We start from the raw sequence: 55802 nt of genomic DNA, 5'->3' as shown, positions 1-55802 counted from the left end.
GAGCGGATCACGCCCAGCGAATCGGCGCGGTAGACTTGCTCGACCTCGATATGCTGCCACACGTCGAGCAGCTTTTGCACGCCTTCGCCGAAATTGTCGGCCCGGCACGCCAGCGCCGTGGCGTTGATGGCGCCGGCCGAGGTACCGCAGATGATGTCGAAGGGATTGCGCGCCGGTGCCCAGCCCGCTTCCCAAAGAATCGCCGAGATCGCCTGCAGCACCCCCACCTGGTAGGCGGCACGGGCGCCCCCTCCCGTCAGTATCAAGCCTGTTTTATTTTGCATTCCCATGCCGGCAGATTAGCAGGGTCTTGATGCTTTGTGGAAAAGTTTGGCGGCAATTAATCTCCCCGCACCATGCCTTCGCGGCGCGGATCGGCGCCGCCAAACCAGAAATCCTTGCCATGCGCATGCAGGCGCATGATGCCCTGCAAGCCGGAATTCTGTTCGATCACGCGCACCTCGTGGCCCATCGCCTGCAGCGCCTCGACCTGGGCCGCGGGCGCGCGGCCCTTTTCCAGCTCCGTCGGGCCGTTGCGGCTGCCGAAGTTCGGCAGGCTGATCGCCTGCTGCACGTTCAGGCCCCAGTCCATGGTGCCGACCAGCACCTTGGCGACATAGTTGATGATGGACGAGCCGCCCGGCGACCCCGTGGCCAGCACCAGCTTCTGCGTGCCCTTTTCAAACACCAGGGTGGGCGACATGGCGCTGCGCGGGCGCTTGCCCGGCTCGACGCGGTTGGCGATGGGGCCGTCCGCATCGCGCGAATCGAACGAGAAATCCGTCAGCTGGTTATTCAGCAGGAAGCCGTCGACCATCTGGCGCGAGCCGAACGCGTCTTCCACGCTGGTGGTCATCGACAGGCCGCCGCCGAATTTATCCACCGCCACGAGGTGCGAAGTCGACGGGCGCTGCAGCGCATTGTCCATGCCCCACGCCACCTGCATGCCCGGCGGCGTGCCGGGCAAGGCGCGCCCCATGGATTTTTCGCCGATCAGCGCGGCGCGCTGCGCCAGGTAGCTTTTATCGAGCATGGACGCGATGCCGTTGCCAGGCAGCGGCACGAAATCCGTGTCGGCCACGTAGCGGTTGCGGTCCGCGTAGGCCAGGCGCCCCGCTTCCGAGAATAAATGGATGGCTTGCGCATCGAGCACGCCGTCGACGGGCGGATACGGCCGGATATCCTTCACTTCCAGCATGCCCAGCATCTGCGCGATGGCGATGCCGCCCGACGATGGCGGCGGCATGCCGCACACGGTCCAGGCCTTGTAGTCGCTGCACACAGGCACGCGCACCTTGGCGCGGTAGCCGGCGATGTCCTGCGCCGTCAATTTGCCCGGATTGGTGGGATGGGACGCCACCTTGGCGGCGATGTCGCGCGCGATGCGGCCCTGGTAAAAGGCGTCGGCGCCGCCACGGGCGATGTCGCGCAGGGTGCGCGCCAGCTGCGGGTTTTTCAGCACGTGGCCGACGGGCCAGGGCTGGCCTTGCTTGTCATAGAAATACGCGGCGGCGACCGGGTCGCGCTTCAGGGCCTGGTCCCAGCTCAACAGGCCGTTCAGGCGCTGGCTGACGGGGAAGCCGCCCTGCGCCAGCTTGATGGCGGGACCGAACAGGGTCGCCCACGGCAGCTTGCCGTGCTCCTTGTGCGCCAGTTCCAGCATGCGCAGCACGCCCGGCGCGCCCACGGAACGCCCGCCCACCACCCCGGTGGCGCGCGAGACGGGACTGCCGTCCGCGTTCTGGAACAGGTGCTCGTCGGCGGCGGCGGGCGCCGTTTCGCGGCCGTCGAACGCCTGCACGCCCTTGGCGCTCGAGTACAGCAGGAAGGCGCCGCCGCCGATGCCCGACGATTGCGGCTCGACCAGGGTCAGCACCAGCTGCGTGGCGATGGCCGCGTCGATGGCGCTGCCGCCCTGTTTCAGCATCTGGTAGCCGGCATCGGCCGCCAGCGGGTTGGCGGCGGCCACCATGAATTTCTGTGCCGTCCAGCCCGATTTTTCCGCATACGCGGTGGCGATTTCCGGCGCCTTCTGCGGCACTTCGGCAAGGGCGAAGGTGGCGGGAACGGCGGCCAGGGCCCCCAGCAAGGTCAGGCGCAACGCCAGCGGCTTCAATGTGATCATGGATTCTCCGATAAAAAAAGGGCGCACAGCCGAGCAAGGCTGTACGCCCCATACGGGGGTATCCTACATCAAATGCCCGTCAGGGCGCTGCCCCTTACTTGGGCTGCATGCGGATGGCGCCATCCAAACGAATGGTTTCGCCATTGAGCATGACGTTTTCCACGATGGCCTTGACCAGCTGCGCGTATTCGCCGGGCTTGCCCAGGCGCGATGGGAACGGCACCATCTTGCCCAGCGCATCCTGCACTTCGGCCGGCATGCCCAGCAGCATCGGCGTTTCGAAAATGCCGGGAGCGACCGTCATCACGCGGATGCCGTTGCGCGACAGGTCGCGCGCCATCGGCAGGGTCAGGCCCACCACGGCCGCCTTCGACGAGGCATACGCGGCCTGGCCGATCTGGCCGTCATAGGCCGCCACGGAAGCCGTGTTGATGATGACGCCGCGCTCGCCTTCGGCCGTCGCCTCCTGTTTCGCCATGGCGTCGGCCGCCAGGCGGCACATATTGAAGGTGCCCACCAGGTTGATGTTGACGACCTTCTGGAACAGCGCCAGCGGATGCGGGCCATCCTTGCCCACGGTTTTCACGGCCGGCGCCACGCCGGCGCAGTTGACGAGGCCGCGCAAGGTGCCCAGTTTGGTGGCGGCCGCCACTACGGCCATGCCGTCCTCTTCCGACGTGACGTCGCATTGCACGAACACGCCGTCCAGTTCGGCGGCCAGCGCCTGGCCCGCCTCGGTCTGCACGTCGGCCAGCACGACCTTGCCGCCGGCCGCCGTCAACATGCGCGCCGTGGCCGCGCCCAGGCCCGAAGCGCCGCCCGTGATGATGAATACATTGTCCTGAATTTGCATGAAGTCTCCTGAATGGTGATGGCCGTGTTCCCGGCCCGAATGCGATGTCGCATGATGCCACAGTTACGTTTACGTAAACGTAATGTCGGCGACAATTGTAGCCAATTTCACGGGTCCCCAGCGAAAACTTGCTTCCTCATCTCATGGAATGGTCAGAAACATTGCACGAACGCTCCGTTGCGATGGCAGATGCGGCCGTTGGCGTCGAGCGTCGCATTGCCGGCGCCGTTATAGCGCGCGCCCGAGGCGTCGCGGCAACCGCCAGGGTCGCAGGAACCGATCGGTTGCGGCAGGCTGGGCATGGGCACGGCCGGGCTGGGCGGCAAGGACGGCATGACGACGGCGGGGGGCACGGCGCGCTGCGCCGGCATGCGGCCGATCACCTGCGTCACAGCGCGTCGCGGCTGCACGGGCGGCGCCGGCTGGCACGGTTCGACGGCCAGTTTCGTGCTGTCGCGCGGATCGAGCCGGCACACGGGCAGCGCTTCCGATGGCGCCGGCTCCGCCGCACGGGCGTGACCTGCGGCCAGCAAGGCCGCGCAGGCTGCCAAAGCCAGCATGCCGCAGGCGCTGAAACGGGTGCTGAAAAAGATGCTCATGGCGCCTCCCCAGATACTTGTCCTTCATTATTGTCCCGGGCCGCGCCAGATCCAAACGGCGTAACACTTTTTCACACCGCGGGGCGCGGCAACGCCCTGCCAGCCCGTTTCACAACGCAGGCAAAGAAATGGATACGGCGTTTTATTTCCGGCTAGCACTTTCTTTCTTGCCAGTATGGCACTACAATAAGAACGATTCTTATTCTCATTCATGAAATTCAACCTTATTTTATTGCATTTTTAATCATTTCGCACCCAAGCCACCCGAAAGGCAGCCAGGAAATAACAACATTCGGGAAAGTTCACCATGTCAAACCGCAGTCCAGTCGTCGCCACACCGCTTGCCACCCGCCCTGCCCTCCCACCGTACCGCACCGCCCTGCTCCTGCCCTGCCTGCTGTCGCTGGCCGTCGGCAGCGCCTGGGCCGAAGGCAATGTGGCCGCCGATCCCACCATGAACACGGTGGTCGTCACCGCCTCGGGCACGGCCATCGACATCAAGGATGCGCCGGCCAGCATCAGCGTCATCACGCGCGAGGAAATCGAGCGCCAGCCCGTGTATGACTTGAACACCCTGCTGCGCCGCATCCCCGGCGTGACGGGCGGCACCGGCCCCGAAGGCGAAGCGTCGAAGATCAAGCTGCGCGGCCTGCCCGACAAATACACCTTGATCCTCGTCGACGGCAAGCGCGTGGGCAGCTCGGCCGACACGGCCTACCGTCCCGACCTGGGCCGCCAGGACTTGAACTGGATCTCGCCCGACATGATCGAGCGCATCGAAGTGGTGCGCGGCCCCATGTCCTCGCTGTACGGCTCGGACGCCATGGGCGGCGTGATCAACATCATCACGCGCAAGGTGCCGGGCAAGTGGAACGGTTCGGCCACGGCCAACTACACGCAGCCGCAGGACAGCGGCCGCGGCACGGCGCACCAGCTGGGCGTGAACCTGGCCGGTCCCCTGTCGGAGACGGTCGGCATGCGCCTGGGCGTGGCCCAGAGCCGGCAGAATCCCGACGAGAAAGCGATCGGCAAATCGGGCGGCATCGGCGGCGAACGCAACCAGACTGTCACGGGCCAGCTGAACTGGGCGCTGGGCAAGAAGCAGAATCTGTCGCTGGACGCCAGCTACGGCAGGCAGGAAGCCACCGATTCGACCACCCTCGATGCAGATGGCTACCCGCTGTTCGGCGCCTGGGGCGCGAGCAAGCTGATACGCAAGAGCGTCAGCCTCGGCTACGAAGGCCGCTGGGACTTCGGCAAGACGACGGTCAACCTGTACCACAATGACTTCGACAACGAAGTCGTCGGCACGGTGGCGAAATCCAAAGACAGCACGCTCGATGCCAGCCTGGAAAAACGCGTCGGCTGGGGCGGCATCGAGCAGATGCTGGTGATGGGCGGCCAGTGGAAGCACCAGGAACTGACGAACACGGACACCATCGGCACCGTGCCCACCGATTACCTGGGCAATCCCGTGAGCGGCGCGACCCTGTCCGGCACCACCTCGGCCCTGTTTGCGGAAGATCAGCTGTTCTTGCGCGACAACCTGACGGCCACGGCCGGCCTGCGTCTCGACCACCACAGCAAGTTCGGCAACCACTACAGCCCGCGCCTGTACCTGGTGTACCACCCTGCCCCGGCCTGGACCATCAAGGGCGGCGTCTCGCAAGGCTTCCGTGCCCCGAGCCTGAAGGAAAATTCGCCGGCGGCGGCCACGCAGTCGGGCGGGCGCGGTTGCGGCAGCCTCAAGCCGCTGGGCTACATCACGGGCGGCTGCTACATGGCCGGCAATCCGGACTTGAAGCCGGAAACGAGCACGGCCGGCGAAATCGGCGTGGCGTGGGAACAGAATGGCTGGGATGTGGGCCTGACCTACTTCCACACGGATTTCAAGAACAAGATCGATTACGCGCCGCTGGGCTTTTTCCAGAAGCAGTGGTGGACCAAGATGACGAATATCCAGAAGGCGCGCACCAGTGGCCTGGAAGCGACGGCCACCATCCCGCTGACGAAAAACCTGAACTGGCGTAACAACGTCACCTACATGGCGGAGGCGAAAAACCTGACCACGGGCGCCAACCTGCTGTCCACGCCGAAGCTGTCGTGGTACTCGGCGCTGGGCTGGCAAGTCAACGACCAGCTGTTCGGCGAAGTGTCCGCGCAGTACACGGGCAAGGAACTCGATGCCGGCAAGCTGGCCGACAAGGCCTACACCATCGTCGACACCGTCGTGTCGTACAAGGTCACGCCGCAATGGACCGTGCGTGGCGGCGTGCAAAACCTGTTCAAGAAGGGCCCGATGGCCGATGGCCTGGTCGACTACTATGTGCCGGGACGCCGCATGTTTGTCGGCCTGACGTCGCGCTTCTAAGCACGCCTGTCAAGACCTGCTGCGCGGCGTGATGCGGTCCGCGATGCCCACTGTAGCTCCGTACAGTTGCGCGTCGCAACCGCCTCCCCATTCCGCTCGCTACGGTCGTGCCAGGCGTTGTGCAGCCTGGCAGCCTAATACCGGGGCGGCGGCGTATCGGGCGGCGGCGTGGCGGCATTCGCCGGCACGCCACTCAGCATCTGCCCGGCGACCGGCACCTTGTGGCCGCTCGCGTACATGCATTGCTGATAAGCATTATCGTAGCGGCGCTGCATGCCATGCGATGAATTGTCCGCCGCGCCCGTGCCCGCCAGCGCGCCAAACAGCAAACCCGTGCCGGCACCCACGCCGGCGCCATGCCCGCCATCGATGGCGGCACCGGCCGCCGCACCGAGCACGGTGCCTAGTGCCGCGCTGCGCACGCCGCTGTCGACGCCGGCCTGCTGCGCCGACGCACCGCCCAGCTGCGCCTGCGCATAGCCGCGGCAACTGCCGTCATCGCTGCGGAACTGCTCGAAACTCTTGCCCGTGCCGGGCAAGACCATGGCCGACGGCCCCTCCGGCATCACCGTGCACGCGGCCAGCAAGAGGGGCGCCAGCAAGCCGGCACGCCCCAATAAGGTTCTCGTGTTCATTTCCGTCCCCTTCAGCGCACGCTATCGGGTGGCACGGCACGCCAGGCCGTGCTGCAATTCTTGACGTATGGGTAATACCCTTGCGGCCGCGCGCAGTAATACCACATCTGTGCCGTCGGTACGCCGCCCTGCTCGACATACACGGGCGGCGGCTGCACGACGACCACGCGCCCGTACGGGTAGCCATAGGGATAGCCATACCACGGGTCGCCATACCACCCTGGCCCATAGCCATAGCCATAGCCCCAGCTCGAGCCCAGCCACACGCCCACGTGCGGACGGCCGTGGAAATGGCCGTGGCCAGCGTGAAGACCGCCATGCCCAGCATGGCCGCCGTGACCGCCGTGACCGCCAGGCGCGGCCCAGGCGCCGCCACCCAGCGCCAGCCCCATTACCAGCAGCGCCAGCCGTATGCCGCCTGCCTTGCGATTGCTCTTGTGATTGTTGTCCATGACATCCTCCTGCCATCCAACGCCAACGATGAAGCTCACTCCATTATTGGCAGGCCAGCGGCACAAGCAAAGCAGCCGTAACAATTGCTCACCTTTGATACGCTGAGGATATGGATGGCAGGAAAGTTTCACTGGCGCAAAAGCAAACAGCCCCGCGGCGGGGCCACGGGGCTGTCGAAAGTGTGCCGCCTTACTGCGCCGGCAGCACTGGCGCGGGCGTGGCTGGCGCCAGAATGGGCGGCAGCGGCGCGTGGATCGGCGCCGGCGCGGCCACGGCCAGCCAGCCCGTGGCCGGCAGCAGCGGCACCAGCAGCAGGGCCACGATATTGATGATCTTGATCAAGGGATTGACGGCCGGGCCGGCCGTATCCTTGTACGGGTCACCCACGGTGTCGCCGGTGACGGCCGCCTTGTGGGCGTCGGAACCCTTGCCGCCGAAGTGTCCGTCCTCGATGTATTTCTTCGCATTGTCCCAGGCGCCGCCGCCCGTGGTCATGGAAATGGCCACGAACAGCCCCGTCACGATCGTGCCCATCAGCAGGCCGCCCAGCGCGGCGGGCCCCAGCAGCATGCCGACGACGATGGGCACCACCACCGGCAGCAGGGACGGCACGATCATTTCGCGGATGGCGGACGCCGTCAGCATGTCGACGGCCTTGTCGTATTCGGGGCGCGCCGTGCCTTCCATGATGCCCTTGATGTCGCGGAACTGGCGCCGCACTTCCACCACCACGGCGCCGGCCGCGCGGCCCACGGCTTCCATCGCCATGGCGCCGAACAGGTAGGGTATCAGCCCGCCGATGAAGAGGCCGACGATGACCATCGGGTTCGACAGATCAAAGGTGATGTGCTGGCCCACCGATTCCAGCGCGTGCGTGTAGTCGGCAAACAGCACCAGCGCGGCCAGGCCGGCCGAGCCGATGGCGTAGCCCTTGGTGACGGCCTTGGTGGTGTTGCCGACGGCATCCAGAGGATCGGTGATGGCGCGCACGGAGTCGGGCAGGCCCGACATCTCGGCGATGCCGCCCGCGTTATCCGTGATGGGGCCATACGCGTCGAGGGCGACGATGATGCCGGCCATCGACAGCATGGCCGTGGCGGCAATCGCAATGCCGTACAGGCCGGCCAGCTGGTACGAGACGAGGATGGCGACGCAGACGGCCAGCACCGGATAGGCGGTCGACTTCATCGACACGCCCAGGCCGGCGATGATGTTCGTGCCGTGGCCCGTCGTCGACGCTTCGGCGATGTGGCGCACGGGCTTGAAGTCCGTGCCCGTGTAGTACTCGGTGATGTACACCATCAGGCCCGTGAGGACGATGCCGACGACGGTGGCGCCCAGCATCTTGTAGCGCATGGCGTCGTCGGGCCACAGCAGCCACGTGACGACGGCAAAGCCCACCAGCGACAGGCCGGCTGCCCACCACAGTCCCGTGTACAGGGCCGACATGATTTTCGCGCCCGGCTTGGTCTTCACCATCGAGCAGCCGACGATGGAGGCGAGGATGGAGACGGCACCCAGCAGCAGCGGATAGAGGATGGCCGTGCTGCTGGCCTCGGCCATCAGCAGTGCGCCCAGCAGCATGGTGGCGATCAGGGTCACGACATAGGTTTCGAACAGGTCGGCCGCCATGCCGGCGCAGTCGCCCACGTTGTCGCCCACGTTGTCGGCGATGACGGCCGGGTTGCGCGGGTCGTCCTCGGGAATGCCCGCCTCCACCTTGCCCACCAGGTCCGCACCGACGTCGGCGCCCTTGGTGAAGATGCCGCCGCCGAGCCGCGCGAAGATGGAAATGAGCGAGGCGCCGAAGGCCAGGCCGATCAGGGGCTTGATCAGGTCGTGCTGCGTCAGGCCGGGCGCGCCCGTCGTCACCAGCAGCCAGTAGAACAGGGTCACGCCCAAAAGGCCCAGGCCGACCACCAGCATGCCGGTGATGGCCCCGCCCTTGAACGCCACATTGAGCGCCTGGTTGATGCCCAGGGTGGCCGCCTGCGCCGTGCGCACATTGGCCCGCACGGAGACATTCATGCCGATGAAGCCGCAGGCGCCCGACAGCACGGCGCCGATCAGGAAGCCCAGCGCCGTATGCAGGCCAAGCAGCGCATAGATGGCGATCAGGAGCACCACGCCGACGATGGCGATGGTGCGGTACTGGCGCGCCAGGTAGGCGGCCGCGCCCTGCTGGATGGCCAGGGCGATTTCCTGCATGCGCGCGTTGCCGGGATCCTGGCGCAGGATCCAGCTACGCGACACCAAACCATAAATGACTGCGACCACGCCGCAGGCTACCGCAAACCACAAGCTGGCTGCCATATCGTCCCCTTCTGTTTTTATCCGACGTTATTACCGACAGCTGCAGACCGCACCGGGTAGGCACGCGCAGCCAGGAAAACACGACCTGCAAAAAACTTCTACCGCTAAATAGAAACCAGAAACGAAACGAAATGGCGCCGCGGGTGAAAAGCGGGCACAAAAAAAGCGGACACTCAGGTCCGCTTTTCAAAATTGCTTATTCCGCCAGGGCGGCAAATGCGCTGTCGCGGATTTGCTCGACCGGACCGACGCCGGCGATGCGGCGGTATTTCGGTGCGCCTGGCAGGCCGGACTTGGCCCAGTCATTGTAGTAGCCGAGCAGGACCTTGGTCTGGTTGTGGTACACGTCCAGGCGCTTCTTGACCGTTTCGGCCTTGTCGTCGTCGCGCTGGATCAGCGGCTCGCCGGTGATGTCATCGACGCCGTCGACCTTGGGCGGGTTGAACTTGACGTGATAGACGCGGCCCGAACCCGGGTGGCTGCGGCGGCCGTCCATGCGCTCGATGATCGAAGCGTCAGGCACGTCGATTTCCAGCACGTAGTCGACATTGATGCCGGCGTCCTTCATGGCGTCCGCTTGCGCGATGGTGCGCGGGAAGCCGTCGAACAGGTAGCCATTGGCGCAATCGGCTTCCTGCAGGCGGTTCTTGACCAGGCCGATCATGATGTCGTCCGACACGAGGCCGCCCGCATCCATGACTTTTTTCGCTGCCAGGCCCAGTTCCGTGCCTTCCTTGATCGCCGCGCGCAGCATGTCGCCCGTGGAGATTTGTGGAATATTGTATTTTTCTTTGATGAAGTTAGCTTGGGTGCCCTTGCCGGCACCGGGTGCTCCTAAAAGTATCAGACGCATTGAAAGTTCCTAAAAAACAGATTTTGGATGGTGGTATGTGTAATTTTTTTTAGATGGTGTTGCTATGGCTATCTTTCCCTACGAAACTTACCACAAAAAATCCCCGGAACGCCAGTTTGCTGTCGAATTGCTATGTCCTGATTGATCAAAGCCAGCAATTAGCGAAGCAGGTGTTTCAAAATGTGGTTTTTTATGGCAGGCCCCGCATAAAATTTTTCCGGCACGGGCACGGCGCCTGAAAAACCTTCAGGGCGAAGCGTCCCGCCGCATGCACGGCGCGGCGGGGCAACACCGCCATGGACGTTTTCTCAGGTAGCGTGGCGGTAATGCGCCTGCACTCTGGCCAGATCTTCCGGCGTGTCGACGCCGGCGGCCGGAGCGGAGTCCGTCACGTGCACGGCGATGGCATAGCCATGCCACAGCACGCGCAGCTGCTCCAGCGCCTCGATCGCTTCCAGCGGCGAGGCGGACAGGCCGGGGTACGTCTGCAGGAATGCATTGCTGTACGCGTACAGGCCGATATGGCGCAGCGGCACATAGCCGGCCGGCAGGCGGTCTTTCGACTGCGCGTAGCCGTCGCGGTGCCAGGGAATCGTCGCGCGCGAAAAATACAGCGCGCGGCCATGCTTGTCCAGCACCACCTTCACCACGTTCGGATTGAACGCGTCGGCCACCTCGTGCAGCGGATGGGCGCACGTGGCCATCGGCACGGCAGCGCTGATCTGCGCGGCGCAGGCGGCCAGCAAGGCCGGGTCGATCAGCGGTTCGTCGCCCTGCAGGTTGACAACGACGGCATCCAGCGGCAAACCGAGCGTGCGCGCCACTTCGGCGATGCGGTCCGTGCCCGACGGATGGTCGGCGCGCGTCATGCACACTTCCACGCCATGCGCGGCGCAGGCGTCGCGGATGGTGTCATGGTCGGTGGCGACGATGACGCGCGCGGCGCCCGACAAGGCGGCCTGCTCGGCCACGCGCACCACCATGGGCTTGCCGCCCAGGTCGGCCAGCGGCTTGTTGGGCAGGCGCGTCGAGGCCAGGCGGGCCGGGATGATGACGATGAACGCCATCGTTATTCCACTGCGTCTTGCAGGGTGCGCGCTTCGTCCGCCCACATGATGGGGATGCCATCGCGGATAGGATAGGCCAGGCGGTCGGCGCGGCAAATCAGTTCCTGCGCCTTCTTATCGTGTTCAAGCGGGCCCTTGCAAACAGGGCAGACCAGGATATCAAGCAGTCGAGCGTCCACGACATTTCTCCACAATTTGTTGGGCCAGCGCGCTATCGATGCGCGCACTGACCGGGACAACCCACAGTCTCGGGTCGTCTTTGAGATGTTCAATTTGCGCACATTTTACTGCATCCTTCTCGGTGATCAAGATCACGTCCGTGTCGAGGGCGGCAAATGGCTGGTCGAGGAAATCGTGATGGTCGGGCAAGGGCAGTTCCGCAAAGCGCAATCCCTGCGCGCGCAGCATGCTGAAAAAGCGCTGCGGATTGCCGATACCGGCCGCCGCCACGATGCGCTGGCCGCTGGCCGCCAGCTCGCCAAGCGCCATGCGCTCGCTGCGGTCGAGCAGGCGCTCGGCGACGCCACCTGCCAGCAGCATCTGCACCACCAGGGAACCGTTGGGCGCCACCTGCGCCACCAGCGCCGCTGGCAGCTCGGGCGCGTTGATCACCGTCACGTCGCGGCGGCGGCGCGGCGATTCGCGCAAGGGCCCCGCCGGCAGCAGCCAGCCATTGCCGGCGCCGCGGCCGTCGAACAGCACGATTTCCACGTCGCGCCGCAAGGCATAATGCTGCAAGCCGTCGTCCGTCACCAGCACGTCGACTTCCGGGTGCGCGGCCAGCAGCGCCCTGCCCGCTTGCGCGCGGTCGCGCCCCACCATCACGGGGCAGCCGCCGCGCTGGAAGATCAGCAGCGGCTCGTCGCCCACCTGCTGCGGCGTGGAGGTCGCCGTGACGGCGCGCGGCAGGCGGTCAGCGCTGCCATGGCCGCGCGAAATGACGCCCGGATGCAGGCCCGCCTCGCGCAAGGCTTGCACCAGCCAGATCGTCAGCGGCGTCTTGCCGGTGCCGCCTATGAAAATATTGCCAACGACGACGACGGGCACCGGCAGGCGCTGGGATTTCAGGATGCCGGCCCGGTACAGGGCGCGCCTGACGCTGCTCAAGGCGCCGAACAGCAGCGACACGGGCCACAGCGCGCACGCCAGCGGGCCGCGCGTCAGCCAGGCGCGGGTGAGAGTGGTTTCAAGCTTGGCGGGGGAGGATGTGGGCATGGGGAAAAACGTAAAAGTGATGTAGGTCGGATTAGCGGCGCCGCCCAGGCGCAGCGTAATCCGACATGCTCGGCTATTGGCTTTGTCGGCTTACGCCGTGCCGGCTAAGCCGACCTACGGTCTAACTTACTTGCTGCCGCCGGCCTGCGCCGCAAACGTCAGCTTTTCATAGCCGGCCAGGCGCGCCGCTTCCATGACGTGGATGACCATCTGGTGCATCGCGAACTGGTCGGCATTGACCACCACCACGGGCGTCTGCGCCGGCGCCTTGCCGCCGTTGGCCGCCTTCGCCGCATCCTGCAAGGCGTCGGCCAGGCCGGCCACGTCGCGGAACGAGACGGGTTCGCGGTTGACCGTGTAATTGCCCTTGGCGTCGATGGTGACGTCGATCTGCTGCGGCTTGTCCCTGGCTTGCTCGGCGTCGGCCGTCGGCAAGGTGATCTGCAGCTCCGTGAATTTGCTGTAGGTGGTGCTGACCATGAGGAAGATCAGGATCACCAGCAGCACGTCGATGAACGGGATCAGGTTGATTTCGGGGTCTTCACGCCCCTTGCCTTTGCGGAAGTTCATTTGCGGCCACTGTGGACGATATCGACGAACTTGACCGCTTGCTGCTCCATGTCAATGACGAAGCTGTCGACGAGGGCGCGGAAATGGCGGTAGAAGACCAGGGTCGGCATGGCGATGGCCAGGCCGAAACCCGTGTTGTACAGGGCCACCGAGATGCCGTGCGCCAGCTGGGCCGGGTTCGAGCCGCTGGCGTTCTGCGAGCCGAAGATCTCGATCATGCCCACCACCGTGCCAAACAGGCCCATCAGCGGGGCCAGGGTGGCGATGGTGCCCAGCGTCGTCAGGTAGCGTTCGAGCACGTGGGCCACGCCGCTGCCGGCCTCCTCGATCGACTCCTTCATCACGTCGCGCGGCGCGTCGACGTTGCGCAGGGCGGCGGCCAGCACCACGCCCAGCGGCGAATTGTCTTCCAGCTTGGCCACCGTATCCGGCGTGATCTTGCCATTGCGATACACCTGCACCACTTCATCGAACAGCTTGCGGGGCAGTATCTTGCCGCGCCGCAAATACAGCAGGCGCTCGACGATCAAGGCCATGGCCACGATGGAAGCGATCAGTAACAGCCAGATGGGCCAGCCAGCGGCCTGGAAGATAGCGAGCAAAAGAAACTCCTGTTAGTTAGGCATAGTCGTGAGTGGCAGGCGCTCGGGCGCCGGCAAACAGCCTGTATTGTATTGCACCGGCCGTCCACGCAGCATATGCGCGGGCGAAGGAATGGCGCAATGTAGCGCGTTGCCGCGCCGGCGGCAAGGGGCGCCTGCGCGGCAACGGCACTCGCGCTTGTCCACAGCGGGTGGCAGCGTGCTTGCGGCAGCACAGTTTTGCACACAATCTGTGGACAAGATTGTGAGCAAGCATGAAGTACAGCATGTAAGTCATTGATTTACATGAAGATTATCAGGCTGCGCAAAATACAGGCATAGCAGCTAAGCGGGCATAGTCAATGTCAGATAATCAAGAATCGAAAAGTTCTGCACATTTACTGTGGACAAGATTGTGCGCAAAGCCAAGGAAAACATATAAGACATTGATTTAAAAGGATATTATTTCAATGAGTAAAAATGTGGCAGGCGGTGCACGATGCTGGCCCCACAGGTAGGAAAAGTTCTGCACATAATCTGTGGACAAGATTGTGCGCAAGCGCAAGGATAGACGCTAAGTACATTGATTTATATCGTTTTTATCTCCCTGCATAAAAATGTGGCAAGGAAGAAAAAGGGCGTTTTTTCCAGCCTGAATCGGGCAAAAAACAGCCGTTTTCCACCGCCGTCGCAGTTCCGCACATAAAGTGTGGATAAGATTGTGAGCAAGCGGATTGACTCCATGCAAGACCCTTGATTTTAAACGGATTTTTTTCAATGCTCAAAAATAAGGCAGCCATGGAGCATGGCGCGGCGGTGGAAAACCCCGCAATGGCGCGAAACGATTTAGCCAGTTTTACACACATTCTGTGGATAAGATTGTGAGCAAGGCGCACACCTCCATCCTAGCCCCTTGATTTATATGGATATTTTTATTCTGCGTAAAAATAAGGCAAGCCTTGCAATATGGCTGGCGGTGGATAATCCGGACGGCGCGCCCGAGTTCTGCACATTTTTTGTGGATAAGATTGTGCGCAAGGCCATGCATGGCATACTAAGCGCTTGATTCCTATAGACTTTATTTTCATGCGTAAAAATGTGGCAGGGCATTTTTCTGGCACATTTCACGCATATGTCCGTGCAGTCCTGCCTCAGTTGTCCAGGTCAAAAAGTTCCGCACACTTTCTGTGGATAACTTTGTGCGTAAGTGGCACGGGCATTACTGATGTGCTTGATATTAAAGGTTTTTTTCCCTGTGCACGTAAATCAGGCATGCGGGAATTCATCATGAAATCAATTACTTAGAAATAGAACTTGTTGTTTTGCACGATATATGACATAAGCATGACCTCGCCGATAATATGTGGACAGCTTCCCTCTCTCACCCTGCCTGATGATGAACGACACTCCGACCGACAGCGGCTTTGCCGCCCCGCCCGTGCTGACCGTCAGCGCCCTGAACCAGGCCGTCGCGCGCCTGCTCGAGCGCTCGTTTCCCCTGACCTGGATCGCCGGCGAGATTTCGAACTTCACGCGCGCCGCTTCTGGCCACTGGTATTTCACGCTGAAGGACGATGGCGCGCAGGTGCGCGCCGTGATGTTCCGCGGCCGCGCCCAGTTTGCCGGCTTCACGCCGCGCGAAGGCGACAAGGTCGAGGTGCGCGCCCTGGTCACCCTGTACGGCGCGCGCGGCGATTACCAGATCAATGTGGAAGCCATCCGCCGCGCCGGCGTGGGCGCCCTGTATGAAGCATTCCAGCGCCTGAAGGAAAAGCTGGCGGCGCAGGGCCTGTTCGACCCCGAACGCAAGCGCGCCATTCCCATGTTCGCGCGCACGATCGGCATCGTCACCAGCCCGCAGGCGGCCGCCCTGCGCGACGTGCTGATCGCGCTCAAGCGCCGCGCGCCGCACGTCAACATCGTTCTGTACCCCACGCCCGTACAGGGCCAGCAGGCGCCGGAAAAGATCGCGCTGGCCATCCGCACGGCATCGGCAAGGGCCGAGTGCGACGTGCTGCTGGTATGCCGTGGCGGCGGCAGCATCGAGGATTTGTGGTCGTTCAACGATGAAGGCGTGGCCCATGCGATCGCCGACTGTTCCATGCCCGTGATCAGCGGCGTGGGTCACGAGACGGATTTCACCATCGCCGACTTCGCGGCCGACCTGCGCGCGGCCACGCCGACGGCGGCGGCCGAACTGGCGGCCACGCCGCGCGCCGACTGGCTGGCATCGTTGCGTGCCGACGCCACCGACCTGCGGCGCGCCATGCGCCGCAGCCTCGACGACGCGGCGCAGACGCTGGACCGCCACAGCCGCCGCCTGCTCAACCCGACAGCCCAGTTGCGCCAGCAACGCTTGCAGCTGCTGGCCCTGTCGACGGCCATGACGCATGCCGCGCGCGCGCCCGTGAACCAGGCGCAGTACGCGCTCGAACGCCTGCGCAGCCGCTGGACGGCCTTGCGCCCCGACGTCGGCGTGCCGCGCGCGCGCCTGCTCGAAGCGCAGCGCCGCGGCGGCGCAGCCATGGCGCAGCAGGTGAGCCGGCAGCGCCACCGCCTCGATGGCCTGGCGGCGCAGCTGGAGCTATTGAACCCGCAGCGCACGCTGGAACGCGGCTACGCCATCCTGCGCGACGAAAAAGGCGCCATCGTGCGCTCGCCGGCGCAACTGCAGGCGCGCCAGAACGTCAACGTGCGCCTGGCCGACGGCAGCGCGCAGATCGGCATCGCCAGCGTACAGGCGACGTTGGAGTAAAAAAGGCCGGGGAAGCTCCCCGGCCCAACACCTGCCCTACTGAGTGAACCGCTACTGCTACATCTATTGCCGTTTCACACTACGCCATCAGAACTTCATCGACACGCGCGCGCCCACCGTGCGCGGCGCGTTGTAGAAGGCGCCGTAGATCTGCTGCGTCGGCTGGCATGGCATGCCCACGTCCGTGCAGATTTCATTGACGTCCAGCTTGACCGCCTTGTCGGTGGCGTTCTGCACGAACGCTTCCACCGTATAGGCCTTGTTGGCCGGCTGGAAGCGCAGGCTCAGGTCCAGCGTCGTGTAGGCTTCCTGGCGCTTGACGCCGGCATGGCCCGGCACATCCGCGTTGAAGGCGCCCGCCCCCACATACGACATGGTTTCATAGTGCACGGAGGCGCGCGGCGTCAGCTGTCCGCCGGCGACGGCAAAATCGCGTTCGTACTGCACCGTGGTGGAAAACTTCGGCGCGTGCTTCATGGTGCTGCCGCCCACGTTCACCAGTGGCGCCGTCGAGCCGCAAGACTGGCCGTTGGCGCGCGCCGCATCCACGTCGCACGAGAGGAAATCGTCGTACACGGCTTTCAACCAGGTGGCGTTGCCCGTCAGGCGGTCCACCTTCGTCGGCCGCCACACCCATTCCGCTTCCAGCCCCTTGACGGTGGCGCCGGCCGCGTTGAAGTTGGCCAGCACGCTGTTGACCACCTGCGACTCGAGCTTGTCCTTGTACTTCATCAGGAAGGCGTCGAGGTTCAGGGTCAGTTCGCGGTTCAGCAGGTCGGACTTGAAGCCGATTTCATAGCTGGTCAGCTTTTCCGGCTTGGTGGTCTCGCCGCCATCGCCCATGGCCGGCGAGTGGAAACCCGTCGTCACGGAACCGAACAGCAGAATGTCCGGGCGCAGCTTGTACTCGATGCGGCCCAGCCAGGTAGCCTGGCCATATTTCAGGTCGGCCGTATTGTCGCCCGGCGTATTGCCGCAGGTGGCCGCCGTGATGGCGCCACCGGGCCCGATATTGTGCGTGTTGGCCAGGCCCGTGCCGGGCGTGACCAGCTGCGCCAGCTGGCCGGGCGTGAGCACGGTGGTGCCCAGCGGCGTGTTGGCCGGCCAGTTCGGGCAGGCCCAGTTCTGGCCACCGATGTCGAACTTGTGGTCTTTCGTGTAGCGCGCGCCGGCCGTCAGCTTGATCTGCTCCGTCACCTGCTGGCTGACCTGGCCGAACACGGCTTTCGACTTCAGCTGGCGGTTGCCCTGGATGAAGGACATGGCCGAAGCGTACTGGCCCACGGTCGGCTGGACGAAGATCACGGCGCCGTTGGCGATATCCTGCTGTACGGCCGCCTGCGAAATCTGGCTGCGGTCGATATCGAAGCGCACCTTGTTCTTTTCATTGAAGAGGAACACGCCCGCCACCCACTGGAACGGCGCGTCGTCGTCCGAGCGCGCCTGCAGCTCGTGCGAATAGCTGTCGAACTGCGCCCAGTCCGTGCGGTTTTCCGACTTGAAGCCGGGGAACAGGCCCGCGTCCGCATCGTTGCTGTTCTGGCGCTTGTAGCGGCTCCAGCTGCCCAGGTAAGTGAAGTCCAGCGCATCCGTCGGCTTGTAATTGAGCTTGCCCTTGTAGGTGAGGATGGACTGGTCCAGGGTGCCCGGCGTGTCGATCAGGGCCGAGCGCAGCTTCTCGCCCGCTTTCGGTTCGGCCGCCAGGTAGACATTGCCGGCGCCCTGGTCGAGGAAGTAGTCGGCGATGAAGGTGCCGCGCAGCTGCGGCGTGAACTTCCACAGCAGCGAGGCGCGCACGCCCATCTGGTCGCCGGCGCCATACTTGGCCGTGCCCGGCATGACGTTCGAACCGCGGCGGAAGTCCACCGTGCCGTCGTGGCTATCCTTGATGGCGGCGATGCGCAGCGCCACGTCGTCGGAAAACGGGATATTGAGCATGCCCTGCGTCTGCAGGTGGCGGTAGTCGCCCACGGTGATGCCGGCCGAGCCCATGAACTTGGCCGTGCTGGGCGCGGCCGACACCAGGTTGACGGCGCCGGCCGTGGAATTGCGGCCGTTCAGCGTGCCCTGCGGCCCGCGCGCCACCTCGACATGCGACAGGTCATACATCAGCGCCGTGGCGCCCTGGGGACGCGGCGAATACACGCCATCGACATAAAAGGCGACGGCCGGGTCGCCCAGCTCCGTGTGGTTGGCCGAACCCACGCCGCGCATGTAGACGTGCACGCCGCCCGAGTCGCCATGCTGCTCGACGACGAGGCTGGGCACCATGGTGGCCAGCGAGGCCAGGTCCTTCACCTGGTTGTTTTGCAGGGTGTCCTGGTTGAAGGCCGTGACGGCCAGCGGCGTCTCCTGCACGAAGGTGTTGCGGCGCGTGGCCGTGACGACGATGCGGTCCATCTGCTCGGCCGCGGGTTGTGCCGTATTGATGGCCGCCGGAGCCGTATCGGCTTGCTGCGCCAGCGCGGCGCCGCCGCCCAGCAGGATGAACTGGGCGAACGTCGCATGCGCCAGGCTGTATGCAATGGTGTTTCTCTTGAACGGCTTCATTGTTATTGTCTCCTCTACCACTGGTTGAATGATGATCACATAGCTCTTTGGCTACTGCTGCACATTTCTTGGGTGTCAAGCTCGCGTCATGGGGCCTCCGTGCGGGTCAATGGGTGGCCACGGCGCGCCCGCCCGTGTCGAACAAAAAGGCATGGCCCTCCTCCGGCGCGAAGCCGATGGCGCTGCCCGGGGCCAGCGCGTGGCGCGTCTCCCCATGCAGCTTGATGGCCACCGCGTGCTGGCCGCCATTGACGGCGCCGTCGAGCATGGCGTGGATGATCTGCGCGTCGCCCAGCTGCTCGATCAGGGTGACGCTGGCGCCATAGCCTTCCTCGCGCGGCACCAGGCGCAGGTGCTCGGGGCGGATGCCGACCAGCATGCCCGCCTCGCCGCCAAGCTGGCTGGCCAGGGCCGGCACGGCGGCGCACGGCAGGAAATTCATGCGCAGCGCGCCGATGAAGCCGGCGACGAACTGGCTGGCCGGATGGCGGTACAGGTCCAAAGGCGCCCCCACCTGCTCCAGGTGGCCGCCATGGAAGACGGCGACGCGGTCGCCAAGGGTCATGGCCTCGACCTGGTCGTGCGTGACGTAGATCATGGTCGTGCCCAGCTCCTGGTGCAGCTTGGCCAGCTCGATGCGCGTCTGCACGCGCAGCGAGGCGTCGAGGTTGGACAGCGGCTCGTCGAACAGGAACACCTTGGGCTGGCGCACGATGGCGCGGCCGATGGCCACGCGCTGGCGCTCGCCACCGGACAAGGCCTTGGGCTTGCGCTCGAGCAGATGCGTGATCTGCAAAATCTCGGCCACCTTACCCACGGCGGCGCGCACCTCGGCCTCCGGTTTGCCCGCCAGTTTCAGGGCAAAGCCCATGTTCTCGCGCGCCGTCATGTGCGGGTACAGCGCGTAGCTCTGGAAAACCATGGCGATGCCCCGCTCGGCCGGCGCCACGTCGTTGGCCAGCAGGTCGCCGATGCGCAGCTGGCCCGCGCTGATGTCTTCCAGTCCCGCGATCATGCGCAGCAGGGTCGACTTGCCGCAGCCGGACGGCCCGACGAAGACCATGAATTCGCCGTCATGGATGTCGAGGTCGAGGCCCTTGACGATTTCCGGGCCGTCGCCGTAGGTCTTGCGGATGCCGCGCAGGGAAATGGCGGCCATCTCAGTGCTCCCCGACCGGCACGGCGGCATGGGCGGCGCGCTGGGCCGCGATGAAGTCGCGGTACCACAGGGCGCTGTCCTTGAAGCTGCGCTGCTGCGTGGCGTAGTCGACATACAGCATGCCGAAGCGCTTGGCATAGCCCGAATTCCACTCGAAGTTGTCCATCAGGCTCCAGTAGAAATAGCCGCGCACGTCGATGCCCTGCGCGATCACGGCGCGCAGGGCATCCAAGTGCAGGCGCACGTAGTCGATGCGCGCCTGGTCCGCCACCTTGCCGTCGATCAGCCTGTCGTTGACGGCCATGCCGTTTTCCGTGATGTAGACGGGCGGCAGCCGGTACTCGCGGTGCAGGCCCACCAGCAGCTCCGTCAAGCCCTGCGGATAGGTTTCCCAGCCCATGTCGTTGAAACCGAGCTTGCCCTCGGGCTTGCGCGGCGGCGTCTCGGCGCTCACGTAGGCACGCGTGTAGTAATTCACGCCGAGGAAATCGATGGGCTGCCGGATATCCATGAAATCGTTTTCAAAGATGGACAAAGCAGAAGCGTCGACGTGTTTCAGGGCCAGCGCCGGATAGCGGCCCTTGAAGATGGCGTCCATATACCACTGCACCGAACGCGCATAGTCGAGTTCCGCCAGTTCACGGTCCTGGGCGCTGTCGGTGGCCGGCGTGGCCGTCCATTGATTGAGCACGATGCCCAGTTTGGCGGAGGGATGGACGGCGCGCATGGCCTGCATCGCCAGGCCGTGCGACAGCAGCAGATGGTGCGACACCTGCACGGCGGCGGCCGGGTCGGCCATGCCAGGCGCAAACTGGCCCGTGCCGTGGCCCAGCACGGCCGTACACCATGGCTCGTTGTGCGTGGCGATGCTGGCGACCTTGTCGCCGAAGCGGCGCGCCACCTCGGCCGCATAGGCGGCGAAGTGGTAGCAGGTGGCGCGATTGAGCCAGCCGCCTTCGTCCTGCAAGGCTTGCGGCAAGTCCCAGTGGTACAGCGTCAGGTGCGCCTCGAGGCCCTTGGCAGCCAGCGCGTCGAGCAGGCGCGCGTAGAAAGCGAAGCCGGCCTCGTTCCAGGCGCCGGAGCCCGTCGGCTGCACCCTCGACCAGGACATGGAAAAACGGTAGGCGTTCACGCCCAGCTTGGCGATCAGCGCCACGTCATCGGCGTAGCGGTGGTAATGGTCGCAAGCCACGTCGCCATTGCTGCCGTCGATGATCTTGCCTTCCGTGTGGCTGAAGGTATCCCAGATGGACGGGCCGCGGCCGTCGATGGCGGCGGCGCCTTCGATCTGGTAGGCGCTGGTGGCCACACCCCAGGTGAAGGTGGCGGGGAAGTTGATATCGGTGTCGTCGTTATGCATGGTGTTTGGTGTCGTGTGAATGGATTAAAAAAGAAAGGCTTAACCTTTTACCGCGCCCTGTGTAAGACCCTCGATCAGGCGCTTCGAGGCGACGAAGAACATCAGCAGCAGCGGCAGCACGGCAATCGCCGCCCCCGTCATCAGCGCGCCCCACTCCGTGTTGTTCGGCGCCTGCATGCTGCGCAGGGCCAGCGGGATCGTGTAGTTCTCGACCGAGCGCATGACCACCAGGGGGGTGATGAAATTGTTCCACGAGTTGATGAAGGTGATCAGGCCCAGCGTGCCCATGGCGGGGCCGATCAGCGGCAGCACGACGCGCCAGTAGATGGCGAATTCGCCGCAGCCGTCGATGCGCGCCGCCTCGATCAGATCCTTCGGGATGGCCGTGCCGATGTACTGGCGCATGAGGAAAATACCGAGCGCGCCGGCGGCGCCCGGCACGTACAGGGCGCGCGGCTGGTCGAGCCAGCCGAGGAAATCCATCAGCATGAAGGTGGGGATCATGTTCATGAACGACGGGATGATCATCGACGCCATCACCAGGGTAAACAAGGGCCGCTTGAAGCGGAACTCGTACATGGCGAACGCGTAGCCGCCCAGCGAGCAAAAGAACAGAGTCAGGGCCGTCGTCATCAGGGCCACGTACAGGCTGATGCCGATATTGCGCCAGAACGGCAGGCGCTCCTGCAGCAGTTCCAGGTTATTGAGCAGGGCCGTGCCGAACCAGCGCGGCGGCGGCAGACTGTAGATTTCCGCGCTCGTATGCGTGGCGAAGACGAACATGAAGTAGAACGGCGCGACCATGATCAGGGCGCCGATGGCCACCATCGCGTAGGCCGTCCAGCGCGTCGTTTTCATTTGGCCTCCCTGCGTTCGTTGCGGCTGAAGATGCGGTTATTCACCCAGGTGGTGCTGGCGATGATCAGGAACAGCAGCCAGGAAATGGCCGACGCCGTGCCGAAGTCGCCCGAGGAAAACGCCGTCTTGTAGACGAAGATGGCCGTCGTCATCACGGACTGGCTCACGCCGCTCGATTCGGCCACCAGCACGAACGGCTCCTCGAACAGCTGCAAATTGCCCATGATGGTCAGCGTGACGGCCAGGTAGATCATCGGGCGCAGCTGCGGCAGGGTGATGTACCAGAACTGCTGGCGGGTCGAGGCGCCATCGATGGTCGCCGCCTCGTACAGATCCTTGGGGATGACCTGTAGCGCGGACAGGTACAGCACCAGGTTCCAGCCCAGGTAGCGCCAGAAGATGACGAAGGCGACGGCCGGCTTGATGAACAGCGAACTGCCCAGCCAGTCGATCGATTCCGCCGGAAACAGGCCGCCGACCAGCGGCAGGCTGGCGCACCATTCAAGCAGTACATTGATCTGCCCATAGTCGCGCGAAAACAGCGTGTTGAAGACCATGGCGATGGCCACGCTGGAGGTGATGAACGGCAAGAAGTAAATGCCGATCACCAGGTTGCGCGAGCGCTTGAAGCTGTTGTGGATGAAGGCGGCCAGCGGAATGGCCACCAGGTGCTGCGGCACGCCCGAGGCCAGCGCCAGCCACACGGTGTTGCCCAGCGAACGCAGGAACCACGGGTCGCTCAACGCGTACTTATAGTTGTCGAGCCCCACCCACTGCATGGCTTCCACGCCGCTGGCCGCTTCCCACTGGTTGAACGACAAATAGATGGAAAACAGCAGCGGGAACAGGCTGAAGACGGCGAACAGGATGAAGAAGGGACTGATGAAAATATACGGCGCCCATTGCTTCCTGTCGAAGCGCCTTTTTGCCGGCCGCGCCGGGGCGGACGCGCCGTGCGCCAGCGATGCGGAGGGCGCGCTCATGGCCGCTTTCCGTATTGGGTTGGATGTGGAATAAGAGTCATGCCGGTTCCTAGCGCCGCGCGCGGTGGGTGATCAGGGCCTTGGCGTCGGCCAGCGCCGTCTTGATATCCTTGTCTTGCGCCAGCACGCTTTCCAGCTCCATGTTGACGATGTCGCGCGCCACGGCGTCGAACTTGTCGACGCGGATGACGGGAATCTTTGCCGCCGTGTCGCGCGCCAGCAATCGCGTCTTCTGGCCGCCGAAATACGCCTGCGGCTCGTCCATCATGGGGTCCGCATAGGCCGCCTTCAGGGCCGGGAAGGCGCCGATCTCTTTCAGCGAGTGCAGCTGGATATCCTTGTTGACGGTCATGAACTTGATGAATTCCCACGCCTGCGCCTTGTTGGCGGCTTTTTTCGGGATGCCGTAGAACGAGCCGCCATACGACGCCAGCGCGCCGGCCGGCAGGTTCGCCGCGCGCCACTGGCCTTTCGATTCCGGCGCCAGCCATTTGGCCAGGTGGCCGCTGAGCCAGGAACCCATCATCTGGCTGGCCACCTTGTCGCGCTTGAAGCCTTCGGCCCATTCGCCCGTCCAGGCCACGGTGCGCGCATCGATGCCGGCCACCCTGGCCGCCTTCGCCAGCTCGAACGCCTTGACGAAGCGGGGCGAGTCGACCAGCACCTGGCCCTTGTCGCCGAAATAAATGCCTTCGCCATCCTTCAGGTTGGCGCGAATGACGATGTCGGCCAGGTCGCTGGCGCCGGCCAGCAGATAGGTGCCGGTGGCCGCCTTGAGCTTCTTGCCGGCGGCGATGTAGGATTCCCACGAGGCCGTCAGGTCGGCTTCCTTGATGCCTGCCTTGTCCATCAGGTCCTTGCGGTAGAACAGGGTGCCCGGCCCCAGGTCGGCCGGCATGGCGCCCAGGGTGCCGCGCGAGCTGGTGGCCTGCACGAAGGTGAACGGCACGAACCGGTCGCGGTACTGCCCCGCCCCGTACGGCGCCTGCAGCAAGTCTTCCATGCCCTTCGATTCGGCGAAGCTGCCCACGTAACGGAAGTCGATCGCCATCACGTCGGGCAGGCGCGCGCCGGCCGCCAGCGCCGTCGTCATCGAATTATGGTGGTCGTCGATCTGCAGGCTGACCAGCTTGACCTTCACCTGCGGATACAGTTTTTCCCACAGGGGCAAGGCCGTCTTGACGGCGCGGTCCAGGTCGGGGAACGAGGCGACGGTAATGGTGGCGGGCGCCAACGCGGGCAGGACAGGCGCAGGCGACGCGGCCGGCGCGGCTGGGACAGCCACGGCCGCGGCGTTGGCCATGCCGGCTAGGGTCAGCGCGGCCAGCAGGGACGCGGCAGGGAAGCCTGCGCCAGGGATGCTTGACTTCATGTATTTCATCTCCGTTTATTGAGCGTCTTCTATCTTGAAAACGTTTTCACAACATGTGTCCATTTAACACCGCAAAGAAAATCAAGTCAACCGAAAAAGTTGTCATTTTTATTGAGGCCATCGTGGCGAGTTGGGCTGCACCGGGCGTTCTCTCCTATGAAAAGCGGTGAAAGTTGGCGGCCGGAGATGTTGTTGTTTTTTGTGAAAACGTTTTCAGATGTGGGGAGACGCAGGCCGGAGTGGCCCTGCGTAGGCGATCCGGCGCGTGGCTGCGGCGTGGCGTGGCGTGGGCTTGGGCGTTGCGGTGTCGGCTTACGCCCTGCGGACTAAGCCGACCTACGCCGACCTACGCCGACCGACACCGGCCTGCTCTGACCTGCTCCGGCCTGCTCCGGCCTGCTCCGGCCTACCCTGGCCTGCAGCCTGATCGTCCGTTTATGGTAATCTTTCACTGAAAAGGTTTTCAGAGCACTGACAGCCAGCCATCTTGACACCCAGGAATCGCCTTGACCGATAGCGCCCACGCCGCCCCGCCCTCCACCCTGCTCGACGTCGCCCGCCAGGCAGGCGTGTCGCCCAGCACCGTCTCGCGCATCCTGAACGGCACGGCCAAGGTGTCCGACGACAAGCGCGACGCCGTGCTGGCCGCCATCGCGCACATGCGATTCGCGCCCAACCAGATGGCGCAGGGGCTGAAGAAAGGCCGCTCGATGACGATCGGCATCGTGGTGCAGGATATTTCCAGCCCCTTCTTCGACGAAAGCCTGCGCGGCGTCGACGATGGCTTGAAGGACACGGGCTATGCTTCCGTCATCGTCAGCGGCCACTGGAATGCGCTGGAGGAAGCGGACCGCATCCGCCTGCTGCTGGCGAGGAAAGTCGACGGCATCATTTTGCTGTCGGGGCGTATCTCGGATCAGAGCGTGCTCGACTTCTCGCAGCAGCGCCCCATCGTGTCGACGGGACGGCTGCTGGCGACGAAGAGCGCCATCGGCTTCAAGCTCGACAATGAATACGGCGCCTACCTGGCCGTGCGCCACTTGATCGAACTGGGCCACCGCCGCATCGCCTTCGTCGCCGGCCCCGCCAACAACACGGATGCGGCCGAGCGCCTGACGGGCTACCAGCGGGCGCTGCGCGAAGCCGATATCGCCATCGACCCGAAATTGACGGTGGAAGGCGATTTCCACGAAGCGAGCGGCATGCTGGCCATGAACCATTTGTTCGATACGCAGCAGCAATTCAGCGCCGTCTTCGCCGCCAACGACCTGTCCGCCTATGGCGTGCGCCTGTGCCTGTACCGCAAGGGCATCCGCGTGCCCGACGATATCTCGCTCGTGGGCTTCGATGACTTGCCCGGCTCGTCCTACACGACGCCGCCGCTGACCACCATCCACCAGCCGCTGTACGAAATCGGCCGCATCGCCACGCAGGCGCTGCTGGGGCTGATCAATGGCGAATCCGTGCAGGCGGCCATTCCGCCGCTGGAACTCATCGTGCGTGAAACCACGCGCCGCATCCGCTAAGGATTGCGCCATGATCAACCTGCTGCGCGGCCCACGCTCGGGTCGGCGTTGCTCGCCGTGCTTTTCGTACAGCTGCGCGACTCGACCCGCTGGCGGGCTTGCTCGCGATGGTTTCTGCAGGCGCTGAAGCATCCCCATCCATCATTGTTTTCCTAAACGAGAATCACTACGCATGGCGACGCGGGCAATGCATGCCCGAATCTGCAGCAATGGCGCATCCGCTTTACAATAGTGGCTCGTTCAGCAAGAATGCTTGACTCAAGCACGCAAGGCTCAACCCTCCGGCCCCAGGCCGGTCGACTCCGAACACTCACCACAAAGGGACATCACATGGAACATACTCTGCCACCACTGCCATATGAAATGGACGCTCTGGCGCCGCATATTTCGAAAGAAACCCTGGAATACCACTATGCCAAGCATCACCAGGCGTATGTGACCAACTTGAACAACCTGATCAAGGGTACCGAGTTCGAGAACCTGTCGCTGGAAGAGATCATCAAGAAATCGTCGGGCGGCATCTTCAACAACGCGGCACAAGTGTGGAACCACACCTTCTACTGGAACGGCATGAAACCAGCCGGCGGCGGCGCACCTACCGGTGCCGTGGCTGACGCGATCAACGCGAAATGGTCGTCGTTCGACAAGTTCAAGGAAGAATTCACCAAGTCGTGCGTGGGCAACTTCGGTTCGGGCTGGACCTGGCTGGTGCAAAAAGCCGACGGTTCCGTCGACATCGTCAATACCTCGAACGCCGGCTGCCCGCTGACCACCGGCGACAAGCCGCTGCTGACCTGCGACGTGTGGGAACACGCCTACTACATCGACTACCGCAACCTGCGCGCCAAGTACGTGGAAACGTTCTGGGGCCTGGTCAACTGGGAATTCGTTGCCAAGAACTTCGCGTAAGCGCGTTCCTGTCAACGTAAAACGGACACGCGCGAGCGTGTCCTGGAAAGAAGCCTGCGCTTGCGAGCGCGGGCTTTTTTTATGTCCACGCAGAAAGTACATGCCGACGGCGCACACTAGTCAAACGGACAAGATCGGCACGCAGGAATGTTATAAGATGCGCAAGCGCAGGCACCGCTTCGCCCACCCGCTCCAGCCTCATCCACTTGCTGAAAGAAAACAATGAAAAAATTCATGCTCGCCCTGCTCGTCCTTGCCTCCGGTTCCGCCCTGGCCAACTCGGCCTGCGATACGCCGCGCAACGACTTCGACGGTCTGTATTGCCTGAACAAGGTATACCAGGAAGCGGACAAGGAATTGAACGCCAACTACAAGAAACTCGCCGCCCAGCTCGATGCCAACGGCAAGCAAACCCTGAAATCGGGCCAGCTGGCATGGATAAGCAAACGTAACAATACGTGCTCGAAACGCGAATCATCGGGTTTCTATGTCAACCTCGATTGCGCCACCCAGACCACCATCGAACGCGCGCAATTCCTGCAGGATCGCGTGCGCGAATGCGTGAGCTCCGGCTGCCAGAACAGCAAACTGTGAGCTGACACTGCGCTAGCGCAAACGGGGCGGGCGGGATGGCACGCATACTGATGCCACCGATTCCTGCCCCGTCTTGCGTCCATGAGCCCACTTGTCGACGTTTCCCTCAACCGATGGAATGCCCGTTGCCCCGCCGCGCAGCAGGCTGCGACGAAACAGGCGCTCGAGGACGGGCACGTCGTCTGGCTGCCCGGCCTCGGCTTCGACTTGCGGCAAGAAGAGCATGCGCTGCTCGATGGCGCGACGGGCGGCGCCAAGAACATCAGCTGGGAGCCGCGGCGCGGCGTGCGCGGGCATGGCCCGGCACACGATGCGGCCCTGCTGGCGGCACTGATGCAGCGCTATGCGCGCCAGTCGCGCACCCTGCTGGCCAGCCTGCTACCGGCCTACCTGCCGCATCTGCAGCAAGGCAGGAGCAGTTTTCGCCCCGTGGAAATCGCCGGACGCGCCACCTCCTGGCGCAAGGACGACACGCGCCTGCATGTCGACAGCTTTCCCGCCTCGCCCACGCAAGGCAGGCGCATCCTGCGCGTATTTAGCAACATTCATCCGCACGGCGCGCCGCGCGTGTGGAAACTCGGTGCGCCATTCGCGCAGGTGGCGCAGCGCTTCCTGCCTGTCGCCGCGCGGCCATGGCCGGGGGCCGCCGCCCTGTTGCAATGCTTGCACATCACCAAGTCGCGGCGCACGCCCTACGACCACTACATGCTGCAGCTGCACGACGCCATGAAGGCCGATCTCGCTTACCAGGCGCAGGTGGAACAGCACATGCATGCGTTCGCGCCGGGCCAGACCTGGATCGTGTTTACGGATGTGGTATCGCACGCGGCCCTGCGCGGACAGCATGCGCTGGAGCAAACCTGGCTGCTGCCCGTCAAGGCCATGGCCGAACCAGGCAAATCGCCGCTGGCCATGCTCGAGCGCCAGTTGAAACGCCCGCTGACGTAGGATCGTCTTGCCGGCAACTGCTGGCAACTGCTGGCAATTGCTGGCAACGCGGCCGGAACGCGGACCGGGCGTCCAGCGGATGCGTGGCGAGCCACGCGATACGGCGGCAAGCCATGCGTGACGGCCAGTGCCCGCCCTGGCGGGACGCCAACGGCGCAGACATGCATCTGGTAAGCATTCTGGTAAGCATGGATCTGGAAGGCATGCATCTGGGCGCGGGATTCCCGGCCAGCCCATGCCGCCCGGCACGCTCACACGGGCAAGCGTATCGCCTTGAAGCGGCGCCAGGCCTTGTCCATGCGGCCATCCGCGCCCTGGGCCTGTGCGCGCGCCGCCAGATAGCCGCGGATGAAGGCCGCGTGCAGCCGCAATTGCGCGTGGCCTGCCTGGCCATCGGGCAATTCCTGCAGCAGGCGGTCCGCCACCTGCACATCGTTGAGCCAGCCCAGTTCATCCTGCAGCGTGGACAGCCGCCCCACGTATGGCTTGACGGCGCTGGCAGCAAACAGCGAGGCAAAGAATTCCGTCGCATAGCGCGTCTTCTTGGCCGCGATGCGCACCTTGTGGCGCTGTTGCGGCGTGGCGTGCAGCAAGCGCCGGCCGCGCTTCATCAGGCGGCGCTGATCCTCGCGCAAGGTCTTGCGGGCAAAGGCCGGCACCTGCGCATCGAGCCGCTGCAACTGGCGCGGCGAGCCGCCGGCGCGCCAGTCGCGTGCCTGCAGCCAGCGCTGCAGCCCCAGCATCCATGCCGTATAGCGCGGCGAGGTGACGGCCTGGGCCGCCTGCGCGTGACTGACGCGCGCCTGCTCGTGCGCCGCCTGCGCCAGCGCCGCCGCATCGACCGCCGCGTCGCCATCGAGCCGCGCCAGCGTATCGCCGGCCAGCACATCCCAGTCGCGCGCCTCGCCCAGGGCTCCGCCCAGCCAGTCGAGCTCGGTCTTCAAGGTATCGGGCAGGGCCAGCAGCGCCTTGAACATGCCCAGCGCCGAGCGCAGGCGGCGCAGCCCCACGCGCATCTGGTGCACGCTTTCCACATCCTCGCCCGCCGCCACGCCATCCTGGTTGCCGCTGACCTGTTCCAGGCAATTGTGGCAGATGGCGAGGAAAACCTGCTCCACCGTCATCGCCGCGTCCAGCGCCAGGGGCTGGGCCTTGACGGCGTGCAAGGGTCGCGCCGCGGCCAGCCGGTAGCCGCGCTCCGCCTTGCTCATGTGGCCCAGCTGCAGCGGCACTTCGCGCAGCAATGCCAGCGCCACCTCGAACAGGCTGGACGCTTGGCCCTCTTTCAATTCCAGCTCGATCTCGCTGACGGGCACGCTGCGCATGGCGCCGTCCGCGCCGCTCTCGATGACGCCCTGGTCGAGCACGCATTCGATCTGGTCACCCTGCGGCGTGCTCAGCTGCCACACGCTGCGTTCGATACGCGTGGTAAAGACCGGCCGCAAGCCATCGCGGATCGCCTCCTGGCGCAGCAGCGCGCGGATCGGCTGCTTGCGGCCGATGGCCGCATCGAGGGCGTCGAGGTCGGGTACCGGGCCCGCGACTTCGCCTTCCCACTCATGGCGGCTGTGCAAGCCGCCGCTGGCGCTGCCGCCCGCCTTCAGCGTCTGCAGCCAGCGCCCCGCCACCTGGCGCACGCGCAAGCCCGCCTGGTGGCGGCACAATTGCAGGTCGGGCGTATCGACATAGATATCGTGCAGGTGCAACACCTGCGCCTGTCCCTGCGCCGACTGCGCCAGCAGCGGGTGCGCGCGCAGCCGGGGCGCATCGTCTGGCGCCAGCAGCAATTTCAATTCGACTTCCATGACCACTCCTCGCGAGACTACCGAACGTTTATTGTAAGGCGCGTCCGGCCGCGCGCAAGGGCCGCACACGCACACCTTGATTTTGCGCGAAAATAGGCGATTCATTTATCCAGGAGATGCCATGACCTACCACGCCGCCGAAAACCGTTATGACAGCATGCAATACCGCACCTGCGGGCGCAGCGGGTTGAAACTGCCGCTGCTGTCGCTGGGCCTGTGGCACAACTTCGGCGACAGCAACAGCCTGGCTTCGCAGCGCGACATGCTGCGCACGGCCTTCGACCTGGGCATCACGCATTTCGACCTGGCCAACAATTACGGGCCGCCGTATGGCAGCGCGGAAAGCAATTTCGGCAAGCTGCTGCGCGACGATTTCCTGCCCTACCGCGATGAGCTGATCATTTCCACCAAGGCGGGCTGGGACATGTGGCCGGGCCCGTACGGCCAGGGCGGCGGTTCGCGCAAATACGTGCTGGCCAGCCTGGACCAGAGCTTGCAGCGCCTGGGCCTCGACTACGTCGACATCTTTTACTCGCACCGCTACGACGCCGACACGCCGCTGGAGGAAACCATGGGCGCGCTGGCCACCGCCGTGCAGCAGGGCAAGGCGCTGTACGTGGGCCTGTCCTCGTATTCCCCGCAAAAGACGGCCGAGGCGGCAGCCCTGCTGAAAGAATGGAAGGTGCCGTGTCTGATCCACCAGCCGGCCTACAACATGCTCAACCGCTGGATCGAGGAAGACGGCTTGCTCGACACCCTGCAGGCGCAAGGCATGGGCTGCATCACGTTTACGGCGCTGGCGCAGGGCTTGCTCAGCGACAAATACCTCGATGGCGTGCCGCAGGATGCGCGCGTCAACCGCCCCGGCGGCGGTTCGCTGATGCAGAAGCACCTGAGCGCGGAAAACCTGGCCCGCGTGCGCGCGCTGAACCAGATCGCCGCGCAGCGGGGCCAGACCCTGGCGCAGATGGCGCTGGCCTGGGTGCTGCGCGATGCGCGCGTCACCTCGACCCTGATCGGCGCGAGCAGCAGCGCGCAAATCCGCGAAAACGTGGCGGCGCTGCAGCAGCTGACGTTCACGGCCGATGAACTGGCGGCCATCGACGTGCAGGCGCGCGAAGGCCATATCAACCTGTGGGAAGGCCCGTCGCGCGCCACCTGATCTGTCCCCTCGCCCGGCGCTTGTGGCGGCGGCAGCCAGACATTACACTGCCGGCTCCACAAGACAGCGCCACAAGGTCCCATGAAAGCTTTCCCCGCCCTCTCCCTCTGCCTGCTGCTCTGCGCGGCCAACGCCCGCGCGGCCAATTATTGCGACTCGCCGCGCTGGTCGATCGTGCATAACAAGAGCTACGACGAGGTCATGAAGATCGCCACGCAACGCGACAAGATCCGCGACGCCGAATGCAGTTTTACCGACGTGATCCTCAGAATCCAGAACGAGGAAGCGGGCATCGGGCGCTATCCGGGCATCCTGCTCATCGCCGACGCACAGGACGAACGCTTCGTCGTCACCAGTCGCGTCGGCGCCTACACCATCTTCAGCTACCGCTATAACGATAAGCGCCTGTTGCAGTTTGCCATGAAGGATCACAGCTGGGAGGAAGGCGAGGCATTCCAGGCGGGCGCCTACAAGATTACCGGCGTCAAGGAATTCAAGACCATCACGGGCTTCCCTGCCCAATTGCTGGTGGTCCAGACCTTCCAGTTTTACGGCCCGAAATAAATCCACGACTAGGACCACGGCGAAGGCCGCCACGCATCCCGCCGCGCGCCTGCCGCGTGCCGCGTCCCCATCAGGATCCCGGACGCGGCAGCAGCGCGCAGAGCTCGTGCGCGACCTGCAGGCGCCGCTCGGGCGTGGCCAGGGCGCCCACGTCGACCTCGGTCATGCCGTCGCCGATGCGGATCAGCTGGCGCGGCCCCTGCGGCACCACGACACGCGCGCGCCACGGCGCAAAGCTGCTGCGCCGGCACCGGCCGGCGCTGACCTGCTCGACGACGAGCAAGCCGTCGCGCAGGGCAATCTGCTCGTAATCGCGCGCATGGCGCAGGTAGTACAGCAGGGCCAGGGCCACCAGGCTCAGTTCGGCAAATGAAAAGACGGGGATATACCAGTAGCCGCGCAGCGCGAAGCCGGCGGCGATGGCCGTGGAAAACAGGCACAGCAAGGCATAGGCGCGCAGCAGCTGGCGCGCCGTCAAGGCACTGTGGCGCGCAAACCGCCATTGCGGCTGTTCGCGCGAACTATCGCGTGGCATGGCGCCTCCCGCAACATCGCATCGGCCCTCACAGGCACCGGACAAGCCCATCCTGCCGCCCGGCGCGCCCAGTGAGCGCGCGCGACCAGCAACACCGCCCCCCGCGCCCGGTCATCACGGCCGTCACGGCCACGGCAGGCGCGCAGCGCGCTACGCTAGACTCAGCTGCCCAGGTGCACGAGCGAGTGACCGAGGTGCTGCCACCAGTGGTCGCGCGACTTGACCTGTTTCAGGCAAGCCGTGTCGATTTCCGCCGGGAACACGCGATCCTGGCATACCCCCGTCTGCAGGGCATAGCGCTGGTTTTCCGCGGCCGTCAGGGCCACGCCCAGCCAGAACGCCAGTGCCAGCAAGATCACCAGCAAGCTCCAGGCCAGGTGATTGGTCTGGCTCTTCTCGCCAACGAACTCGCGGGGCCGCGTCTCGCGGTACATCGACATCAAGTCTTTTTCTTTGTCTTCCGACATGTGCATGTGCATCCTGTGACATCCTATCCTGTGCCGGCCGGCTGGCCATGGCGGCACGCTGGCCGCCCTGCCATCATTTTACGCTGATGGCGCCGGGGCGGCGGCAATTCGCGGCACAGGCCAGCCATCACGGCCGCGGCGCGGGCGCCTGCCGCGCTCCCGCATCGTCCTCGTTGCCGTCGGCCGGCTGCACGGGCGCCACGCTTTCCACATGGTCGACATCGATATCGCCGCCATCGGGCGCCGTGTTTTGCGGCTCGACGCCGGCCCGCTCGCCCGTGCCGGCCGCATCGCTGTCGCTGTCGAGCGCATCCGCGTCCTGCCCTGGCACGCCCTGCATGTCGCTGCCGCTGTCGGAACTGTCGCTGGGGCCGAGGGCGCCCTTGCCATGGCCGCTGCCCAGCACGCGGTCGGCAGTGACGGGCAAATGATCGGGATCCAGAGAACTGCTGCTCATGGCTGACTCCTGTTAATAAAAAGTCAGCTTACTCCGCTGGCCCGGGCAACGGCGCACGCCTGCCCACCCGTTTCCCCGTGGGAAATGCGGCGTCGCACAAATATTTTCAGAAATTACTTCACAAATGTACTATTCATTGCTATAGTTAATTCAAGTAAGCAGCTTCTCACCCAGAAATGCTTCATTGACGACACCAAGCCCACACCGCGAGGTGCCGTCAAACCGACCGGTACGTGGCGAGCCGGCCCATCCACCCAGCCATCATGCACATATTGGAGTCTTATCATGCAAGCCAAATCACTGATCGCGGCATTATTCGCCATCACCACCGCCACCTCGGCTTTCGCGCAAAGCGCCGCGCCGGCCACCACCGGCCAGCAACTGACGCGCGCCGATGTCACGGCTGAATACATCCGTGCCCGCAACGCCGGCGAAATCGCCACCAGCGAAGCCGATTATCCGAAAACGCCTGCCACCGCCGCCAGCAACGTGACGCGCGAGCAAGTCATGGCCGAGTTCTACGCCGCCCGCAAGGCTGGCCAGATCCCGCAAACGGAAGCGGATTTCGACGTCGCGCAAACCAGCAAGCACGTCGTCAAATAAGAAACCAGTCAGCCGGTTTCAGTAGCACAACTCAGTTGCGGCGCAGCACCCGGGCCACTCCCGGCGCTCACCGCGGCGAGCTGTCAGCAATCCCCCCAACACTATCCCGTCCCGGAGTCCTCGCATGTCCCTGCACCGCCGCCTGCTTGCCGCCAGCCTGACCCTTGCCTTGAGCGCTTGCGCCGACATGGGCCATATCGCGCCGCAATCGGCCATGCTCGACGCCAATGCGCTGCAGGCCAGCCAGGCCATGGACGCTGCCGCCAGCGCCGCCATCGCATGGCCGCGCGCGCAATGGTGGCAAGACTTGCAAGACCCCCAATTGAACCGCCTGATGGAGCAGGCGCTGGCCGACAGTCCCACCCTGCGCGGCGCCCAGGCGCGCGTGCGCCAGGCCGAGGCACTGGCCGGCGCGGCCGAAGACAAGACGCGCCCGCAGGCGGACGCTTCCGTCTCCATCAACCGCGAACTGTATTCGCAGCACGGCAGCACGCCGGCGCCGCTGGCCGGCAATTACGCCTGGCGCAACCAGGCCACCGTCACTGCCTCGTACGACCTAGACCTGTGGGGCCGCAACCGCGAAGCCCTGGCCGCCGCCCTCGGCGACGTGCAGATGGCGTCGGCCGAGTCGCAGATGGCCCGCCTGGCGCTGGAAACGGCGCTGGTGCGCACCTATATCCAGCTGTCGTATGAATTCACGGTGCAGGACGTGATCGGGCGCAGCCTGGCGCAGCGCGCGCGCATCCTCGACATCACGCGCCAGCGCAAGGCCGCCGGCATCGGCACCGACATCGACGTGGCGCAGATCGAAACCACCCTGCCGGCCGGACGGCGCCAGCTGGAGCAGGCGGCCGAATCGCTGGGCCTGCTGCGCAACCAGCTGGCGGCCCTGGCGGGCAAGGGCCCGGCGGCCGGCGCGGCGCTGGCGCGGCCCACCCTGCGCCTGGACCGTCCGCTGGCCATTCCGCAAGCCCTGCCAGCCGACCTGATCGGCCGCCGGCCCGACATCGCCGCCCAGCGCTGGCGCGTGGAAGCGGCGGCGCGCCGCATCGACGTGGCCAAGGCCGAGTTTTACCCGAACGTCAACCTGGTGGCGTTTGCCGGCTTCCAGGCCTTTGGCTTCAGCCATTTCCTCGACGCCAATTCGCAGATCCGCGGCGCCTCGCCCGCGCTGAGCCTGCCCATCTTCGCCGGCGCCCGCCTGCGCGCCCAGCTGGGCAGCCAGACGGCCGTGTACGACGGCGCCGTCGAGCAGTACAACGCCACCGTCGTCAACGCCATGTCGGACGTGGCCAACGCCGTCACGAAAGCGCAGTCGCTGGAAAAGCAGAACCGGCTGACCGTGCAGGCGCTGTCCACGGCGCAGCGCGCACGCGACCTGGCGGAAAAGGCCTACAAGGCGGGCATGAGCGACGCCATCAACATGCTCAACACGCAAGTGGCGCTGCTGGCGGAAGAGCAGCAGCAGGCGCAGAATGGGGCGCGCGAACTCGATCTGTACGTTTCCTTGATGAATGCACTGGGAGGCGGCATCTAGACTCGCGTTGCCATAGCCCAACAAGATACAATCGGAGCTTTACTGACACATGAAGGAATACGACATGACCGCTTTTGACGCCACCTCCAAGCGGCTGCAAAATATCCGCACGCGCATGCCAGGCTTCCCCATGGAACTGATGCGCCTGTTGCGTATGACGTACCACATCCAGAAAGGCATGAAGGACCTGACCAATGCCGCGCTGAAAAAGCACGACCTGGTCGATGCCAGCTACATGGTGCTGGCCGTGCTGTACGGCACGGACGACGAAACCTCGAACGCCTGCACGCTGGGCATGGCCTGCCATGAAAAGCCGGCTAACCTGACGCGCGTGTGCAACGACCTGGAAACGCGCGGCCTGATCCATCGCGGCACGCGCCCCGGCGACCGCCGCTCGGTGATGATTTCGCTGACCGACAAGGGCCGCGCCCTGATCGAAACGGCGCTGCCGGACGTCTACCAGGAAACCTCGGCCCTGTACGAAGGCTTCACGCCGGAAGAATTGCAAGTGCTCGACAAGCTGTACGTGCGCCAGTTGCGCAACCTCAACAATCTCAACAACCAGAACTGATAGCCTATCGATGACGCCAGCCACCACACCTACATACGGCCCCCTGTCGCGGGCGGCCCACTGGCTGGCGCTGGCGCTGCAAGACTGGCGCAAGACGGAAGGCGAACGCTGGATTTACGTCGGCAAGACCCTGATCGCCGCCTTCTGCGCGCTGTGGCTGGCCTACCGCCTGGGCCTCGATTCGCCCAGCACGGCGATGACCACCACCATCATCCTGGCCCTGCCCAGCAGCGGCATGGTGCTGGAAAAAAGCTTTTACCGCCTGTGCGGCACCCTGCTCGGCTGCACGGCCGCGCTGACCCTGATCGGCCTGTTCCCGCAGCAGCCGGTGCTGCTGTTCGCCGGCCTGGCCCTGTGGGTGGGCCTGTGCACGAGCGGCTCGGCGCTGCACCGCAACGCCCAATCGTACGTGTATGTGCTGGCCGGCTACACGGCCTGCATGATCGTGCTGCCCGCCATCGAACAGCCGACGCAGGTGTTCGCGCTGGCCGTCACGCGCGTGGCCGAAGTGGGCCTGGGCATCATCTGCTCGGCGGCCGTCTCCAGCGTGCTGCTGCCGCGCCACCAGGGCACGCAGGTGATGCGCACGGTGCAGGCGCGCTACGGCAAATTCCTCACCTTTTGCCAGGACGTGCTGCAGCAAAAGCTCACGCCGGCGCAGGTGGAACTGACGCACCTGCAGTTTGCCGCCGACGTGGCGGCGCTGGAACTGGGCCGCTCGGCCGCCCTGTTCGAAGTCACGAGCGCCGTCGGCCACGCGCGCGCGCAGAACCGCAAGCTGCACGCCTTCAACGCCACCTTCATGACGGCACTGACCACCTTCTATACCTTCCACCGCCTGTTCGACCGCCTGCAGCGCGATGGCGAGACGCAGGTCATGCAGGCGTGCGCGCCGCTGTACGCCATCGTCGCCGAGGCGCTGCAGGCGACGCCGTCGCAAGGCTCGCTCGACACCATGCAGCAGCACCTGCAAACGGCCCTGGCGCAGGCGCGCATGGACATCGACGGTGCGCCCATCGCGCATGCGCAGCGCATCGACTTCGACACCGTGTGCGAGCTGCTCGAGCGCTTCGCGCGCGACATCAGCCGCTTTCACGAAGTGTATTTCAGCCTGGCCCACGACACGCCGCTGGAAGTGAGCACGCCGCAGGCGTATGCGCCGAAGACGCCGCCCGGCCTGGTGATCGCCAGCGGCGCGCGCGCCGGCATCAGCCTGGCCCTGCTGGCCCTGGGCGCGTATTTCCTCGCCTGGCCCTACGCCAGCACGGCGATGCTGATGGCGGCCGTGTTCTGCGCGCTGGCCTCGTCCTCGCCGCGCCCCATCATGATGGTGCGCCAGGTGCTGACGGGCTTTCTGATCGCCATGCCGCTGTCGCTCGTCTGCGTGTACTTCGTGCTGGTGCACGGCGACGGCTTCCCCATGCTGGTGCTCAGTTTTGCGCCTTTCCTCGCCGTCGGCCTGTACCTGATGACCAATCCCGTCAAGCTGGGCGTGGGCCTGGGCGTGTCGACCTTCGTCACGCAGATGGCGCCGACCAACCTGATGCACGTCGATGGCGCCGCCTTCCTGAACACGGGCATGGCGCTGATCGTGGGCCTGATGCTGGCCGCCCTCGTGTTTGCCGTGCTGCTGCCCGAGCACACGATGGGCCACAGGGACCATGTCGGCCCGGCCCTGTGGCGCGAAGCGCTGCATGCGTGCACGGCGCCGGCACGCCGCGTGAAGCACCGCTTCGACAACCGCGTGCGCGACCTGCTCAGCCAGCTCAATGCGGCGGCCGGCCCGGCGCCGGGCGAGGCCACGCGCGCCGTCGTGCGCCAGGCATTGACGCTGCTGGAGATCGGCCACTCCGTGATCGAATTGCGCGAACTGATCGCCAGCGCCCGCCCGGGCGCCACGCGCCACGCGCTGCAGCAATGCGTGGACCACATCGCCAGCTGGCTGCGCACGCGCGGCGACGCGCAGCTGCAGGCGGCGCTGGCGGCCACCCTGCAGGCGGGCGCCATGGTGCGCACGGCGCAGAAGGAGACCGCGGCCGAAGCCGGCGCGACACAAGAACGCGGCGCGCGCCTGCAGACGGCGCTGGCCGACCTGCACTCGATCTACACCTCATTACTCGACCACATGGCGCCTGGCGCCGGAGACCACCATGCCGCGTGAATTCGCCCTGTTCGGAATTCTGATTCCCACCCTGCTGCCCCTGTTCCTCCTCAGCATCGGCCTGCAAACCCTGCTCGACCGCGTGCTGGGCTGGCTCGGCGTGTACCGCATGGTGTGGCACCCGTCGCTGGCGCGGCTGTGCATCTTCATCGCCATCTTCGGCGCGCTGGCTTTATCGCTTTACAAATAACGCTCGAATAAAAAAAATGTTCAATCTGATCAAGGAAGGGGTGCCGACATGGTAACCAAACTGACCCGCTATGCAATCACGCTGCTGCTGTTGGCCGCGGCGCTCTGGATCGGCAAGACCGTGTGGGACCGCTACATGGAGTCGCCGTGGACGCGCGACGGCCGCATCAAGGCCGACATCGTCAACATCAGCGCCGACGTGGCCGGCACCGTCACGGAGGTGCTGGTGCGCGACAACCAGGTGGTGCAGAAGGGCGATATCCTGTTTGTCGTCGACAAGGAACGCTATGCGAGCGCGCTGGCGCAGGCCGACGCCGTGCTGGCCGCGCAAAGGACGGAACAGGGCCGCCGCGGCAAGGAAGCGCAGCGCCGCGCCGGGCTTGACGCCAGCATCATTTCCACGGAAAGCCGCGAAAGCGCGGCCTTTGCCGCCAGCTCCGCCGCGTCGCAGGTGCAGGCCGCGCTGGCCGCCCGCGCGCTGGCGCAGCTGAACCTGGAGCGCACCACCGTGCGCGCCCCCGTCAGCGGCTACGTGACCAACCTGAACGTGCACAAGGGCGATTTCGCCGCCGTCGGCGCGGCCAAGCTGGCCGTCATCGACAGCGCCTCGTACTATGTCGTCGGCTACTTCGAAGAGACCAAGCTGGGCATGCTGGCGCAGGACGACAGGGCGGAAATGAATCTGATGAGCGGCGGCACCCTGCACGGCCACATCGAAAGCATCGCGCGCGGCATCACCGACCGCGACGCCGCCACGGGCCGCGAACTGCTGGCCGACGTCAACCCCACGTTCAACTGGGTGCGCCTGGCGCAGCGCGTGCCCGTGCGCATCCACATCGACGAGCAGCCCAAGGGGCAATTGCTGGTGGCCGGCACCACCTGCACCGTCGTCATCACGCCCCATTCGGCGCCGGCCAGCACCGCGCCAGCCGCACCGCACAAGGCTTAACGGCCGCCGGCCACGTCGAGGATGCTGCCCGTGACGTAGCTGGCGCCCGGGCCCAGCAGGTACAGGATGGCGTCGGCAATTTCCTCCGGCTGGCCGCCGCGCTGCATCGGCACGCTCGACTCCAGGCGCGCCACCCTGCCCGGCTCGCCGCCCGAGGCGTGGATCTCCGTATAGATGATGCCGGGGCGCACGCCGTTGACGCGGATGCCCTCGGCCGCCACCTCCTTCGCCAGGCCGATGGTCAGCGTGTCGACGGCGCCTTTCGAGGCCGCGTAATCGATGTATTCGCCCGCCGAACCGATGCGCGCCGCCGCCGACGAGACATTCACGATGCGCCCGCCCTGCCCGCCCGATGCCGTCGACATGCGGCGCACGGCCTGCTGGCAGCACAAAAAGTAACTGATCACATTGGTGCGCAGCACGCGCTCCAGGCGCTGCACGAAAATATCGGCGAGCCGGCATTTCTGCTCCAGCACGCCGACATTGTTGACCAGCGCCGTCAAGGTTCCCAGCCGCGCATCGACTTCGGCAAACAGGCGCTCCACGTCGGCCTCGTCGCTGACGTCGGCCTGCACGGCGATGGCCTCGCCCCCGTCAGCGGCGATGCGCGCGCACAGCGCCTCGGCCGCCTGCGCATCACGCACATAGTTGACGCACACGGCGTAGCCCTGGCGCGCCGCCAGCAAGGCCGTCGCCGCGCCGATGCCGCGGCTGCTGCCCGTGATCAGTATCACTTCCTTCATCGTCCCTCCCGGATGGTTGTATCCCCATCATACGCGGACGAAAAAAAACCCGCGCGTGGCGGGTTTTTCGACGAGGCTGCGGTCAAGGGCGGAAATGCGTCATGGCGTAGGACAGGTGCTGCCACCAGTGCTCGCGCGTCTGCACGCTGGCCAGGCACTTCGCATCGACCTCGTTCTTGAACGCCGGGTCCACGCACGCCTTGCTGGCCAGCGCATTGCGCTGGTTTTCCACGTTGACGACGGCCAGCGCCAGCCAGGCCACGAGGGCGACGGCCAGCACGCAAAGAGTCCATGGCAGCTGTTTCATGACGATCTCCGGTTTACTTCTTCGCTGGCGCGGGAGCGCGCTCTTTCAGGGTGCGCGCCACCAGCTCATCCATCACGCGCAGGGTCGCCGCCTGGGTCTGCGGCTCGGACTGGCCCGGACGCGACAGCAGCGATGGCGACGTCACGAAGCGGCCATCGATGACGATGGTCGGCGCGCTGTCGATCTTGCTGGCGGCGATCAGCTGCTCGTTGCGTTTCAGCTTGGTCTGCACGCCGAACGAATTGAACATTTCCAGGTACTTGGCCTTGTCGATGCCGTTCTTCACCAGCAGGTCGAGGATGGCGTCATCGCGATTCAGGCGATTGCGCTCGACGTGGATGGCGCGGAAGATCTTGTCGTGGAACTGGTCCAGCTGGCCCATCGCCTCCAGGGTGGCGTAGGCATGCGCCTGCGGATCCTTCGGGCCGGAGAAGGCCAGGTGGATGCGGCGGAAGGCGATCTTGTCGCCCTGCTTCTTGACCCAGTCGTGCATCAGCGGGTCGAGCGCGTAGCAATGCGGGCACGAGTACATGAAATACTCGACCACTTCCACCTTCTTGCCCGTGTCCGTACGCACCGGCGTGGACAGCGTGGTGAAGCCGGTATCGGCCGCCATGGCGCCGCCGGTGGCCGCCACCAGGGTGACAGCGGCGAGCAGGGGACGCAAGAAACGCAGAAAACGCATAATAATCCTTCATGATAGTGGTCGAGAACGAGGCGAGATTACCACTTTTTGCGCCATCCATTGAACATCGGGCATAAAAAAGGCGCGTTTCCCCGCCCTGTTTGCGCCCGATTAAGCCTGCCTTAAGCGCTGGCGCCGCCCCATCCCCGCATACGCTTCAGAAATGGTAGCGCGCCGACACGCGCAGCTGACGCGCATCGTTCTGGTAAATGCTCGAGCGGCAGCCGGGCGCATCGCCGTAATGGCGGCGGTTGGCCAGGTTGCTGCCGGCCAGCTCCAGCTCCCAGGCACCCAGCTTGCGCGCATAGCGGGCGTCCAGCGTGGCGAAGGCGGGCACGCGCGCCAGGCAGCTGTTGTCGAAGTCGTGGCCATAGCGCAGCGCGCGCAGCCACTGCACGCCCGCGTCGGCGCTGGCGCCGCCCTGCCCCGTCCAGTACAGGCGCAAGGTGGCCAGGGTCTTGGGCACGAGCGCGATATCCGGCCCCGTATAGGCGTAGTCGTCATAGCGCGCGTGCACCTGCCGCACCTGCCCGTCGAGGCGCCAGTCGCGCGCCAGGGCCACGCTGGCTTCGATAGCGATGCCGTCGCGCCGCGAAGGATCGAGGTTGCCGGCAAAGCCCAGCTGGCCCAGGCTCTGGTCGAAGACGATCTGGTTGTTCAGGCGTTCGCTGAAAACGCGCACGGAGGCACTGCGCGCCGCGTCGCCAAAGGTGGCGCCCACTTCCACCTCGCGTCGCAACTGGCCCGCCAGCGGGCGGTAGCCAGCGCTCGTGTAGCCATCGTCATCGATGCGGTAGCTGCGCGCGGCCTTGGCGTAGACGCTGATCTGGGGCCGCAGCAGGAAACTGCCCTGCAAATCCCACGCGTTCTGGTTTTCCCAGTCGCTGCCGCCGGCCGGCATGTCGGCCGGGTCGAGCTGGAACTGCTCGTGGCGCAGCCCCAACAGCAGGCGCGGCGCATGCGGACCGCCAAAGGCCAGCTCCTCGCGCAGCAGCAGCGCGCGCGAATGCTGGCGCCGCCGCGCATCGCCGTCGCGGCCCAGCAGCGCGCTGCCCGAGCGCCGCTCCCACTGCATCAGGTCCAGGCCCAGTTCCGTATCCGTGCCGATGCCGCCCACCTTGCCGTAATGGCGCATGCGGGGCGACAACTGGCGCCGGCGGCTGCTGTACGACGACTCGCTGCTGCCGTCCTCGCCCGCATACACGGCCGTGGCGCGCTTTTCCCGCTGCGACAGCTCCACGCCCAGTTCGACATTGCCCACATAGCGCTGCACGAAGGCGCTGGCGCGCCGCACGTCGTAGCGGTAGCGGTCTTCGGGACGCGCCGCCAGCAGGGCCAGGTAGGGCGCATCGGGCGCCGGATAGCGCGTTTCCTGGTCCTGCCGGTCGGCGCTGAAGCCGAAGCGCCCGTGCCGCACCTTCCATTCCGCGCCGCCGCTGAAGCCGCGCTGGTGAAACACGCTGCCGTCGCGGTAATTGCCGTTGCGCTGCTCGTCGAGCGTCGCGTCGAGCGACATGCCGCCCTGGTCGCGCGACAGCGCGCCGCGCACGCTGTGCTGGCCGCCCTGCGCCAGCTCGGCGGAAAAGTCGCCATGCGTGACGCCGGCCGCGCCGCCATCCAGCGGCAGGCCTTCCTGCGCGCACGCCGGCATGGCCAGGGCGCACAGCAGCAGGCTGCGCGTGGCGATGGTCAGGGCGAAGGAGACAGGCATCATGGCGAAAGGCTTGAAGGCGTCACTGCGGCGCGGGCGCACGCTAGTAGGGCGGAAGGGACGGCAAAAGCGAATCATTATACGCACGGTATGCATCGTCGCAAGCGGCGGCCCGGCGGTGCTTTCCTCCAGTCAATATTTTATTGGTAATTTGGCATTTTTGTGGGTATATTAAGGTGCGCCCGCCATCCTGGGCGCAACCGACTGCATTTGAAAATCAACAATAAGAAGTCATTGTAGGAGTTACGCATGGAAAGTCGTAGCATCACGCGCCGGGGGCCGCCAAGTCCCCGCGGCACGCGCCGCAGCATTGGTTTTTTCCCCGTCTCGGGCAAGCTCAAGGCCCTCTCCATCACCGCCCTGCTGCTGGCCGGCATGGCCCTGCAGGCGGACCTGTTCGCCCAGCCGGGCAAGGGCGGTCCGGCCGGCACGGCCGTGCCGCTGGCGCCGCCGGCCGACGGCATCGCCCTCGCCTCGCCGCGCGCGGCCGCCGTCGCCACGCCCAGCGCCAGCAACGCCTGGGGCGGCGCGCGCACGGGCGCGCAAGCGACCCTGTCGGACCGCGTCGTCGACTACCAGATCGAAGCGACGCTCGATCCCGTCAAGCACACGATCGACGGCCAGCAGAAACTGCGCTGGCGCAACCGCAGCGCGCAAGCCGTCAGCAGCGTCTACCTGCACCTGTACCTGAACGCCTTCGAGGGCGAGCATTCGACCTTCTTCACCGAGAAGCGCAAGCTCGACACGGGCTTCCGCTCGGGCGTCGACACGCGCGACGGCGAGTGGGGCTATATCGAACTGCGCAGCATGACGCAGAACGGCGCCAAGGCGCCCTGGCATTTCGTCCAGCCCGACAACGGCCCCGCCACCGACCGCACCGTGGTGCGCGTCGACTTGCCGCAGGCCGTCGCGCCGGGCGCCGAGACGACGCTCGACATCCGCTTCTTCGACCAGCTGCCGCGCGTCATCGCGCGCACCGGCTATTTCGACAGCTTCCACCTGGTGGGCCAGTGGTTCCCCAAGATCGCCGTGCTGGAACTGCCCGGCGAGCGGGGCGCCACCGCGCCGCGCTGGAACGCGCATGAATTCCACCTGAACTCGGAGTTCTACGCCGATTTCGGCCACTACGACGTGAAGCTGACGGTGCCCAAGGAATACACGGTGGGCGCCACGGGCGAACTGCAAGGCGCGCCGCAGGAAAAGAACGGCATGCTCACGCACCACTATGTGCAGGGCGACGTGCACGATTTCGCCTGGACGGCCGACAAGCGCAGCGCGCAGCCCCTGCTGGGCAGCTGGAGCGGCCCGGGCAGCCCGCCGGTGGCCATCAAGGTGCTGTACCCGCCCGAGTACGCGTCCAACGCGGCGCCCGCGCTGCAGGCGGCCAAGGATTCGCTCACCTACTTCTCGCGCACCCTGGGCCCGTATCCGTACAAGACCCTGACGGTGGTGATTCCGCCGTTTAACGCGGCCGAAGCGGGCGGCATGGAGTACCCGACCTTCATCACGGCCTCGAGCTACGCCAACCTGCAGCCGAAGACCATTCCCGAATTCGGCCTCGATTTCGTCACCATCCATGAATTCGGCCATGGCTATTTCTATGGCATCCTGGCCTCGAACGAATTCGAGGAACCGATTCTCGACGAAGGCTTGAACGAATACTGGGACCAGCGCATGCTGCGCGCGCGCGGCCAGGACATCCACGCCACCACGCCCCTGCTCAAGCGCCTGGGCTTCGATCCCGTCTTCAAGGTCTTCGAATTCGAGCGCCTCGCCGCGCCGCGCCAGGATGCGGCCGACCCGCTGGGCCAGAACGCCTGGGATCGCCTGCAGGGCGTCGGCCCCGTCTACAGCCGCACGGCCGTCACCATGCGCGACCTCGAAGCGCGCATCGGCAGCGAAGCCATGGAACGGGGCTTCAAAGCCTATTACGAACAGTGGAAATTCCGCCACCCCAGCGTGGCCGACCTGCGCGAGGCGCTGGCCGAAGCGACGGGCCAGCGGCGCATCGTGGAGCAGGTCTTCGCGCAGCAAGTCTATGCCAGCGCGAACATCGACGACCGCATCGGCAGCTTCACCAGCGAGGAGCAGACGCCGCTGGCCGGCCTGGCGCTGGTGAACGGCAAGCGCGTGGAACGCACGCCCGAGGCGCTGGAAAAGGAAGAGGAAAAAGTGCGCGAGGCGTGGGACAAGGCGCATCCTGACGCCAAGCCCGGCACGGGACCCTATCCCTACCTGACCAGCGTGGTCGTGCGCCGCCGTGGCGCGCCCGTGCCGCAGGTGCTGCTGGTGAAATTCGCCGACGGCACTTCCGAACGCGTGGTCTGGGATAACGACCAGCTGTGGCAGCGCTACACCTGGACCAAGCCCGTGAAGGCCGTCTCGGCCGAGCTGGACCCCGACCGCGTGCACTACCTCGACGTCAACAAGCTCGATGACAGCCGCACCTTGAAGGCCGACAAGTCCGCCGCGCGGCGCTGGAGCTTCGACATCGCTGCCGCCTTCCAATACCTCCTTTCCCTGATTGCCATCGTATGAGCGCCACTTCCACGACCCGGGCCAGCGGCCTGACCCTGACCACGCGCGCCAGCCGCGCCGCCCTGCAATGGCGCTTGCTGCTGCTGTGGGCTGGACTGCTGCTGATCCCCGCCATCGTCGCCGTCATTCCCGTCTGGCGCACCCTGAGCGCCAGCCTCGACAATGCCGTGCATGCGGCGGCGCTGGCGCACAAGCTCGACCTGATGACCCTGGCCGACCTGGTGGCCAATGCCAACCGCAACGGGGCTGCCATCGGCCAGGCCGCCATCGCCGGCATCATCCTGACCCTGCTGCTGTCGCCGCTACTGAGCGGCCTGGTGGTGACGGCCGCGCGCGCGCCCACGCCGTCCCGCTTCGGTCCCCTGCTGACGGGCGCTTTCAGCGAATACGGCCGCATGCTGCGCATGCTGCTGTGGAGCATCGTGCCGCTGGGCCTGGCGCTGGCCATCGGCGCCGGCGCGCTGAAACTGGCCGACAAGCACGCGGCGCAAGCCATCCTGGAAGCCGATGCCGACCTGGTGCGTCACCTGGCCCTGCTGCTCACGGGCCTGCTGTTCCTGCTGGCCTGCATCACCGTCGATGCCGGCCGCGCGGCCCTGGCCGTCGACAAACGCCGCACCTCGGCCGTCAAGGCGTGGTGGCGGGGACTGGGCATGCTGCGCCAGCGTCCGCTGGCCTGCCTGGCCATCTATCTCGTCATCACCTTGCTGGGACTGGCGCTGTATGCGCTGCTGGGCGTGGCGCGCCTGAACCTGGCCGCGCCCGGCCCGCTGGTCATCGTGGCCGGCTGGCTGCTGACGCAGCTGGCGGTGCTGGTGCTGGCGTGGATGCGCAGCGCGCGCCTGTTCGCGCTGATCGACGTGAAACGCTCGCAAGCGTAGTCAGTGACCGAGGCGCCCTTCATCGGCAAGAAAGTCGATGAAGGTGCGCACTTTCGACGACAGGTAGCGGCGGCTCGTGTAGACGGCATACACGCTGCCGCCCGCCAGCCGGTAACCGTCGAAGAGGCGCTCCAGCCGCCCGGCCGCCAGGTCGGCATCCGTCTGCCACGACGGCAGCAGGGCGATACCCATGCCGTCGAGCGCGGCCGCATGCAGCAGGCTTTCGTTATTGCATTGCAGGACGGGCGAGAACTTCACCGTTTCGCGTCCCTGCGGCCCGTCGAAGGCCAGTTCATTTCCGTTCGATAACAAGGAATAGCTGATCATGGCGTGCTGCGCCAGGTCCTGCGGCGCCTGCGGCCGGCCCGCGCGCGCCAGGTAGGCCGGTGCGGCCACCAGGTGAAAGGCGATGCTGCCGATGGGCCGCGCGATCAGGGCCGGCGACGGCGCCTGGCTCACGCGCAGGGCCAGGTCGAAGCCCTCCTCCACCAGGTTCACCACGCGCCCGCTCAAGTCGATGTCGAACGTGACTTCCGGAAAGCGCTCGCGATAGGCCGCGAGGGTGCGCGTGAAGATGGCGTTGGCGAACCAGACGGGCGCGCTCAGGCGCAGCATGCCGCGCGGCACCACCGTCGTGCGGCCCACGGTCGCTTCCACCTCGTCGAGATTGTCGAGCATGTCGCGGCATTGCTCGAAATACACCTTGCCGATTTCCGTCAGGCTCAGGTGGCGGCTGCTGCGGTTCAGCAGGCGCGCGCCCAGGTGGCGTTCCAGGTGCATCACGTGCTTGCTGACCATGGCCGGCGACAGGTCCAGGCGTTCGCTGGCGCGCACAAAACTGTCCAGCTCCACGACGGCGCGAAACACGCGCATGCTGCGCAAGGTATCCATGACGGTCCAATCATCAACAAATTGGAAATGATATATCAATAATAGCGATCTTGATCAACTGACCGCGCATGACTATCATCGTTCAATCATCAGCCATTCCACTCAGGAGCCGCCATGCAAGAGCACACCTTCCACACCTATTTCCTGTCGCACGGCGGCGGCCCCTGGCCGTTCATGAAAGAGCAGTTCGGCGGCCGCTACGACGTGCTCGAAGCGTCGCTGCAAGACATCCCGCGCCAGGTCGGGGCGCGCCCCAAGGCCGTGCTGGTCGTCACGGCGCACTGGGAAGGGCCGCAATTTCTCGTCTCGGCCAGCCCGCGCCCGGGCATGATCTACGATTATTCGGGCTTTCCGCCGCACACCTACCAGATCCAGTACCCGGCGCCCGGCGCTCCGGAACTGGCGGCGCAAGTGAAACAGTTGCTGGACGGGGCCGGCCACCCGGCGCGCCTCGACCACGAGCGGGGTTTCGACCACGGCACTTTCAGCGCCCTGTTCCCCATCTATCCGCAGGCGGACATGCCGCTGGTGCAGCTGTCGCTGAAACACGGCTATGATCCGCTCACGCACGTCGAGGTGGGCCGCGCGCTGGCCAGCCTGCGCCGCCAGGGCGTGCTGATACTCGGCAGTGGCCTGTCCTACCATAACCTGCGCCAGTTCGGCCAGGCGGGCGCCGTCGCCTCGCACCAGTTCGACGCCTGGCTGCGCCAGACCATGGCCTTGCCGCCGCAGCAGCGGCTGGCACAGTTGCTGGCCTGGGACCAGGCGCCGGGCGCGCGCCAGGCCCATCCGCAGGAAGACCATCTGCTGCCCCTGATGGTGGCGCTGGGCGCGGCCGAACAGGAAGCGGCGCACGTGGCCTACCACGAGGAGGATTTCTTTGGAGCATTAGCTGTCACCAGCTTCCGCTTCGGGGAAGGCGCCGCCGCATAAAAAAAACGCCGCGACATTCCTGTCGTGGCGCTTTTTGCATGGTGAGGCGGTAACTTACGTGCCGCGCTTGCCCCGCGCCGCATTCCTGGCCTTCTCGGCGGCGATCTCCGCCGCCTTCGCCGCTTTTTCCGCCATCTCGGCCGCGTGCTGGGCCAGCAGGGCCGCGCGCGTGTCCGGCGTTTCCAGCGAGATACGGCCCAGGATGCCGCTGCGGTAGTCGAGCAGCAGGGTGTGCGAAGCCTTCTCGAAATCGTAGTCGCCGCCCTTGATGCGGAAGCCGCGCTTGGCGGCGATGCCTTCGACCACGCCGATGGCGTCGACTTCATCGACCTTGGTGCCGTAGCGGGCCGCCAGCAAGTCCGGGTAACGCTTGAGCAATTCCTCGGCCAGGAAGACGGCCACTTCTTCTTCGATCAGCGCGTTCGAGCCGATGGCATGGCTGGCCGCCAGCATCAGGCCGTCGCTGGGGATGGCGATCTTCGGCCACAGCATGCCGGGCGTATCGACGAGGATGGTGTTCTTGTCCAGATACAATTTCTGCTGCATCTTCGTCACGGCCGGCTCGTCGCCCACCTTGGCCACGCGCTTTTTCAGCAGCGCATTCATCAGCGTCGACTTGCCCACGTTGGGGATGCCCATGATCATGATGCGCAGCGGCTTCGTCGGCACGCCACGGTGCGGCGCCAGCGACTTGGCCAGCTCCGGAATGCGCGCCACGTCGCCCGGCTTCTTGGTCGTCATCGCATACGCGGTCACGCCTTCCTGGGCATTGAAATAGGCGACCCAGGCGGCCGTCGCGGCTGGATCGGCCAGGTCGGTCTTGTTGAGGATTTTCAGGCAGGGGCGCTGGCGGAACAGGCGCAGCTCGTCCACCATGGGATTGCAGCTGGCTGCCGGCAGGCGCGCGTCCACCACTTCAATCACCAGATCGGTGTTTTCCATGGTCTCGGCCGCTTTCTTGCGGGCCGCGTTCATGTGTCCTGGGTACCATTGTATCGCCATGCTCTTGCTTTCAAAATCGTTCGGTCAATCCGCTATTTTACGTGGTTGCCGCCGCAGCGTCCCGTTTACTGCCAGCAATGGCTCGCGTGCGACACGAACGAGACAATTGGTGATAATTTGTCAGTTACATGAATGATAAGATCCGCCATTCGGCCATCGGGGCCGGCTACTTTCCATCGCACACTACACCGGGCGCGCTTTCCATGCATTTTTCCCGCTTTTCCCTGTTCGCCACCCTCGCCGCCTGCCTGCTGCCCGCCATGGCCCAGGAGCAACCAGTCCCCCCAGGCGACGCCGTGAACCGGGAAATGCAGCAGATCGTCGACGTGCAGAGCACGCGCGATCCCGACCTGCGCCCCTACCGCACCATGCTCAGGGGACTCGACGCGTATGCCGACCACCTGCGCCTGGCGCCGGCCGCGCCGCTGCGCTTCATGCTGCTGCCCGCCACGCCCGCGGCCAGGCTCGACGGCGTGACCCTGCACCTGTCGGCCGACAACCTGTCGATTCCCATCCCGCTGGCGCCGGACGGCAGCTTCATCCTGGCGCGCGACAAGACGGCCTACGATGCGAATGCCGACCTGGTCAGCAACAAGAAGCGCGCCAGCCTGCGCTGGCGGCCAGACATCCATACGCCGGGCCTGCCCGACAACGTGCGCCGCCTGGGCGACTTGCGCCTCGAATGCGAAATCCGCTGGGCCGTGGAACAGGACCAGCTCTCGTTTGTCACGCGCAACCTGTTCAAGCTGGCGGGCGGGCCCTGCCACTCGTCGCTGATCCACGTGCCGTTTCCCGTGGCGCGCGCGCTCGTTGCCGTGCAGGCCACCTCGGGCGAACGCGCGGCGCAGATCCGCGTCACGGACGACCACCTGCGCTACGTGCCTCCGCTGCATGACCAGAGCTGGAGCGACGATACCCTGCTGACCTTGACATACGCGAGCGATGCCAGGGTCGCCGGCGCCGCCCCGGCAACGGCGGCTCCTCCCCAATAAGCCTGGCATGCCGTCCACACGCGTGCAGGGGAAAAGCACGTCAAATATTTCCACATAGATTTTTATATTTACTGAAAGCAATAAAAAAGTGTGCTTTAATATCGCCTCTTAAATGAAAAGCAATTATTTTCCAGGCTGGCGCCCAGCGGCGCGCGGGAAAATCAGCAATGGGGAATCGGCAATATGATGATGGAACACACTGGCGTGGCGCCAGCGGCACAGACGGAACCCGAACATGCCGGCTTGCGCGTCCGCCCGGGCAAAGTGGCCAAGCGCGCGCCGCGCAATGGCAGCATCCTGCAGTTGAAGAAGGAGTGCCGCCAGCTGCAGCTGCATGTGGCGGCACTGGAAGAACGCCTGAAACGCCAGAGCGCCGACAGCTATGGCCTGCAAATGCTGTATGACCAGCTGGTCAATGAAATCAAGCACCACCGCGACATGCTGCAACTCGACAGTTTCGACGCGGAAAAATCGTCAGGCGTCTACACGCAAGCCTGGCGCCACTTCATGGCCGGCGACGCGCTCGACTACCAGACGCACCGCCACACCAATTCGCGCAGCCGCCCGAGCCTGCTGTAGCTACAGTTCCGCCAGCGCCTTCACGTGCGCCGCCACGCTGCGGCCCAGCGACGACAGGTTGTAGCCCCCTTCGAGGCAGCTGACGATGCGGCCCTGGCCATACTGGCTGGCCACCGCCATCATTTGCTGCGTCATCCACGTGTAGTCGGCTTCCACCAGGCCCATGCCACCGACGTCGTCTTCGCGGTGCGCATCGAAACCGGCGGAAATGAAGATCATCTGCGGCCGCTGCCGGTGCAGCGCCGGCAGCCAGTGGTCGAGCACGAGCTGGCGCACGACGTCGCCTTTCGAGCGGGCCGGCACGGGCACGTTGACGCGCGTATCCGTGTAGGACTCGACATCGCTGTACGGGTAAAACGGGTGCTGGAAGAAGCTAACCATCAGGATGCGCGGGTCGTGCGCCACGGATTCGGCCGTGCCATTGCCATGATGCACGTCAAAGTCGACGATGGCGACGCGCTCCAGCCCGCGCACGTCGAGCGCATGCTTGGCGGCGATGGCCACATTATTGAACAGGCAGAAACCCATCGGTTCGCTGGGCCGCGCATGGTGGCCGGGCGGGCGGATCGAGCAGAAGGCATTGCTGATCTCGCCATCGATGACGGCGTCCGTGGCAGCCACGGCCGAGCCGGCGGCGGCCAGCGCCGCGTTGTAGCTGTGCGCGTTGAGCAGGGTGTCGCCGTCGAGCGGGTAGTAATCGCCGGCCGGCGGCACGTTGTCGCGCACCAGGCCGATGGCCGTGGCGCTGTGATTGCGCTCGATGTCGGACAATTGCGCGCGCACGCCATCACGGTGCTCGACCAGGTCGCTGATGTGCGCGAGGATCAGTTGATCGTTGATGGCCTGCAAGCGGGCCGGCGATTCGGGATGCCAGTCGCCCATCTCGTGGCGCTGGCAATCGGGGTGGGTATAAATGGCTGTGCTCATGCGCTGTACTGGTTACCTCTGTCTCTGCTCTCTATCCATACCGGGAACGCGCGCCGGATATACTGCCGATCATTCCTGCCTGCCCGGCGCGTTCTCGCATAAAATCACTGGCTGGTCTGTGCCGTCCTTGCATCATAGCGAATCTACCACGGGCGCGCAGGTGGCGGGCGGCGCCGTTTGATCTGGCCAAAGCGATTGTAAATTAAATAATCCCGTGTATTGTGATAGAAATAGCATGTTTTCGAAAATACATCAGGCCGCGCGCCAGATCGGCGACGTTCTCGTCGGCAAAGACTTGCAGATCCGCCAGACCCTCGCCTGCGTGCTGGCCGGCGGCCACCTGCTGATCGAAGACGTGCCCGGCGTCGGCAAGACGACCCTGGCGCATGCGCTGGCCATCTCGCTGGGCCTGCAATGGAAGCGCCAGCAATTCACCAGCGACCTGCTGCCGGCCGACGTGGCCGGCATGAGCGTGTACGACCGCGGCAGCGCCAGTTTCATCTTCCACCCCGGCCCCCTGTTTACGCAAGTGCTGCTGGCCGACGAAATCAACCGCGCCACGCCGAAGACGCAGTCCGGCCTGCTCGAAGCGATGGAAGAACGGCAAGTGAGCCTCGATGGCGTCACGCGCGCGCTGCCGCAGCCGTTTTTCGTCATCGCCACGCAGAACTGCGCGCACCAGCTGGGCACCTTCCCCCTGCCCGAATCGCAGCTCGACCGTTTCCTCATGTGCGTCACCCTGGGCTATCCCGACGCGGCCGCCGAGCGGGCCCTGCTGCTGGGCGCCGACCGCCGCGCCATGCTGCAAACCTTGCCGGCCGTGATGAGCGCGGATGAACTGTTGCAGGCGCAGGCGGCCTTGCGCGCCATCCACGTGTCCGCCGCCGTCGTCGATTACGTGCTGGCCCTCGTGCAGGCGACACGCGCGCCGGGCGCCTTCGCCGACGGTCTCAGCCCACGCGCCGCGCTGGCCCTGCTGCAGGCGGCGCGCGCCTGGGCCGCGCTGGCGGGGCGCGACCATGTCACGCCCGACGATGTGCAAGCGATGCTGCTGCCCGTCTGCGCCCACCGGCTGCGCGCCGCGCAAGGGGCGACGGATAGCCGCGCCCTGCTGCAGCAATTAATGTTAAGCACTCCCGTCTGAACGGCATGCGCTTGCGCAAGATCACCTGGCTGCCGGCCCGCCCCTGGCTCGGCGCGCAGCGCGTGCACATCCGTCCGTCGCGCGCGGGACTGGCGTTTGCCGCGCTGCTGCTGGCGCTGTGGATCGCCGCCGTCAATTACCACCTGGGCCTGGGCTACGCGCTCACCTACTTCGCGGCCGCCTGCGCCATCGCCGACATGCTGTTTGCCAGCCGCAACCTGGCGGGACTGGCGCTGGCGGCCACGCCGGGCCCGCCCGTGTTCGCGGGCAGTCGCGCCTCGTTCAGCTTGCGCCTGATCAACCGCAGCCCGCGCGCGCGCCATGCGCTGCGCGTCGAGGTGGCAGGCTCCGCTGCCACGCCGCAGCTGGCCGCGCCACTGGTGGATATCGCCGTCCACGCGGAAACAACCGTCACCATCGGCGCCGCGGCGCCGCAACGGGGCTGGCTCGCCGCCCCGCCCGTGCGCCTGTCGTGCAACTTTCCGCTGGGCCTGTTTTACGCCTGGTGCCATTGGCAGCCTGAAGCCCGCGTGCTCGTGTATCCGCGCCCTGAGGCGGCTGCGCCGCCGCTGCCCTTGCCCGCTGGCATGGCGCAGATGGCAAGTCAGCAAGCCAGCGCGACCGGCGGAACCCTGGAACTGGCCGGCGTGCGCGCCTACCAGCCCGGCGATCCGCTGCAGCGCCTGGCCTGGCGCCAGATCGCCCGCCATGACGGCGAGCATCTATTCAGCAAGCAATTCCAGCCTGCCGCCGACGCGCGCACGGGCGCAGCCCAGGGCCGCATCGTGCTCGAGCATGCCGCACTGACGGCCTTGCCGCCGGAAGCGCGCCTGTCGCGCCTGGCCGCCTGGGTGCTGGAAGCGGAACGCCGCAACCTGCCGTATGGCTTGCGCCTGGGTGCGCTGGACCTGGCGCCGGACCTGGGCGCCAGCCACCGCGACGCCTGCCTGCGCGCGCTGGCCCTGCACGACTTGCCCGCCAGCCAGGCGGCGCCATGAGGCGCTGGCTGACAAATTTGCCGCGCGACAAGGCCGACATCCTGCTCCTGCTGCTGGCGGCCGCCATGGTGCTGGCGCCGCACGCGCGGCACCTGCCGCCGTGGCTGTCGCTGGCCATGGCCGCCCCCCTGCTGTGGCGCGCCGCCATCACCGTGCGCGGCACGCGCCAGCCGCAGCTAGCCCTGCTCCTGCCGCTGGCCCTGCTGGGCATCGCCGGCGTCCACGCCAGCTATGGCACCTTGCTGGGGCGCGATGCGGGCGTGGCCATGCTGGCCTTGCTGCTGGCCCTGAAATCGCTGGAAATGCATGGCCGGCGCGACATCTTCGTGTTTGTCTTCCTCAGTTTCTTCCTGTTGCTGGCCAATTTTTTCCATGCGCAAGGCATCCTCAGCGCCGCCTGGATGCTGGCCACCGTCATCGTGCTGCTGGCCGCCCTGCTGTCGGCCCAGTACGGCGCCGTGCAGCCACGGCTGTGGCAACGGCTGCGCTTGCTCGGCCGCATGCTGGCGCTGGCCATTCCCCTGTCGGCCCTGCTGTTCTTCGTCGTGCCGCGTCCCGGCGGCCCCCTGTGGGGGGCGCCGCACGAGGGCGCGCAGGCGCGCACGGGCTTGTCGGACAGCATGCAGCCGGGCGCCATCGCCTCGCTGGCCCTGTCGGGCGAGCCCGTCTTCACGGCCCGCTTCAGCACGCCGATCCCGGCGCAGGAGCAGTTATATTGGCGCGGCGTCGTGCTGGGCGACTACGACGGCGCCACCTGGACGCGCAGCGGCGCCGGCCAGGCCACCCGCCGCGGCCAGGTGATCGACGGCAGGATAGACATCGCGCTCGATGGCCCGCCCAGCAACTACGACATCACCTTGCAAGCCAGTGGCCAGCGGCGCATCTTCGCGCTAGACGTGCCGCGCAGCATCGAACGCCTGCCCGGCAATCCCTATGTCGCCTCGCCCGCGCTGGAAGTGCTGACGGTGCAGCCAATTACTTCGACCGTCCGCTACCGCGCCAGTTCCATGCTCAGCTACCGCCTGCAGGCGGGCCTGTCCACGGCACAACAGCAGCCGTGGCTGGCCTTGCCCGCCGGCAGCAACCCGCGCAGCGTGGCCTGGGCCCGCGCCTTGCGCGGCCAGGGCGCACAGGCGCTGGCGCCCGAGGCGGCCATCGCCGCCGTGCTCGGTCATTTCCGCCACGCACCGTTCCGCTACACCCTGCAACCGCCGCTGCTGGGCAAGGATGGCGTCGATGACTTCCTGTTTCGCACGCAGGCGGGCTTTTGCGAACATTACGCGGGCAGCTTTGTCGTGCTGATGCGCGCCATGGGCATTCCCGCGCGCGTCGTCACCGGCTACCAGGGCGGCACGCGCAATGCGGCGGAAGCCGGCGCCGGCACCGGCACCAGCCTGACGGTGCGCCAGTCCGACGCCCATGCGTGGAGCGAAGTGTGGCTGGCGGGCCGGGGCTGGGTGCGCGTCGACCCCACCAGCGCCGTCGCCCCGCTGCGCACCGAGCGCAACCTGGACGCGGCCCTGCCGCCCGCCCCCGCGCCGCTGGCGGCCTGGCGCGCGCTGGTCGGCCTCGACGGGGGCGCCGGCGCCGCCATCGCCGCATGGCGCCAGCAATGGCAGCAAGCCGAGCAGGCGTGGAGCAGCTGGGTGCTCGACTACACGCCGCAACGCCAGCGCGCCATGCTCGACGGCGTGAAGAACATGCCGTCGCAGCGCATCGCACTGGCCTGCGCCGTGCTGGCCCTGCTGGCGGCGCTGGGCGGCGGACTGCTACACTGGCGGCAACAGCGGCGGGGCGACCCGCTCGACGCCCTGTACGCGCG

Annotated in this window: 54 protein-coding genes (2 of these 54 running past the window's edge); 23 read left to right on the top strand and 31 right to left on the bottom strand. The window is 65.6% G+C overall.

Translation table 11 applies throughout. The features are described 5' to 3' along the window. The 4 genes from AC1RDJ_RS12750 to AC1RDJ_RS12735 form a co-directional block, all read right to left on the bottom strand. Nucleotides 1-290 carry the 5' end (the start) of a patatin-like phospholipase family protein gene (locus AC1RDJ_RS12750; protein WP_071324861.1) on the bottom strand. It extends 880 nt beyond the left edge of the window, so only the first 290 of its 1170 coding nucleotides appear in the window; its start codon is at nt 288-290; the stop codon falls past the left edge of the window. A 50-nt stretch (nt 291-340) separates the two neighbouring features. Continuing rightward, the gene (gene ggt / locus AC1RDJ_RS12745; RefSeq protein WP_493027621.1) at nt 341-2125 is read right to left on the bottom strand and encodes a gamma-glutamyltransferase; all 1785 of its coding nucleotides are present in this window, start codon (nt 2123-2125) and stop codon (nt 341-343) included. Nucleotides 2126-2219: 94 nt separating this feature from the next. Next, nucleotides 2220-2978 (bottom strand): 3-hydroxyacyl-CoA dehydrogenase, encoded by a 759-nt coding sequence (locus tag AC1RDJ_RS12740; protein WP_071324863.1) that lies wholly within the window; start codon nt 2976-2978, stop codon nt 2220-2222. Between the two features lie 152 nt (nt 2979-3130). Further along, nucleotides 3131-3577, bottom strand: a complete 447-nt coding sequence (locus AC1RDJ_RS12735) for a hypothetical protein (protein ID WP_156894920.1) — start codon at nt 3575-3577, stop codon at nt 3131-3133. Nucleotides 3578-3884: 307 nt separating this feature from the next. Between AC1RDJ_RS12735 and AC1RDJ_RS12730 the strand changes: the two genes are divergently transcribed. Next, nucleotides 3885-5948 carry a TonB-dependent receptor domain-containing protein gene (locus tag AC1RDJ_RS12730; RefSeq protein ID WP_071324864.1) on the top strand — a complete coding sequence of 688 codons (2064 nt, stop codon included), beginning with the start codon at nt 3885-3887 and terminating at the stop codon, nt 5946-5948. Nucleotides 5949-6082: 134 nt separating this feature from the next. Here AC1RDJ_RS12730 and AC1RDJ_RS12725 read toward each other — a convergent pair whose 3' ends face one another. The 10 genes from AC1RDJ_RS12725 to AC1RDJ_RS12680 form a co-directional block, all read right to left on the bottom strand. Further along, nucleotides 6083-6583, bottom strand: a complete 501-nt coding sequence (locus tag AC1RDJ_RS12725) for a glycine zipper family protein (protein WP_071324865.1) — start codon at nt 6581-6583, stop codon at nt 6083-6085. An 11-nt stretch (nt 6584-6594) separates the two neighbouring features. Next, complete coding sequence (locus tag AC1RDJ_RS12720) at nt 6595-7035, bottom strand: hypothetical protein (protein WP_493027620.1); 441 nt, start codon at nt 7033-7035, stop codon at nt 6595-6597. Between the two features lie 190 nt (nt 7036-7225). After that, the gene (locus AC1RDJ_RS12715) at nt 7226-9349 is read right to left on the bottom strand and encodes a sodium-translocating pyrophosphatase (RefSeq protein WP_493027619.1); all 2124 of its coding nucleotides are present in this window, start codon (nt 9347-9349) and stop codon (nt 7226-7228) included. Between the two features lie 196 nt (nt 9350-9545). Beyond that, nucleotides 9546-10202: an adenylate kinase gene (adk, locus tag AC1RDJ_RS12710; protein WP_071078917.1), complete on the bottom strand. Its 657-nt coding sequence runs from the start codon at nt 10200-10202 to the stop codon at nt 9546-9548. A 308-nt stretch (nt 10203-10510) separates the two neighbouring features. Beyond that, nucleotides 10511-11269 carry a 3-deoxy-manno-octulosonate cytidylyltransferase gene (gene kdsB, locus AC1RDJ_RS12705; RefSeq protein ID WP_289888626.1) on the bottom strand — a complete coding sequence of 253 codons (759 nt, stop codon included), beginning with the start codon at nt 11267-11269 and terminating at the stop codon, nt 10511-10513. A 2-nt stretch (nt 11270-11271) separates the two neighbouring features. Next, complete coding sequence (locus AC1RDJ_RS12700) at nt 11272-11448, bottom strand: Trm112 family protein (RefSeq protein ID WP_010395789.1); 177 nt, start codon at nt 11446-11448, stop codon at nt 11272-11274. Further along, the gene (lpxK, locus tag AC1RDJ_RS12695) at nt 11429-12484 is read right to left on the bottom strand and encodes a tetraacyldisaccharide 4'-kinase (RefSeq protein WP_493027618.1); all 1056 of its coding nucleotides are present in this window, start codon (nt 12482-12484) and stop codon (nt 11429-11431) included. The genes AC1RDJ_RS12700 and lpxK overlap by 20 nt, the downstream gene beginning before the upstream one ends. A gap of 126 nt (nt 12485-12610) precedes the next feature. Then, nucleotides 12611-13054 carry an ExbD/TolR family protein gene (locus tag AC1RDJ_RS12690; RefSeq protein ID WP_071324870.1) on the bottom strand — a complete coding sequence of 148 codons (444 nt, stop codon included), beginning with the start codon at nt 13052-13054 and terminating at the stop codon, nt 12611-12613. Continuing rightward, complete coding sequence (locus AC1RDJ_RS12685) at nt 13051-13656, bottom strand: MotA/TolQ/ExbB proton channel family protein (protein WP_071324871.1); 606 nt, start codon at nt 13654-13656, stop codon at nt 13051-13053. The genes AC1RDJ_RS12690 and AC1RDJ_RS12685 overlap by 4 nt, the downstream gene beginning before the upstream one ends. 578 nt (nt 13657-14234) lie before the next feature. After that, entirely contained in the window at nt 14235-14531 is a 297-nt protein-coding gene (locus AC1RDJ_RS12680) for a hypothetical protein (protein WP_493027617.1), read from the bottom strand. Between the two features lie 26 nt (nt 14532-14557). Between AC1RDJ_RS12680 and AC1RDJ_RS12675 the strand changes: the two genes are divergently transcribed. Continuing rightward, a complete protein-coding gene (locus tag AC1RDJ_RS12675) occupies nt 14558-14701 on the top strand; it encodes a hypothetical protein (RefSeq protein WP_493027616.1) in 144 nt (47 codons plus the stop codon). Between the two features lie 327 nt (nt 14702-15028). After that, complete coding sequence (gene xseA, locus AC1RDJ_RS12670; RefSeq protein WP_071324872.1) at nt 15029-16390, top strand: exodeoxyribonuclease VII large subunit; 1362 nt, start codon at nt 15029-15031, stop codon at nt 16388-16390. A gap of 87 nt (nt 16391-16477) precedes the next feature. Here the strand turns inward: xseA and AC1RDJ_RS12665 are convergent, their stop codons facing one another. From AC1RDJ_RS12665 to AC1RDJ_RS12640, 6 genes are all read right to left on the bottom strand, one after another. Then, nucleotides 16478-18940: a TonB-dependent receptor gene (locus AC1RDJ_RS12665; RefSeq protein ID WP_493027615.1), complete on the bottom strand. Its 2463-nt coding sequence runs from the start codon at nt 18938-18940 to the stop codon at nt 16478-16480. Nucleotides 18941-19046: 106 nt separating this feature from the next. After that, a complete protein-coding gene (locus tag AC1RDJ_RS12660; RefSeq protein WP_071324874.1) occupies nt 19047-20099 on the bottom strand; it encodes an ABC transporter ATP-binding protein in 1053 nt (350 codons plus the stop codon). Nucleotide 20100: 1 nt separating this feature from the next. Continuing rightward, nucleotides 20101-21459, bottom strand: coding sequence for a GH1 family beta-glucosidase (locus AC1RDJ_RS12655; RefSeq protein ID WP_493027614.1), 1359 nt, complete (start codon nt 21457-21459; stop codon nt 20101-20103). 39 nt (nt 21460-21498) lie between these two features. Beyond that, nucleotides 21499-22317 (bottom strand): carbohydrate ABC transporter permease, encoded by an 819-nt coding sequence (locus AC1RDJ_RS12650; RefSeq protein ID WP_034751746.1) that lies wholly within the window; start codon nt 22315-22317, stop codon nt 21499-21501. Beyond that, the gene (locus AC1RDJ_RS12645) at nt 22314-23300 is read right to left on the bottom strand and encodes a carbohydrate ABC transporter permease (RefSeq protein WP_493027613.1); all 987 of its coding nucleotides are present in this window, start codon (nt 23298-23300) and stop codon (nt 22314-22316) included. Before AC1RDJ_RS12645 ends, AC1RDJ_RS12650 begins: the two co-directional genes overlap by 4 nt. A gap of 49 nt (nt 23301-23349) precedes the next feature. Continuing rightward, a complete protein-coding gene (locus AC1RDJ_RS12640; RefSeq protein ID WP_493027612.1) occupies nt 23350-24672 on the bottom strand; it encodes an extracellular solute-binding protein in 1323 nt (440 codons plus the stop codon). 506 nt (nt 24673-25178) lie between these two features. Here AC1RDJ_RS12640 and AC1RDJ_RS12635 point away from each other — a divergent pair. From AC1RDJ_RS12635 to kdoO, 4 genes are all read left to right on the top strand, one after another. Further along, nucleotides 25179-26198, top strand: coding sequence for a LacI family DNA-binding transcriptional regulator (locus AC1RDJ_RS12635; RefSeq protein WP_493027611.1), 1020 nt, complete (start codon nt 25179-25181; stop codon nt 26196-26198). 330 nt (nt 26199-26528) lie between these two features. After that, entirely contained in the window at nt 26529-27107 is a 579-nt protein-coding gene (gene sodB / locus AC1RDJ_RS12630; RefSeq protein ID WP_071078930.1) for a superoxide dismutase [Fe], read from the top strand. Nucleotides 27108-27329: 222 nt separating this feature from the next. Further along, nucleotides 27330-27701, top strand: a complete 372-nt coding sequence (locus AC1RDJ_RS12625; RefSeq protein WP_071324879.1) for a lysozyme inhibitor LprI family protein — start codon at nt 27330-27332, stop codon at nt 27699-27701. A gap of 81 nt (nt 27702-27782) precedes the next feature. Further along, nucleotides 27783-28649 carry a Kdo hydroxylase KdoO gene (gene kdoO, locus AC1RDJ_RS12620; RefSeq protein WP_493027610.1) on the top strand — a complete coding sequence of 289 codons (867 nt, stop codon included), beginning with the start codon at nt 27783-27785 and terminating at the stop codon, nt 28647-28649. Nucleotides 28650-28900: 251 nt separating this feature from the next. Here the strand turns inward: kdoO and AC1RDJ_RS12615 are convergent, their stop codons facing one another. Next, nucleotides 28901-30454 (bottom strand): CYTH and CHAD domain-containing protein, encoded by a 1554-nt coding sequence (locus AC1RDJ_RS12615; RefSeq protein WP_493027609.1) that lies wholly within the window; start codon nt 30452-30454, stop codon nt 28901-28903. A 121-nt stretch (nt 30455-30575) separates the two neighbouring features. On the opposite strand from AC1RDJ_RS12615, the gene mgrA reads away from it, so the two are divergent. Both mgrA and AC1RDJ_RS12605 read left to right on the top strand, forming a co-directional pair. Further along, the gene (gene mgrA / locus AC1RDJ_RS12610) at nt 30576-31616 is read left to right on the top strand and encodes an L-glyceraldehyde 3-phosphate reductase (RefSeq protein WP_493027608.1); all 1041 of its coding nucleotides are present in this window, start codon (nt 30576-30578) and stop codon (nt 31614-31616) included. A gap of 81 nt (nt 31617-31697) precedes the next feature. After that, the gene (locus AC1RDJ_RS12605) at nt 31698-32180 is read left to right on the top strand and encodes a hypothetical protein (protein WP_071324883.1); all 483 of its coding nucleotides are present in this window, start codon (nt 31698-31700) and stop codon (nt 32178-32180) included. A 70-nt stretch (nt 32181-32250) separates the two neighbouring features. Here the strand turns inward: AC1RDJ_RS12605 and AC1RDJ_RS12600 are convergent, their stop codons facing one another. The 3 genes from AC1RDJ_RS12600 to AC1RDJ_RS12590 all read right to left on the bottom strand — a co-directional run bounded on the left by AC1RDJ_RS12600 (nt 32251) and on the right by AC1RDJ_RS12590 (nt 33639). Continuing rightward, nucleotides 32251-32715 carry a DUF2244 domain-containing protein gene (locus AC1RDJ_RS12600; protein WP_289888596.1) on the bottom strand — a complete coding sequence of 155 codons (465 nt, stop codon included), beginning with the start codon at nt 32713-32715 and terminating at the stop codon, nt 32251-32253. Between the two features lie 161 nt (nt 32716-32876). Then, nucleotides 32877-33182 carry a hypothetical protein gene (locus AC1RDJ_RS12595; RefSeq protein ID WP_493027607.1) on the bottom strand — a complete coding sequence of 102 codons (306 nt, stop codon included), beginning with the start codon at nt 33180-33182 and terminating at the stop codon, nt 32877-32879. Nucleotides 33183-33309: 127 nt separating this feature from the next. Beyond that, on the bottom strand, nt 33310-33639 hold the full coding sequence (locus AC1RDJ_RS12590; RefSeq protein ID WP_071324885.1) for a hypothetical protein: 330 nt from the start codon (nt 33637-33639) through the stop codon (nt 33310-33312). A 285-nt stretch (nt 33640-33924) separates the two neighbouring features. Here AC1RDJ_RS12590 and AC1RDJ_RS12585 point away from each other — a divergent pair, with 285 nt between their 5' ends. The 6 genes from AC1RDJ_RS12585 (at nt 33925) to AC1RDJ_RS12560 (ending at nt 39649) form a co-directional block, all read left to right on the top strand. Then, on the top strand, nt 33925-34242 hold the full coding sequence (locus AC1RDJ_RS12585) for a DUF4148 domain-containing protein (RefSeq protein WP_071324886.1): 318 nt from the start codon (nt 33925-33927) through the stop codon (nt 34240-34242). 124 nt (nt 34243-34366) lie between these two features. Continuing rightward, entirely contained in the window at nt 34367-35779 is a 1413-nt protein-coding gene (locus AC1RDJ_RS12580; protein ID WP_493027606.1) for an efflux transporter outer membrane subunit, read from the top strand. A gap of 64 nt (nt 35780-35843) precedes the next feature. Next, on the top strand, nt 35844-36350 hold the full coding sequence (locus AC1RDJ_RS12575) for a MarR family winged helix-turn-helix transcriptional regulator (RefSeq protein ID WP_071326643.1): 507 nt from the start codon (nt 35844-35846) through the stop codon (nt 36348-36350). 10 nt (nt 36351-36360) lie between these two features. After that, the gene (locus AC1RDJ_RS12570) at nt 36361-38511 is read left to right on the top strand and encodes an FUSC family protein (protein WP_493027605.1); all 2151 of its coding nucleotides are present in this window, start codon (nt 36361-36363) and stop codon (nt 38509-38511) included. Further along, a complete protein-coding gene (locus tag AC1RDJ_RS12565; protein WP_071324889.1) occupies nt 38501-38701 on the top strand; it encodes a DUF1656 domain-containing protein in 201 nt (66 codons plus the stop codon). Before AC1RDJ_RS12570 ends, AC1RDJ_RS12565 begins: the two co-directional genes overlap by 11 nt. Before the next feature lie 48 nt (nt 38702-38749). Further along, on the top strand, nt 38750-39649 hold the full coding sequence (locus AC1RDJ_RS12560) for an HlyD family secretion protein (protein ID WP_493027604.1): 900 nt from the start codon (nt 38750-38752) through the stop codon (nt 39647-39649). Here AC1RDJ_RS12560 and AC1RDJ_RS12555 read toward each other — a convergent pair. The 4 genes from AC1RDJ_RS12555 to AC1RDJ_RS12540 form a co-directional block, all read right to left on the bottom strand. Further along, a complete protein-coding gene (locus AC1RDJ_RS12555; protein WP_493027603.1) occupies nt 39646-40392 on the bottom strand; it encodes an SDR family oxidoreductase in 747 nt (248 codons plus the stop codon). The genes AC1RDJ_RS12560 and AC1RDJ_RS12555 overlap by 4 nt on opposite strands. 82 nt (nt 40393-40474) lie before the next feature. Next, complete coding sequence (locus AC1RDJ_RS12550) at nt 40475-40699, bottom strand: hypothetical protein (RefSeq protein WP_071324892.1); 225 nt, start codon at nt 40697-40699, stop codon at nt 40475-40477. A gap of 13 nt (nt 40700-40712) precedes the next feature. After that, nucleotides 40713-41384 (bottom strand): thiol:disulfide interchange protein DsbA/DsbL, encoded by a 672-nt coding sequence (locus AC1RDJ_RS12545; RefSeq protein ID WP_071324893.1) that lies wholly within the window; start codon nt 41382-41384, stop codon nt 40713-40715. Nucleotides 41385-41541: 157 nt separating this feature from the next. Continuing rightward, on the bottom strand, nt 41542-43098 hold the full coding sequence (locus AC1RDJ_RS12540) for a TonB-dependent receptor domain-containing protein (RefSeq protein WP_198043776.1): 1557 nt from the start codon (nt 43096-43098) through the stop codon (nt 41542-41544). A 246-nt stretch (nt 43099-43344) separates the two neighbouring features. Between AC1RDJ_RS12540 and AC1RDJ_RS12535 the strand changes: the two genes are divergently transcribed. After that, complete coding sequence (locus AC1RDJ_RS12535) at nt 43345-45633, top strand: M1 family metallopeptidase (RefSeq protein ID WP_493027602.1); 2289 nt, start codon at nt 43345-43347, stop codon at nt 45631-45633. Next, a complete protein-coding gene (locus tag AC1RDJ_RS12530; protein WP_493027601.1) occupies nt 45630-46514 on the top strand; it encodes a hypothetical protein in 885 nt (294 codons plus the stop codon). The genes AC1RDJ_RS12535 and AC1RDJ_RS12530 overlap by 4 nt, the downstream gene beginning before the upstream one ends. Here AC1RDJ_RS12530 and AC1RDJ_RS12525 read toward each other — a convergent pair whose 3' ends face one another. Continuing rightward, a complete protein-coding gene (locus tag AC1RDJ_RS12525) occupies nt 46515-47405 on the bottom strand; it encodes a LysR family transcriptional regulator (RefSeq protein WP_493027600.1) in 891 nt (296 codons plus the stop codon). It abuts the gene before it with no gap. A gap of 114 nt (nt 47406-47519) precedes the next feature. On the opposite strand from AC1RDJ_RS12525, the gene AC1RDJ_RS12520 reads away from it, so the two are divergent. Further along, entirely contained in the window at nt 47520-48338 is an 819-nt protein-coding gene (locus tag AC1RDJ_RS12520; RefSeq protein ID WP_493027599.1) for a DODA-type extradiol aromatic ring-opening family dioxygenase, read from the top strand. Nucleotides 48339-48392: 54 nt separating this feature from the next. Here AC1RDJ_RS12520 and ylqF read toward each other — a convergent pair whose 3' ends face one another. After that, nucleotides 48393-49313 carry a ribosome biogenesis GTPase YlqF gene (gene ylqF / locus AC1RDJ_RS12515; protein WP_071324898.1) on the bottom strand — a complete coding sequence of 307 codons (921 nt, stop codon included), beginning with the start codon at nt 49311-49313 and terminating at the stop codon, nt 48393-48395. A gap of 155 nt (nt 49314-49468) precedes the next feature. Between ylqF and AC1RDJ_RS12510 the strand changes: the two genes are divergently transcribed. Beyond that, nucleotides 49469-50332 (top strand): hypothetical protein, encoded by an 864-nt coding sequence (locus AC1RDJ_RS12510; RefSeq protein ID WP_071324899.1) that lies wholly within the window; start codon nt 49469-49471, stop codon nt 50330-50332. A 183-nt stretch (nt 50333-50515) separates the two neighbouring features. Then, entirely contained in the window at nt 50516-50911 is a 396-nt protein-coding gene (locus AC1RDJ_RS12505; RefSeq protein ID WP_493027598.1) for a hypothetical protein, read from the top strand. Here AC1RDJ_RS12505 and AC1RDJ_RS12500 read toward each other — a convergent pair whose 3' ends face one another. Further along, nucleotides 50912-51838 (bottom strand): histone deacetylase family protein, encoded by a 927-nt coding sequence (locus tag AC1RDJ_RS12500; protein ID WP_071324901.1) that lies wholly within the window; start codon nt 51836-51838, stop codon nt 50912-50914. A gap of 235 nt (nt 51839-52073) precedes the next feature. Between AC1RDJ_RS12500 and AC1RDJ_RS12495 the strand changes: the two genes are divergently transcribed. The 3 genes in view from AC1RDJ_RS12495 to AC1RDJ_RS12485 are tightly spaced (at most 5 nt apart) and all read left to right on the top strand, a layout consistent with a single transcriptional unit that may run on beyond the window. Further along, nucleotides 52074-52982 carry an AAA family ATPase gene (locus AC1RDJ_RS12495; protein ID WP_289888578.1) on the top strand — a complete coding sequence of 303 codons (909 nt, stop codon included), beginning with the start codon at nt 52074-52076 and terminating at the stop codon, nt 52980-52982. Nucleotides 52983-52987: 5 nt separating this feature from the next. Then, nucleotides 52988-53980: a DUF58 domain-containing protein gene (locus AC1RDJ_RS12490; protein WP_493027597.1), complete on the top strand. Its 993-nt coding sequence runs from the start codon at nt 52988-52990 to the stop codon at nt 53978-53980. Further along, on the top strand, nt 53977-55802 hold the 5' portion of the coding sequence (locus AC1RDJ_RS12485; RefSeq protein WP_493027596.1) for a transglutaminase TgpA family protein. The gene runs 223 nt beyond the window's last position; only the first 1826 of its 2049 coding nucleotides appear in the window; the start codon lies at nt 53977-53979; its stop codon lies beyond the right edge, outside the window. Before AC1RDJ_RS12490 ends, AC1RDJ_RS12485 begins: the two co-directional genes overlap by 4 nt.

It is taken from the genome of Janthinobacterium sp. GW822-FHT07H10 (assembly GCF_058798675.1).
The sequence above is the reverse complement of the archived record's forward strand: the minus strand, read 5'-3'. Positions and strand labels throughout refer to the sequence as shown.

Bases quoted from the DNA above. Each gene is read 5' to 3' on its own strand.
- ggt (WP_493027621.1), bottom strand. From the start codon at position 2,125: ATGATCACATTGAAGCCGCTGGCGTTGCGCCTGACCTTGCTGGGGGCC.
- AC1RDJ_RS12740 (WP_071324863.1), bottom strand. From the start codon at position 2,978: ATGCAAATTCAGGACAATGTATTCATCATCACGGGCGGCGCTTCGGGC.
- AC1RDJ_RS12735 (WP_156894920.1), bottom strand. From the start codon at position 3,577: ATGAGCATCTTTTTCAGCACCCGTTTCAGCGCCTGCGGCATGCTGGCT.
- AC1RDJ_RS12730 (WP_071324864.1), top strand. From the start codon at position 3,885: ATGTCAAACCGCAGTCCAGTCGTCGCCACACCGCTTGCCACCCGCCCT.
- AC1RDJ_RS12725 (WP_071324865.1), bottom strand. From the start codon at position 6,583: ATGAACACGAGAACCTTATTGGGGCGTGCCGGCTTGCTGGCGCCCCTC.
- AC1RDJ_RS12720 (WP_493027620.1), bottom strand. From the start codon at position 7,035: ATGGACAACAATCACAAGAGCAATCGCAAGGCAGGCGGCATACGGCTG.
- AC1RDJ_RS12715 (WP_493027619.1), bottom strand. From the start codon at position 9,349: ATGGCAGCCAGCTTGTGGTTTGCGGTAGCCTGCGGCGTGGTCGCAGTC.
- adk (WP_071078917.1), bottom strand. From the start codon at position 10,202: ATGCGTCTGATACTTTTAGGAGCACCCGGTGCCGGCAAGGGCACCCAA.
- kdsB (WP_289888626.1), bottom strand. From the start codon at position 11,269: ATGGCGTTCATCGTCATCATCCCGGCCCGCCTGGCCTCGACGCGCCTG.
- lpxK (WP_493027618.1), bottom strand. From the start codon at position 12,484: ATGCCCACATCCTCCCCCGCCAAGCTTGAAACCACTCTCACCCGCGCC.
- AC1RDJ_RS12690 (WP_071324870.1), bottom strand. From the start codon at position 13,054: ATGAACTTCCGCAAAGGCAAGGGGCGTGAAGACCCCGAAATCAACCTG.
- AC1RDJ_RS12675 (WP_493027616.1), top strand. From the start codon at position 14,558: ATGGATATTTTTATTCTGCGTAAAAATAAGGCAAGCCTTGCAATATGG.
- xseA (WP_071324872.1), top strand. From the start codon at position 15,029: ATGATGAACGACACTCCGACCGACAGCGGCTTTGCCGCCCCGCCCGTG.
- AC1RDJ_RS12665 (WP_493027615.1), bottom strand. From the start codon at position 18,940: ATGAAGCCGTTCAAGAGAAACACCATTGCATACAGCCTGGCGCATGCG.
- AC1RDJ_RS12660 (WP_071324874.1), bottom strand. From the start codon at position 20,099: ATGGCCGCCATTTCCCTGCGCGGCATCCGCAAGACCTACGGCGACGGC.
- AC1RDJ_RS12655 (WP_493027614.1), bottom strand. From the start codon at position 21,459: ATGCATAACGACGACACCGATATCAACTTCCCCGCCACCTTCACCTGG.
- AC1RDJ_RS12650 (WP_034751746.1), bottom strand. From the start codon at position 22,317: ATGAAAACGACGCGCTGGACGGCCTACGCGATGGTGGCCATCGGCGCC.
- AC1RDJ_RS12645 (WP_493027613.1), bottom strand. From the start codon at position 23,300: ATGAGCGCGCCCTCCGCATCGCTGGCGCACGGCGCGTCCGCCCCGGCG.
- AC1RDJ_RS12640 (WP_493027612.1), bottom strand. From the start codon at position 24,672: ATGAAGTCAAGCATCCCTGGCGCAGGCTTCCCTGCCGCGTCCCTGCTG.
- sodB (WP_071078930.1), top strand. From the start codon at position 26,529: ATGGAACATACTCTGCCACCACTGCCATATGAAATGGACGCTCTGGCG.
- AC1RDJ_RS12625 (WP_071324879.1), top strand. From the start codon at position 27,330: ATGAAAAAATTCATGCTCGCCCTGCTCGTCCTTGCCTCCGGTTCCGCC.
- kdoO (WP_493027610.1), top strand. From the start codon at position 27,783: ATGAGCCCACTTGTCGACGTTTCCCTCAACCGATGGAATGCCCGTTGC.
- AC1RDJ_RS12615 (WP_493027609.1), bottom strand. From the start codon at position 30,454: ATGGAAGTCGAATTGAAATTGCTGCTGGCGCCAGACGATGCGCCCCGG.
- mgrA (WP_493027608.1), top strand. From the start codon at position 30,576: ATGACCTACCACGCCGCCGAAAACCGTTATGACAGCATGCAATACCGC.
- AC1RDJ_RS12605 (WP_071324883.1), top strand. From the start codon at position 31,698: ATGAAAGCTTTCCCCGCCCTCTCCCTCTGCCTGCTGCTCTGCGCGGCC.
- AC1RDJ_RS12600 (WP_289888596.1), bottom strand. From the start codon at position 32,715: ATGCCACGCGATAGTTCGCGCGAACAGCCGCAATGGCGGTTTGCGCGC.
- AC1RDJ_RS12595 (WP_493027607.1), bottom strand. From the start codon at position 33,182: ATGTCGGAAGACAAAGAAAAAGACTTGATGTCGATGTACCGCGAGACG.
- AC1RDJ_RS12590 (WP_071324885.1), bottom strand. From the start codon at position 33,639: ATGAGCAGCAGTTCTCTGGATCCCGATCATTTGCCCGTCACTGCCGAC.
- AC1RDJ_RS12585 (WP_071324886.1), top strand. From the start codon at position 33,925: ATGCAAGCCAAATCACTGATCGCGGCATTATTCGCCATCACCACCGCC.
- AC1RDJ_RS12580 (WP_493027606.1), top strand. From the start codon at position 34,367: ATGTCCCTGCACCGCCGCCTGCTTGCCGCCAGCCTGACCCTTGCCTTG.
- AC1RDJ_RS12575 (WP_071326643.1), top strand. From the start codon at position 35,844: ATGACCGCTTTTGACGCCACCTCCAAGCGGCTGCAAAATATCCGCACG.
- AC1RDJ_RS12570 (WP_493027605.1), top strand. From the start codon at position 36,361: ATGACGCCAGCCACCACACCTACATACGGCCCCCTGTCGCGGGCGGCC.
- AC1RDJ_RS12565 (WP_071324889.1), top strand. From the start codon at position 38,501: ATGCCGCGTGAATTCGCCCTGTTCGGAATTCTGATTCCCACCCTGCTG.
- AC1RDJ_RS12560 (WP_493027604.1), top strand. From the start codon at position 38,750: ATGGTAACCAAACTGACCCGCTATGCAATCACGCTGCTGCTGTTGGCC.
- AC1RDJ_RS12555 (WP_493027603.1), bottom strand. From the start codon at position 40,392: ATGAAGGAAGTGATACTGATCACGGGCAGCAGCCGCGGCATCGGCGCG.
- AC1RDJ_RS12550 (WP_071324892.1), bottom strand. From the start codon at position 40,699: ATGAAACAGCTGCCATGGACTCTTTGCGTGCTGGCCGTCGCCCTCGTG.
- AC1RDJ_RS12545 (WP_071324893.1), bottom strand. From the start codon at position 41,384: ATGCGTTTTCTGCGTTTCTTGCGTCCCCTGCTCGCCGCTGTCACCCTG.
- AC1RDJ_RS12540 (WP_198043776.1), bottom strand. From the start codon at position 43,098: ATGATGCCTGTCTCCTTCGCCCTGACCATCGCCACGCGCAGCCTGCTG.
- AC1RDJ_RS12535 (WP_493027602.1), top strand. From the start codon at position 43,345: ATGGAAAGTCGTAGCATCACGCGCCGGGGGCCGCCAAGTCCCCGCGGC.
- AC1RDJ_RS12530 (WP_493027601.1), top strand. From the start codon at position 45,630: ATGAGCGCCACTTCCACGACCCGGGCCAGCGGCCTGACCCTGACCACG.
- AC1RDJ_RS12525 (WP_493027600.1), bottom strand. From the start codon at position 47,405: ATGGATACCTTGCGCAGCATGCGCGTGTTTCGCGCCGTCGTGGAGCTG.
- AC1RDJ_RS12520 (WP_493027599.1), top strand. From the start codon at position 47,520: ATGCAAGAGCACACCTTCCACACCTATTTCCTGTCGCACGGCGGCGGC.
- ylqF (WP_071324898.1), bottom strand. From the start codon at position 49,313: ATGAACGCGGCCCGCAAGAAAGCGGCCGAGACCATGGAAAACACCGAT.
- AC1RDJ_RS12510 (WP_071324899.1), top strand. From the start codon at position 49,469: ATGAATGATAAGATCCGCCATTCGGCCATCGGGGCCGGCTACTTTCCA.
- AC1RDJ_RS12505 (WP_493027598.1), top strand. From the start codon at position 50,516: ATGATGATGGAACACACTGGCGTGGCGCCAGCGGCACAGACGGAACCC.
- AC1RDJ_RS12500 (WP_071324901.1), bottom strand. From the start codon at position 51,838: ATGAGCACAGCCATTTATACCCACCCCGATTGCCAGCGCCACGAGATG.
- AC1RDJ_RS12495 (WP_289888578.1), top strand. From the start codon at position 52,074: ATGTTTTCGAAAATACATCAGGCCGCGCGCCAGATCGGCGACGTTCTC.
- AC1RDJ_RS12490 (WP_493027597.1), top strand. From the start codon at position 52,988: ATGCGCTTGCGCAAGATCACCTGGCTGCCGGCCCGCCCCTGGCTCGGC.